Source organism: Arthrobacter sp. NPDC056886 (assembly GCF_042788715.1).
Classification (GTDB): Bacteria; Actinomycetota; Actinomycetes; order Actinomycetales; family Micrococcaceae; genus Arthrobacter.
This window is the reverse complement of record NZ_JBHUBT010000017.1, coordinates 1-57,242: the sequence shown is the minus strand read 5'-3', so window position 1 is coordinate 57,242 and position 57,242 is coordinate 1. Positions and strand designations below refer to the sequence as shown.

General features: G+C 66.8%; 49 protein-coding genes and 1 pseudogene (1 of these 50 running past the window's edge). 9 read left to right on the top strand and 41 right to left on the bottom strand.

Annotated features, from left to right (window positions below; all coding sequences use genetic code 11):
* From ACFRJ8_RS22220 to ACFRJ8_RS22205, 4 genes are all read right to left on the bottom strand, one after another.
* On the bottom strand, positions 1-484 hold the 5' portion of the coding sequence (locus ACFRJ8_RS22220) for a gamma-glutamyltransferase family protein (protein WP_377988533.1). 1,280 nt of this gene lie to the left of the window's left edge; only the first 484 of its 1,764 coding nucleotides appear in the window; it begins with the start codon at positions 482-484; its stop codon lies off the left edge, out of view.
* A 106-nt stretch (positions 485-590) separates the two neighbouring features.
* The gene (locus ACFRJ8_RS22215) at positions 591-728 is read right to left on the bottom strand and encodes a hypothetical protein (protein ID WP_377988527.1); all 138 of its coding nucleotides are present in this window, start codon (positions 726-728) and stop codon (positions 591-593) included.
* A 1-nt stretch (position 729) separates the two neighbouring features.
* Positions 730-2,124, bottom strand: a complete 1,395-nt coding sequence (locus ACFRJ8_RS22210) for an OFA family MFS transporter (protein WP_377988532.1) — start codon at positions 2,122-2,124, stop codon at positions 730-732.
* A gap of 214 nt (positions 2,125-2,338) precedes the next feature.
* Entirely contained in the window at positions 2,339-4,936 is a 2,598-nt protein-coding gene (locus tag ACFRJ8_RS22205) for a Tex family protein (RefSeq protein WP_377988526.1), read from the bottom strand.
* Positions 4,937-5,082: 146 nt separating this feature from the next.
* On the opposite strand from ACFRJ8_RS22205, the gene ACFRJ8_RS22200 reads away from it, so the two are divergent.
* Positions 5,083-8,757, top strand: a complete 3,675-nt coding sequence (locus ACFRJ8_RS22200) for a TM0106 family RecB-like putative nuclease (RefSeq protein WP_377988525.1) — start codon at positions 5,083-5,085, stop codon at positions 8,755-8,757.
* A 338-nt stretch (positions 8,758-9,095) separates the two neighbouring features.
* Here the strand turns inward: ACFRJ8_RS22200 and ACFRJ8_RS22195 are convergent, their stop codons facing one another.
* The 15 genes from ACFRJ8_RS22195 to ACFRJ8_RS22125 form a co-directional block, all read right to left on the bottom strand.
* Complete coding sequence (locus tag ACFRJ8_RS22195; RefSeq protein ID WP_377988524.1) at positions 9,096-9,875, bottom strand: triose-phosphate isomerase family protein; 780 nt, start codon at positions 9,873-9,875, stop codon at positions 9,096-9,098.
* A gap of 60 nt (positions 9,876-9,935) precedes the next feature.
* On the bottom strand, positions 9,936-11,285 hold the full coding sequence (locus ACFRJ8_RS22190) for an MFS transporter (RefSeq protein WP_377988523.1): 1,350 nt from the start codon (positions 11,283-11,285) through the stop codon (positions 9,936-9,938).
* Positions 11,286-11,458: 173 nt separating this feature from the next.
* Positions 11,459-11,587: a hypothetical protein gene (locus ACFRJ8_RS22185; protein WP_377988522.1), complete on the bottom strand. Its 129-nt coding sequence runs from the start codon at positions 11,585-11,587 to the stop codon at positions 11,459-11,461.
* Positions 11,588-11,599: 12 nt separating this feature from the next.
* Positions 11,600-12,367 carry an SDR family NAD(P)-dependent oxidoreductase gene (locus ACFRJ8_RS22180; RefSeq protein WP_377988521.1) on the bottom strand — a complete coding sequence of 256 codons (768 nt, stop codon included), beginning with the start codon at positions 12,365-12,367 and terminating at the stop codon, positions 11,600-11,602.
* A 35-nt stretch (positions 12,368-12,402) separates the two neighbouring features.
* The gene (locus ACFRJ8_RS22175; RefSeq protein ID WP_377988520.1) at positions 12,403-13,389 is read right to left on the bottom strand and encodes a 3-hydroxyacyl-CoA dehydrogenase family protein; all 987 of its coding nucleotides are present in this window, start codon (positions 13,387-13,389) and stop codon (positions 12,403-12,405) included.
* 2 nt (positions 13,390-13,391) lie between these two features.
* Positions 13,392-13,874, bottom strand: a complete 483-nt coding sequence (locus tag ACFRJ8_RS22170; RefSeq protein ID WP_377988519.1) for a ribose-5-phosphate isomerase — start codon at positions 13,872-13,874, stop codon at positions 13,392-13,394.
* A complete protein-coding gene (gene dhaL / locus ACFRJ8_RS22165) occupies positions 13,871-15,643 on the bottom strand; it encodes a dihydroxyacetone kinase subunit DhaL (protein ID WP_377988518.1) in 1,773 nt (590 codons plus the stop codon). Before dhaL ends, ACFRJ8_RS22170 begins: the two co-directional genes overlap by 4 nt.
* Before the next feature lie 111 nt (positions 15,644-15,754).
* Positions 15,755-16,759, bottom strand: a complete 1,005-nt coding sequence (locus ACFRJ8_RS22160; protein WP_377988517.1) for a sugar phosphate isomerase/epimerase family protein — start codon at positions 16,757-16,759, stop codon at positions 15,755-15,757.
* Between the two features lie 78 nt (positions 16,760-16,837).
* Positions 16,838-17,962, bottom strand: a complete 1,125-nt coding sequence (locus ACFRJ8_RS22155; protein ID WP_377988516.1) for a 2-hydroxyacid dehydrogenase — start codon at positions 17,960-17,962, stop codon at positions 16,838-16,840.
* Positions 17,963-17,970: 8 nt separating this feature from the next.
* Positions 17,971-19,299: an MFS transporter gene (locus ACFRJ8_RS22150; protein WP_377988515.1), complete on the bottom strand. Its 1,329-nt coding sequence runs from the start codon at positions 19,297-19,299 to the stop codon at positions 17,971-17,973.
* A gap of 199 nt (positions 19,300-19,498) precedes the next feature.
* Complete coding sequence (locus ACFRJ8_RS22145; RefSeq protein ID WP_377988514.1) at positions 19,499-20,209, bottom strand: GntR family transcriptional regulator; 711 nt, start codon at positions 20,207-20,209, stop codon at positions 19,499-19,501.
* 122 nt (positions 20,210-20,331) lie between these two features.
* Complete coding sequence (locus tag ACFRJ8_RS22140) at positions 20,332-21,402, bottom strand: alkene reductase (RefSeq protein WP_377988513.1); 1,071 nt, start codon at positions 21,400-21,402, stop codon at positions 20,332-20,334.
* A 78-nt stretch (positions 21,403-21,480) separates the two neighbouring features.
* Positions 21,481-22,539 (bottom strand): 2,3-butanediol dehydrogenase, encoded by a 1,059-nt coding sequence (locus ACFRJ8_RS22135; protein WP_377988512.1) that lies wholly within the window; start codon positions 22,537-22,539, stop codon positions 21,481-21,483.
* A 243-nt stretch (positions 22,540-22,782) separates the two neighbouring features.
* On the bottom strand, positions 22,783-23,283 hold the full coding sequence (locus ACFRJ8_RS22130; RefSeq protein ID WP_377988511.1) for a PKD domain-containing protein: 501 nt from the start codon (positions 23,281-23,283) through the stop codon (positions 22,783-22,785).
* 446 nt (positions 23,284-23,729) lie between these two features.
* Positions 23,730-24,386, bottom strand: coding sequence for a DUF6318 family protein (locus ACFRJ8_RS22125; RefSeq protein WP_377988510.1), 657 nt, complete (start codon positions 24,384-24,386; stop codon positions 23,730-23,732).
* 201 nt (positions 24,387-24,587) lie between these two features.
* On the opposite strand from ACFRJ8_RS22125, the gene ACFRJ8_RS22120 reads away from it, so the two are divergent.
* From ACFRJ8_RS22120 to ACFRJ8_RS22110, 3 genes are all read left to right on the top strand, one after another.
* The gene (locus ACFRJ8_RS22120; protein ID WP_377988509.1) at positions 24,588-25,022 is read left to right on the top strand and encodes a pyridoxamine 5'-phosphate oxidase family protein; all 435 of its coding nucleotides are present in this window, start codon (positions 24,588-24,590) and stop codon (positions 25,020-25,022) included.
* 188 nt (positions 25,023-25,210) lie between these two features.
* Complete coding sequence (locus ACFRJ8_RS22115) at positions 25,211-25,666, top strand: very short patch repair endonuclease (RefSeq protein ID WP_377988508.1); 456 nt, start codon at positions 25,211-25,213, stop codon at positions 25,664-25,666.
* A 163-nt stretch (positions 25,667-25,829) separates the two neighbouring features.
* The gene (locus ACFRJ8_RS22110; protein ID WP_377988507.1) at positions 25,830-26,147 is read left to right on the top strand and encodes a hypothetical protein; all 318 of its coding nucleotides are present in this window, start codon (positions 25,830-25,832) and stop codon (positions 26,145-26,147) included.
* Between the two features lie 54 nt (positions 26,148-26,201).
* Here the strand turns inward: ACFRJ8_RS22110 and ACFRJ8_RS22105 are convergent, their stop codons facing one another.
* From ACFRJ8_RS22105 to ACFRJ8_RS22050, 12 genes are all read right to left on the bottom strand, one after another.
* Positions 26,202-27,398 (bottom strand): restriction endonuclease, encoded by a 1,197-nt coding sequence (locus ACFRJ8_RS22105; RefSeq protein ID WP_377988531.1) that lies wholly within the window; start codon positions 27,396-27,398, stop codon positions 26,202-26,204.
* 205 nt (positions 27,399-27,603) lie between these two features.
* Positions 27,604-29,835, bottom strand: a complete 2,232-nt coding sequence (locus ACFRJ8_RS22100; RefSeq protein WP_377988506.1) for an McrB family protein — start codon at positions 29,833-29,835, stop codon at positions 27,604-27,606.
* Between the two features lie 92 nt (positions 29,836-29,927).
* Complete coding sequence (locus ACFRJ8_RS22095) at positions 29,928-30,200, bottom strand: hypothetical protein (RefSeq protein WP_377988505.1); 273 nt, start codon at positions 30,198-30,200, stop codon at positions 29,928-29,930.
* A 73-nt stretch (positions 30,201-30,273) separates the two neighbouring features.
* Positions 30,274-30,705 (bottom strand): acyl-CoA thioesterase, encoded by a 432-nt coding sequence (locus ACFRJ8_RS22090; RefSeq protein WP_377988504.1) that lies wholly within the window; start codon positions 30,703-30,705, stop codon positions 30,274-30,276.
* 98 nt (positions 30,706-30,803) lie between these two features.
* Positions 30,804-32,909 (bottom strand): ABC transporter ATP-binding protein, encoded by a 2,106-nt coding sequence (locus ACFRJ8_RS22085; RefSeq protein WP_377988503.1) that lies wholly within the window; start codon positions 32,907-32,909, stop codon positions 30,804-30,806.
* Positions 32,906-34,639 (bottom strand): ABC transporter ATP-binding protein, encoded by a 1,734-nt coding sequence (locus ACFRJ8_RS22080; RefSeq protein WP_377988502.1) that lies wholly within the window; start codon positions 34,637-34,639, stop codon positions 32,906-32,908. Before ACFRJ8_RS22080 ends, ACFRJ8_RS22085 begins: the two co-directional genes overlap by 4 nt.
* Positions 34,640-35,041: 402 nt before the next feature.
* Positions 35,042-37,177, bottom strand: a complete 2,136-nt coding sequence (locus ACFRJ8_RS22075) for an MDR family MFS transporter (RefSeq protein WP_377988530.1) — start codon at positions 37,175-37,177, stop codon at positions 35,042-35,044.
* A gap of 163 nt (positions 37,178-37,340) precedes the next feature.
* A complete protein-coding gene (locus tag ACFRJ8_RS22070; protein WP_277527805.1) occupies positions 37,341-37,826 on the bottom strand; it encodes a MarR family winged helix-turn-helix transcriptional regulator in 486 nt (161 codons plus the stop codon).
* 243 nt (positions 37,827-38,069) lie between these two features.
* A complete protein-coding gene (locus tag ACFRJ8_RS22065; protein WP_377988501.1) occupies positions 38,070-39,746 on the bottom strand; it encodes a thiamine pyrophosphate-binding protein in 1,677 nt (558 codons plus the stop codon).
* Positions 39,743-40,822, bottom strand: coding sequence for an agmatinase (speB, locus tag ACFRJ8_RS22060; RefSeq protein ID WP_377988500.1), 1,080 nt, complete (start codon positions 40,820-40,822; stop codon positions 39,743-39,745). Before speB ends, ACFRJ8_RS22065 begins: the two co-directional genes overlap by 4 nt.
* A 103-nt stretch (positions 40,823-40,925) precedes the next feature.
* Positions 40,926-41,267, bottom strand: a complete 342-nt coding sequence (locus tag ACFRJ8_RS22055) for a P-II family nitrogen regulator (RefSeq protein WP_090583148.1) — start codon at positions 41,265-41,267, stop codon at positions 40,926-40,928.
* Positions 41,264-42,697 (bottom strand): ammonium transporter, encoded by a 1,434-nt coding sequence (locus ACFRJ8_RS22050; RefSeq protein ID WP_377988499.1) that lies wholly within the window; start codon positions 42,695-42,697, stop codon positions 41,264-41,266. Before ACFRJ8_RS22050 ends, ACFRJ8_RS22055 begins: the two co-directional genes overlap by 4 nt.
* Positions 42,698-43,164: 467 nt before the next feature.
* On the opposite strand from ACFRJ8_RS22050, the gene ACFRJ8_RS22045 reads away from it, so the two are divergent.
* Positions 43,165-44,037, top strand: a complete 873-nt coding sequence (locus ACFRJ8_RS22045) for an endonuclease domain-containing protein (protein WP_377988498.1) — start codon at positions 43,165-43,167, stop codon at positions 44,035-44,037.
* A gap of 136 nt (positions 44,038-44,173) precedes the next feature.
* Here the strand turns inward: ACFRJ8_RS22045 and ACFRJ8_RS22040 are convergent, their stop codons facing one another.
* A complete protein-coding gene (locus tag ACFRJ8_RS22040) occupies positions 44,174-44,749 on the bottom strand; it encodes a cupin domain-containing protein (protein ID WP_028275626.1) in 576 nt (191 codons plus the stop codon).
* 280 nt (positions 44,750-45,029) lie between these two features.
* Here ACFRJ8_RS22040 and ACFRJ8_RS22035 point away from each other — a divergent pair, with 280 nt between their 5' ends.
* Positions 45,030-46,553 (top strand): sodium:solute symporter, encoded by a 1,524-nt coding sequence (locus ACFRJ8_RS22035; protein ID WP_377988497.1) that lies wholly within the window; start codon positions 45,030-45,032, stop codon positions 46,551-46,553.
* Between the two features lie 102 nt (positions 46,554-46,655).
* Here the strand turns inward: ACFRJ8_RS22035 and ACFRJ8_RS22030 are convergent, their stop codons facing one another.
* Positions 46,656-46,892, bottom strand: a complete 237-nt coding sequence (locus ACFRJ8_RS22030; RefSeq protein WP_377988496.1) for a hypothetical protein — start codon at positions 46,890-46,892, stop codon at positions 46,656-46,658.
* Between the two features lie 261 nt (positions 46,893-47,153).
* Between ACFRJ8_RS22030 and ACFRJ8_RS22025 the strand changes: the two genes are divergently transcribed.
* Together ACFRJ8_RS22025 and ACFRJ8_RS22020 are read left to right on the top strand one after the other, a co-directional pair.
* Entirely contained in the window at positions 47,154-48,416 is a 1,263-nt protein-coding gene (locus ACFRJ8_RS22025) for a VIT1/CCC1 transporter family protein (RefSeq protein WP_377988495.1), read from the top strand.
* Positions 48,416-49,363, top strand: a complete 948-nt coding sequence (locus ACFRJ8_RS22020; RefSeq protein WP_377988494.1) for a matrixin family metalloprotease — start codon at positions 48,416-48,418, stop codon at positions 49,361-49,363. Before ACFRJ8_RS22025 ends, ACFRJ8_RS22020 begins: the two co-directional genes overlap by 1 nt.
* 111 nt (positions 49,364-49,474) lie before the next feature.
* On the opposite strand, the gene ACFRJ8_RS22015 is transcribed toward ACFRJ8_RS22020, so the two are convergent.
* The 4 genes from ACFRJ8_RS22015 to ACFRJ8_RS22000 all read right to left on the bottom strand — a co-directional run bounded on the left by ACFRJ8_RS22015 (position 49,475) and on the right by ACFRJ8_RS22000 (position 53,068).
* Positions 49,475-50,251 carry an SDR family NAD(P)-dependent oxidoreductase gene (locus tag ACFRJ8_RS22015; RefSeq protein ID WP_277527368.1) on the bottom strand — a complete coding sequence of 259 codons (777 nt, stop codon included), beginning with the start codon at positions 50,249-50,251 and terminating at the stop codon, positions 49,475-49,477.
* Between the two features lie 29 nt (positions 50,252-50,280).
* Complete coding sequence (locus ACFRJ8_RS22010; protein ID WP_377988493.1) at positions 50,281-51,657, bottom strand: MFS transporter; 1,377 nt, start codon at positions 51,655-51,657, stop codon at positions 50,281-50,283.
* Between the two features lie 194 nt (positions 51,658-51,851).
* Complete coding sequence (locus ACFRJ8_RS22005) at positions 51,852-52,559, bottom strand: FadR/GntR family transcriptional regulator (RefSeq protein ID WP_377988492.1); 708 nt, start codon at positions 52,557-52,559, stop codon at positions 51,852-51,854.
* Positions 52,560-52,573: 14 nt separating this feature from the next.
* The gene (locus tag ACFRJ8_RS22000; RefSeq protein WP_377988491.1) at positions 52,574-53,068 is read right to left on the bottom strand and encodes a polyketide cyclase / dehydrase and lipid transport; all 495 of its coding nucleotides are present in this window, start codon (positions 53,066-53,068) and stop codon (positions 52,574-52,576) included.
* Positions 53,069-53,107: 39 nt separating this feature from the next.
* On the opposite strand from ACFRJ8_RS22000, the gene ACFRJ8_RS21995 reads away from it, so the two are divergent.
* Positions 53,108-53,881, top strand: a complete 774-nt coding sequence (locus tag ACFRJ8_RS21995; protein ID WP_377988490.1) for a gamma-glutamyl-gamma-aminobutyrate hydrolase family protein — start codon at positions 53,108-53,110, stop codon at positions 53,879-53,881.
* A gap of 162 nt (positions 53,882-54,043) precedes the next feature.
* Here the strand turns inward: ACFRJ8_RS21995 and ACFRJ8_RS21990 are convergent, their stop codons facing one another.
* The 4 genes and pseudogenes from ACFRJ8_RS21990 to ACFRJ8_RS21975 form a co-directional block, all read right to left on the bottom strand.
* A complete protein-coding gene (locus ACFRJ8_RS21990) occupies positions 54,044-55,078 on the bottom strand; it encodes a Gfo/Idh/MocA family oxidoreductase (protein WP_377988489.1) in 1,035 nt (344 codons plus the stop codon).
* The gene (locus tag ACFRJ8_RS21985; RefSeq protein ID WP_377988488.1) at positions 55,075-55,860 is read right to left on the bottom strand and encodes a TIM barrel protein; all 786 of its coding nucleotides are present in this window, start codon (positions 55,858-55,860) and stop codon (positions 55,075-55,077) included. The genes ACFRJ8_RS21990 and ACFRJ8_RS21985 overlap by 4 nt, the downstream gene beginning before the upstream one ends.
* A complete protein-coding gene (locus ACFRJ8_RS21980) occupies positions 55,860-56,954 on the bottom strand; it encodes a Gfo/Idh/MocA family oxidoreductase (RefSeq protein WP_377988487.1) in 1,095 nt (364 codons plus the stop codon). Before ACFRJ8_RS21980 ends, ACFRJ8_RS21985 begins: the two co-directional genes overlap by 1 nt.
* A 30-nt stretch (positions 56,955-56,984) precedes the next feature.
* Positions 56,985-57,242 (bottom strand): annotated as a pseudogene (locus ACFRJ8_RS21975) (sugar ABC transporter ATP-binding protein); the annotation flags it as partial.

Below are 57,242 nucleotides of genomic sequence, written 5' to 3'. Positions count from 1 at the left end.
CGGGCATCCAGAGCTCAGCCGACGTGGGCCAATGCGTCTGGAACAGCGCAGCCACGGCCGCGATGGTGGTACCAACCCGGCCCAGCATCGGGTGACCGTCCCGTGCGTAGCCGATCGCGAAGTCCAGCACCGCGTCCAGCTCCCACGTCCCGTGGTCACGCAGCAGAAGGAGCCAGGCGTCGACGGCGGCAGGTACCGCGGCGGCCAGGGCTCCCGAGCCGGGAACGAGGTCCAGACCTTCGGCAACGTAGTGCTCCACGGTGGCCCCGGCCGGCGCGGGACCCTGTCCCATCAGGACAATTGGCTGGTCCGGCCGGTCCGCGGTGACGAAAATCCCGGTCATGTCTCCGCCGGGCCCGTTGAGGTGCGGCTCCACCACATGGAGCACGAACGCACCCGCCACCGCGGCGTCGAAGGCGTTGCCGCCGCGCTCCAGCACCGCCTGGGCGGCCGCCGTCGAGAGCCAGTGCGTGGACGCGCTCATCCCGAAGGTGCCTTGCAGCGTGGGGCGGGTGGTGAACACCTCCGGGTGCGTGAACGGCACCCCCGCCGATCGTGGGCGGTCCCCGGACACTTCTGCAACCACGGTGTCAGCCAAACAGGGCCGCCACGCGGGTCAGGGTCTCGTAGACGCCGTAGGCGAGCGGCACCCCGACGAGTGCCCAGGCGATGACCAATTTTCCGGTGGACGGTGTCACTGGTGTCACCGAACTCTGTGCAGTGCTCATTTCAGGCCTCCAAGGCAGGTTCTTCGGACCGGACGCGGCCGGCGCGGGGTTCGTGGAAGCGCGCGTTTACCGGCGAGACCAGCAGATTCGCCACGAAACCGACAATCAGCAACCCCACCATGGTCAGCAGGGCCGGCTGGTAGGACGCGGCGTTGAGCGCGCCGGGCTTGCCTTGCGCGTCCAGGAAAGCATTGACGATCAGCGGACCCGCGACGCCGGCCGCGGACCAGGCCGTCAGGAGTCGGCCGTGGATGGCGCCGACCTGGAACGTGCCGAAGAGGTCGCGCAGGTAGGCGGGGACGGTCGCGAACCCGCCGCCGTAGAAGGAGATGATGACGAACGCGAGGGCCACGTAGAGGATGGTCGACGTCGACCCGGCCAAGGCCAGCACGGTGTAGAGCAGCGCACCGACGCCGAGGTACACCATGTAGATGCGTTTGCGTCCGGTAACATCGGAGGTGGCGGACCAGGCAAAGCGGCCCGACATGTTGCCGATCGACAGGAGCCCCACGAAGCCGGCCGCCACAGCAGCGCTGACCATCGAAGTGCCGTCGGGCTGACGGAAGAAGTCCTGGATCATTGGGGCGGCCTGTTCAAGGATGCCGATGCCTGCCGTGACATTGCAGAACAGGGCGATCCACACGAGCCAGAACTGTCTGGTTTTAACCGCGTTCCTGGCGGAGACGTTTTCCGTGGTGACCAGGGAGGCAGACTTGACCTTTGCGGGGTCGAAGCCCGCAGGCTTCCAGCCCTCAGCCGGGACTTTGATGGTGAAGGCGCCGAACATCATGTAGGCCAGATAGATCACGGCGAGGGTCAGGAAGAGCTTGCCCACGGACTCGCCGCTGGCCACCCAGCCCTTGGCACCGGAGTTGGGATCGTACATCTTGAGCAGCGCCGTGGAGACCGGGCTGGCAATCAGTGCGCCGCCGCCGAACCCCATGATGGCCATGCCGGTGGCCAGTCCGGGCCGGTCGGGGAACCATTTGATCAGGGTGGAGACCGGGGAGATGTAGCCGATACCCAGGCCAATGCCGCCGACTACGCCGTAGCCGAGGTAGACGAGCCAGAGTTGGTGGCTGAAGATGCCCAGGGAACCGATCAGGAAGCCGCTGGCCCAGAACGCGGCGGAAGTGAACATCGCCTTGCGGGGTCCGTTCTTGTCCACCCAGGTGCCCATGATGGCGGCCGAAAGTCCCAGCATCACGATCGCGATGGAGAAAATCACGCCGATCTCGGTCAGGCTGGCGCCGAAGTGCTTCACCAACGCGGTCTTGTAGACGCTGGTCGCGTAAGCCTGGCCGATGCACAGGTGCACGGCGAGCGCTGCTGGGGGTACGAGCCACCGGTTGAATCCCGGCGGGGCGATGGTTCGTTCGCGGTCCAGCCAGCCCATGAGTGCTCCCCTGCTCGTCAACGACATCGGTGTCTTGCACATTGGAGCGACGGTCCTCTGCCAGGGCCTCTGACCGAGCTTCCGGCAGAGGACCGTTGCCTCCGGCAATCATGGTGCAAATCGTCAGCAAGCGTACTACTTATGCGCCAAGCGGTAGGAAATCCGCGATAAACGGTAAGTGCGATCCGACGTCGGCGTCCGCGGTCGCGGGGAACTACTTGCCCAGGCCGGCCTGTCGGAGCGCCTCCGCCATCGCCGTGTTGACGGGCGGCGCCGTGGGCGTCGCCTTTTGCTGCTGCCGGGCCTGCGTTCGGCGGGCGGGCGCCGGCTTCCCGGACTGCTGCTTGGACGGCGTCTGCGACGCCGACTGCCGCGGTCGTTCCGCCCCCGAGTCCCTAAGTCCGCCAGCTCCGCGTCCGCCGGAGGCCACACGATCCCCCCGTCCGCCGGCCGCACGTTCCGTGGAGGCCGCACGTCCCGCGGGGGCTCCCGGTTCGTCGTCGAGCCTTAACGTCAGTGAAATGCGCTTCCGCTCCGGGTCCGCTTCCAGCACCTTGACCCGGACCACCTGCCCGGATTTGACCACCTCACGGGGATCGGAGACGAACCGATTGGCCAGTGCGGACACGTGCACGAGCCCGTCCTGGTGCACCCCGACGTCGACGAACGCGCCGAACGCCGCCACGTTGGTCACGGTCCCCTCCAGCACCATGCCCGGCCTCAGGTCCGAGATCTTCTCGATGCCTTCCGAGAACGCTGCCGCCGCGAAGGCCGGACGCGGGTCGCGGCCCGGCTTCTCGAGCTCGGCGATGATGTCCTGAACGGTGGGCAGGCCGAAGGAGCCGTCCACGAAGTCCTGCGGGTTCAGCGCCGCGTAGCTTCCCGCCGCCGGCGTCTTCCCTGCCGCCGCCTTGATTTTCCGGGCCACCGGGTAGGCCTCCGGGTGCACGCTGGAGGCATCCAGCGGCTCCGCTCCCCCGGTGATCCGCAGGAAGCCGGCGCACTGCTCAAACGCCTTGGCGCCCAGCCGCGGGACCTTCTTCAGTTCGCTGCGCTTGTTGAAGGGTCCGTGTTCGTTCCGGTACGCCACGATGTTCTCGCTCAGCAGCGGCCCGACGCCGGCCACCCGGCTCAGCAGGGCGGGCGAGGCGGTGTTGACGTCCACGCCCACCGCGTTCACGCAGTCCTCGACGACGGCGTCCAGGCTGCGGTCAAGTTTCGCGGCCGTGACGTCGTGCTGGTACTGCCCGACGCCGATCGACTTCGGCTCGATCTTCACCAGCTCCGCCAGCGGGTCCTGCAGCCGCCGGGCGATCGAGACCGCGCCGCGCAGGGATACGTCCATGCCCGGCAGCTCGGCCGCGGCGAGCGCCGACGCCGAATACACCGACGCCCCGGCCTCGGACACCACGATCTTCTGCGGTTTGTTTTCTGACCCGACCGCGAGCTGTTTCAGCAGTTCGGCGGCGAGCTTGTCCGTCTCCCGGGACGCGGTGCCGTTGCCGATCGCGACGAGTTCCACGCCGTGCTTCTTGGCCAGGCCCACGAGGGTCCGCAGCGCCTCGTCCCACTTCCGGGCCGGGGCGTGCGGGTAGACGGTGTCCGTCGCGACCACTTTGCCGGTGCCATCCACCACCGCGACCTTGACGCCGGTGCGCAGTCCCGGGTCCAGGCCCAGCGTGGCGCGGTTCCCGGCCGGGGCGGCGAGCAGCACGTCGCGCAGGTTGGCGGCGAACACGCGCACGGCTTCGTCCTCGGCGGCGGCGAACATCCGGCTCCGCAGATCAGCTGTCAGCCGGGCCAGCACGCGTGAGCGCCAGGCCAGCTGCGCGGTCTGCAGCAGCCAGGCATCGGCGGGCCGGCCGCGGTCGGCAACCCCGAGGAACCTGGCCACAGCGGCTTCGTACCGGCCGCGCGCGGCGGTCAGGGCGGCGTCGTCGTCCGGTTCAGCCTCGGCGAGGTCCAGCTCCAGCGCCCCGTCTTTCTCGCCGCGCAGCAGTGCCAGGACGCGGTGCGAGGGCATTCCGGCCGGCTGCTGGGAGAACTCGAAGTAGTCCTTGAACTTCTGGCCCTCGGCTTCCTTGCCCTTCTTCACGCGAGACACCATCCGGCCCTGGGTCCACAGCCGCTCCCGGAGGGTTTCGGCCAGATCGGCATCCTGGGCGACGCGTTCCACCAGGATGGAGCGGGCGCCGGCGAGCGCCGCGGCCGGGTCCCCGATCGAGTGTTCGGCATTGAGGTACTTGGCGGCTTCGCGGTCCGGATCCAGTTCCGGGCGCTTGAGCAGGGCGTCGGCGAGCGGTTCCAGTCCGGCTTCGCGGGCGATCTGCGCCTTGGTGCGCCGCTTGGTTTTGAACGGGAGGTAGATGTCCTCCAGCCGCGATTTGGTGTCGGCGCCGACGACGGCGGCCTGCAGTTCCGGGGTCAGCGCACCCTGGGCGGCGATCGCTTCGAGGATGGTCCGGCGTCGGTCCTCGAGCTCGCGCAGGTAGCGCAGCCGCTCCTCCAGCTCGCGGAGCTGGGTATCGTCCAGCGTTCCGGTTGCTTCCTTCCGGTAGCGGGCGATGAACGGCACGGTGGACCCGGCGTCGAGCAGGTCCACGGCGGCCTTGACCTGCCAGGCCTGGACGCCGAGTTCGCCGGCGATCTGGGCGGCGATGCCGGACTCCTGCGTGCGCGGCGTGCTGGCCCTTGGGGAACCTGTCTGCGGCGACGGACCGGTCTTCGGCGACGGGGCGGTCTTCGGAGCCGGACCGGAGGCGGGCGAGGCGGGTGGGACAGGGCGCTGCGGGAGTTGGGTCACCCAAACCATTTTGCCCTACGCCGCGAATGAGGGGGCGGCCCGAAAGTGTCGGGTTAGATTGTCGGAGGGCTTTGGTAGCTTGGCAATGGGACCATCAATGGCAGCGGATCTTATTAACGGACCTAGTTCAACCGGAGCCAATCAACGGGGGCACAGTGTTTTTTCTTGAACCGGAAGTAGCCGGTACAGCGCAGGACCTGATCTTCTCCGCGAGCGACCTCGTCACGGCCGCCAGTTGCGAGTACCAGCTGCTCCGGAAGCTCGACGAAAAGCTGGGCCGCTCCCCCAAGGCTGTCTTCGAAGCCGATGAGATGCTCCAGCACGCGGCCAAGCTGGGTGACGTCCACGAGCACCGCGTGCTGGACTCCTTCGTCGACGAGTTTGGCGTGTGGGATCCGGCCACCGGACGCGGCGTGTACGACGTCGTCCCGGCTGAAGCCATGGACCGCGGCACTCTACTGGCCAAGCATTCCGAGTCCATTGAAGCCCTGCGCTCGGGCGCCGACGTCGTGTTCCAGGCGGCTTTTTTCGACGGCCAGTTCCATGGCCGCTCCGACTTCCTGGTCCGGCAGGCCGACGGCAGCTATGCCGTGTTCGACACCAAGCTGGCGCGCCACGCGAAGGTGACGGCGCTTCTTCAGCTGGCGGCCTACGGCGACCAGCTGCTGAAGGCCGGGATTACACCGGACCCGGCCGTGACCCTGGTCCTCGGCGCCACCGTCCCGCTGCCCGGCGGAGGATTCGACTACGTCCGCAGCCACCACAAACTCGCAGAAATCCTGCCGGTCTTCCGCGAGCGGCGGGACCGCTTCCTGGCTTTGACGTCCTCGCATCTGGCGCAGCCCGGCGCAGTTCAGTGGGGCGCAGTTCAGTGGGGTGCTGCCGGAATCACCGCGTGCGGCCGCTGCGACTATTGCCAGGAGCAGGTCACGGCCACCGACGACCTTCTGCTCGTCGCCCGAATGAATTCGGCACAGCGCAAGAAACTGCACGCCGACGGCATCTATTCGGTCAGTGACTTGGCGCGGGCCAGCCTTCCGAAGGCGAACGCAGCGCTCCTGCGCCTGCAGGCCCAGGCCCGGATGCAAAGCGGCATCGGCGGAGACGATGGCGGTGTCCGGTACGTCAAGGACGGTGAGGAACACTCGCTCCGCTACGCGGTCATTCCGGAAAACACGCTGCCCGAGCTTCCCCCGCCGAGCGACGGCGACATTTTCTTCGACTTCGAGGGCGATCCGCTGTGGCAGGAAAAGGCCACCGGAGTCTGGGGACTGGAGTACCTGTTCGGCGTCATCGAGGCACCGACGGGACACGGCCTCCCCGGGGTTTTCAGGCCATTCTGGGCGCATAGCCGGGAAGCGGAGAAGCAGGCCTTCCTCGATTTCCTCGACTACGTGGAGAAGCGCCGGCGGGACTACCCGGACATGCACGTCTACCATTACGCCGCCTATGAGAAGACGGCGCTCCGGAAACTTTCCGTCATGCACGTTGCCGGCGAAGACACCGTGGACGGCTGGCTGCGCGACGGGCTCTTGGTGGACCTGTACCAGACCGTCCGGAACAGCATCCGGATCTCGGAGAACTCTTACAGCATCAAGAAACTTGAGCCGCTCTACATGGGGACGAATCTGCGCTCCGGGGAAGTGAAGGACGCCGGTGCCTCCGTGGTGGCGTACGCCCACTACTGCGACGCCCGTGACAACGAGCGGCCCGATGAGGCGGCCACAATCCTCGCAGGAATCTCCGACTACAACGAATACGACTGCCTCTCCACGCTGGAGCTCCGGAATTGGCTCCTGGGCTTGGCGCAGGAGCGCGGAATCAAGCCGGGTGGCGACGGTGCGGTCGGATGCGACGGCGCGTCCGACGCCGCGCTCAAGCCGGTGGACGTCAGCGCGGGCCCCGGGCCGGCTTTAGCTGGGCCGGACCCGCTGGAACTGTCGCTGGCCGAAGTGGACCTGCTGGAAGTGGCGCTGGCCGAACTGGCGGGTCCCGGCGTCGGGCTGTCCGAGGACGACCGGAAGGCGGTCTCAATGCTGGCGGCAGCAGTCAGCTATCACCGTCGGGAGCGCAAGGCGTTCTGGTGGGCACACTTCGACCGTTGCGAGAACGGCCCCGACACCCATCACCAGCAGGACCGCAACGTCTTTCTCGTCGAGGACGCCGAGGTCCTTGAGGACTGGTGGAAAGACGGCGCCAAGAATCCGGAGCGGAGGGTGAAGCTCATCGGCACGGTGAGCCCCGGCTCGGACCTGCGCGAGGGCAGCACGTGGTTCCGCATGTATGAGCCGCCGCTTCCGGCCGGGCTCGAGGGCACAGGCATCAACGGGACCGGGCGCAACGGCTGGTTCGGCACCGAGGTTCTGGAGCTGGGCCACGAAGACGGCAAGGACACCGTCATCATCCGGGACAAGCTCCGCAAGAACATCGACCCCTACAACCAGGTCCCCGTCGCGCTGACCGAAGACCAACCCATCCAGACCAAGAGCCTCGAGGAGGCGCTGGCGGCCCTGGCCGCCGAGGTCACCTCGGCGCTGCAGGCCAAGCCGTCCGCGTTCCCGCATCACCCGGCCCTGGATCTGGTCCGGCGGGTTCCGCCCCGGCTTGCCTCCGGGGCACCGCTGCCCGCGCCCGGTGAGGGACCGGACCGTTACATCGACGCCATCACCGCGGCCGTTGCGGCCCTGGACCACTCCTATGTGGCGGTGCAGGGTCCCCCCGGGACCGGTAAGACGCATGTGGGCTCTCACGTGATCGCCCGGCTCGTGGCCCGCGGCTGGAAAGTCGGCGTCGTCGGCCAGTCCCATGCGGTGGTGGAGAACCTGCTGAAGACGGCGGTGACCAAGGCCGGCGTCGATCCTTCCGTGGTCGCCAAGGACGTGAAGCACGCGGAGCCGCTTCCCTGGCAGCAGCGGTCGGCGCAGGATGTGGCACGCCTGCTGGCCTCGCCCGGCGGGGCGCTGATCGGCGGAACGGCGTGGACCATGACGGGAGCAAATGTTCCGGCCGGATCGCTGGATCTGCTGGTGATTGATGAGGCCGGGCAGTTCTCCTTGGCTAACACCCTTGCCGTGGCCCAGGCCAGCAGCCGGCTGCTGTTGCTCGGCGATCCGCAGCAACTGCCGCAGGTCAGCCAGGGCGCACACCCCGAACCCGTGGACGAGTCGGCTCTGGGCTGGGTCTCCGCCGGTCATGCCACGCTTCCGCCGCAGCTTGGCTATTTCCTGGCCGACTCGTGGCGTATGACCTCGGAGCTTTGCCGGGCCGTGTCCGAGCTCTCCTATGAGGGCAAGCTGCGCTCCGCACCGGCCGCTGACCTCCGGCGGCTCGATGGTGTGCCGGCCGGAATTGAGACCGTCATGGTGGAGCACAGCGGCAACATCACGTCGTCGGCCGAGGAGGCCGCGGAAGTGGTCCGTCAAGTGAATCGGCATCTGGGGCTGAGCTGGCATTCGGAGGCGGGCACCCGCCCGCTCGACGCCGCCGACATCCTGGTGGTGGCGGCCTACAACGCCCAGGTCAACGTGATCCGCGACGCTCTGGACACCGCGGATCTCGCTGGCGTAAGGGTAGGAACGGTGGACAAGTTCCAAGGCCAGGAAGCGGCCGTGGTGATCGTGTCCATGGCATGTTCAGCGGTGGCCGAGGCTCCTCGGGGCATGGAGTTCCTGCTCTCGCGGAACCGGATCAATGTGGCGGTCTCCCGCGGGCAGTGGCGGGCAGTGATCGTCCGCGCGCCGGAACTCACAAACTACCTGCCCACACATCCGGAGGGCATGGAACAGCTGGGCGGCTTCATCGGCCTGTGCCAGCGGTCGGTGGCTTCCTGAGCTTCGCCCGCCGGCCCGCGGGACATGCCCATTCTTAGAGTCTTGCAGCAGGCACAATGGGCTCCCGCCCACGGTTCAAGACCAAACGCTGGACATGTCCCACGGCGGTTCATCACCAGCCCGCGGGACATGCCCATTCTTAGGCTCACCCAGCGGACACAACGGCATTCTGCCCACTGTTCACGGCCAAGGATGGACATGTCCCACGCGGGTTCATCACCAGCCCGCAGGACATGCTCATTCTTCGGCTCCCCCAGCGGACACAACGGCATTCTGCCCACTATTCAGGACCAAGGCTGGACATGTCCCACGCGGGGTGCTCCCGGCGAGGGGAAACCTCAGGCCAGCAGGAGTGCTTCATCCAAGACGGCGCCGAAGTTCGCGGGGTCGTGCGCAAACCGGCCCAGGAACAGGCCCGAGACACCCTCAAGGGTTGGGAGCAGTCCGGGTTTGGCCGAGCCGCCGTAGATGACCGGCAAATCTGGCACGCCGGCGACGGCGAGCTGCGTCCGGAGCCGCTGGACGACGTCGGACACATACACGGCGGCGGCGGGCTCTGCCGCCCCGATGGCCCAGACGGGTTCGTACGCCAGAACCAAGCGGCCGGCGAGGTCCCAGTCGCCGTCGACGGCCGACTCGATCTGGCGGTACACAAAGTCCACGGCGGCGGATGGCTCCCCGCGCTCCGTCTCCCCCACACACAGCAGCGGCGTGAGCCCGGCGTCGTCCGCGGCCCGGACCTTGAGGGCCACCATGGCATCGTCCTCGTGGAAGTGCCGCCGGCGTTCGGCATGGCCGATCTCCACGAGCCGGACGCCGAGTTCGGCGAGCATGGACGGGGCAACCTCCCCGGTCCAGGGCCCGTCCGCCCAGCCGCAGTTCTGCGCCCCGAGCAGCAGTGGCGTGCCGGCCAGGAGCCGGGCTGCCTCGGGCAGGACGGGGAAGGAAGGAATGACAAACGGGACAACCCGCCCGGCCGCGAGGGCCGGACGGGTGTCCACTTCGTGCCGCAGCCGCTCCAACCAGTCGAGGCTGTCCCGGTAGCCGAGGTACATCTTGGTGCTGACCCCCACCAGGATCTGGTCGCTGAAGGTCTGGCTGCCGGGAATCTGCTGCATTTGTTGGTGCTTTCTGCTGGATCCAGTTGATGGACGCTGGAAGCCGGGGGCTGGGAGGCCTTACTGCTCCAGCAGCTCGTCGGCCTTGTTCTTGAAGCGGCGGGTCGCGAACATCATCGCCGCTGCCAGGAACGGTAGCACTCCGAGCGCGTAGACGCCCATGGTCCCGGTGTCCGAGGCCGTGATCTGGTTGACCGAGGTCCGCAGGATCGGGGCGACGAAGCCGCCGAGGTTGCCGAGGGAGTTGATCAGGCCGATTCCCGCGGCCGCGGCCGTTCCGGTGAGGAACGCCGTCGGGTAGGACCAGGCGATGGGGCCGATGGAAAGGAACGAGCACACGGCCAGGGTGATGAAGATGATGCCCAGTGCCGGAATGTGGTTTGCGCCTGCCCACGCGGAGCCGAAGATGCAGAGCCCGGTGGAGATGAACAGCCCGGTGCCCCAGACCCGGCGGCGGACCACCGTGTTGGCGGCCTTGCCGATGAAGTAGCAGGCGAAGATGCCGAAGAACCACGGGATGGCTGCCATCAGTCCGACGGCGATGCCCACCTTCTGCCCGGTCAGCTGGGCGACCTGCTGCGGCAGGTAGAAGGTGACGCCGTAGACGGCGATCTGCAGGCAGAAGTAGATGATGGTGAAGTACCAGACCTTGCCGTTCTTCATGGCGGCCAGGACGCCGCGGGGGCCGGACTCTTCCTTGACGGTGTCCTCGAGCGCCATGACTTCCAGGAGCGCATTCTTCTCGTCCTTATTCAGGAACTTGGCGTCCTGCGGGCTGTTGATCAGGAAGAAGTACGCGGCGATGCCCGCGATGACCGCCAGCATGCCTTCGACGAAGAACATGACCTGCCAGCCCTGGACGCCGGGGACCTGGTCGCCAATGTTGATAAGCCAGCCCGAAAGCGGGGCACCCAGCATCTGGGAGAACGGCTGGGCCAGGTAGAAGATGGCGAACATCTTGACGCGGACCTTGTTCGGGAACCAGGCCGCCAGGAACATGATGACGCCGGGGAACAGCCCAGCCTCGGTGACGCCCAGCAGGAACCGCAGGATGATGAAGGAGGTCTCGCCCTGGACGAACGCGAAGCAGGCGGAGACGATGCCCCACGTGATGGCGATGCGGGCCAGCCAGACCTTCGCCCCGAACTTGGTCAGGAGCAAGTTGCTCGGGATCTCGAACAGGGCGTAACCGATGAAGAAGATCCCGGCGCCCAGGGCGAATGCGCCGGCACTAATACCCTTATCCACGCCCAGGGCGGCCTCGGAAAAGCCCACGTTGGTGCGGTCCAGGAAGGCCACCACGTACAGGATGACCAGCATGGGCATAAGTCGGCGAGAGGCCTTGGAGATGGCCGATTTAAGGACCGGTGTCTCCAGTAGGTCCCGGGTGGACGTTGTTGTTACGGACATCAAAAACTCCTCTTCGAGCAATCAGTGGTGTAACTCAGTGGGTGAATCAGGTGCGTGGAGAGCGGCCGGATTCCGGCCAAGTTAGGCCGGCCCAGCCAAGTTAGGCCGGACGCGGCCAAGCCTGCCCGGCCAACTGGGCCAGGCAGGCGAGGGCCGGATCCGGCCGGGGACTTCTAGCGCGAAAAAACCATCATCAGAACGCCGGCCACGCAGGCCAGGATCCCGACGGCGAGGTAGATCTTCCGTCCCTTGCTCCAGGCTGCGAATCCGGAGGCGGCGGTGGTTTGGCTGTGTTGTGCCACGGCGCTTCTTCCTTAGTGCATGTAGAGTCCGCCATCCACATTCAGCGTCTGGCCGGAGATGTAACCGGCGTCCTCGCTGATGAGGAAGGCGATGGCTGCTGCGATGTCCCGGGTGGAGCCAACGCGGTTGACCACGAGGTCTTTCGTGAGTTCGTCCTTGCGTTCCTCGCTGAGGGTGCCGCCCATGATGTCGGTGTCGATGGGGCCCGGGGAGATGGCGTTGACCGTGATGTCGTATTCGCCCAGTTCGCGGGCCGTCGCCCGGGTCAGGCCGATCACGCCGGCCTTCGCCACCGAGTACGGCGTCTTGGAGAACGTGCCGCCGCCACGCTGCGCGGAGACAGAGGAGATGTTCACGATGCGCCCGATCCTGCTCTTCGCCATGGATTCCGCGACGCGGCGCGTGGCGTAGTGGACGCCGTTGAGATTGATGTTGAGCACGCGGTCCCATTCGGCGGCGTCGAGCTCCAGGTACGGAACCGGTGAACTGACGCCGGCCACGTTGGCGAGGGCCACGATCTGCGGCAGTTCGGCCTCGATGGCGTCGATCGCCGCACGGACCGAGCTTTCGTCGGACACGTTGGCGCCGACGCCGAAGGCCTTGACGCCGTGCTCGGCGGCCAGTTCCTTGGCCGCAGCCTTGCAGCGTGCGTCATCGAGATCGATGATGCCGATGTTCCAGCCCTGGGCCGCCAGATAGTTGGCGGTGGCGCGGCCTATGCCGCGCTCGGATACGGCTCCGGTGATGATGGCTGTGCGTTCGGTGGGGAAAGTGCTCATGGGAATGCTCCTGAAGTGGAAGTGAACGCTGGAGGTCAGTTGATCGGGGCGGGGCCGAGCTCGTCGATGAGCTTCTGCATGGCCACGTAGGCCTTGTTCCGGTAGGCGATCAGTTCCGGCGTGCGCTCGGCGGGGACGTTGAGGAAGCCGGCCCCGGTTTTGGTGCCCAGCTTTCCGGCCTCCACCAGCTCGGTGAGGATCTTCGGGGTGGCGAAGCGTTCCGGGAATTCGGTCTGCAGGGACTTGTAGCAGAAGTTGTAGACGTCCAGGCCGGCCATGTCGGCGATCGCGAAGGGGCCGAAGAACGGCAGCCGGAAGCCGAAGGTGGTGCGGACCAGGGTGTCGATGTCCTCCGCGGTCGCGATTTCCTGCTCCACCAGCTGGGCGGCCTCGTGGAAGAGGGCGTACTGGAGCCGGTTGAGCACGAAGCCTGTGACGTCCTTGACCACGGCGGTCTGCTTGTTGGCCGCGTGCACGAGGTCGCGGACGGCGCCGACGGTGGCCGCCGAGGTGCCGGCGTGGGGGATGATTTCCACGCCCGGGATGAAGGGCGAGGGGTTGGAGAAGTGCACGCCCAGGAAGCGTTCCGGGTTGGTGACCGGTTCGGAGAGCTCAGCGATGGAGATCGTGGAGGTGTTGGAGCCGATGATGGCATCCGGCCGGGCGGCGGCGCTGATCCGGGCCAGGGTCTGGTGCTTGATCCCGATGACCTCGGGGACGGCTTCTTCGATGAAGTCGGCGTCCGCCACGGCTTCCTCGATGTCCTTGGCGGCCCAGAGGTTTTCCTTCAGGATGGCGGTGGCGCCTGCGGGGAAGAGCCCCGCGGCGACGAATTCGTCGGACTCGGTCAGGAGCCGCTCGTAGTTCTTCTGCGCCACTTCGGCGGACACGTCCGCGAGGGCAACCCGGGCGCCGCCGAGCGCCAGGACCTGCGCGATCCCGCCGCCCATATAGCCGGAGCCGACGACGGCGATCTTACGGGCGGCGTTGATGGCCGCTGCGGTTTCTGTTGATTCGGTCATGTTCAGACTGCCTTCGTGTAGTCGGGCTCGTACGAGCAGATGGCGTCCACCTTCGCGGCGGAGGAAGAGCTTTCGTCGAAGCGGTGGCTCAGCCATTCGCCCACGAGCTTCTTGGCGAGTTCCAGCCCGATGACGCGCTGGCCCATGGTGAGGACCTGGGCGTTGTTGCTCAGGACGGAGCGTTCCACGGAGTAGCTGTCGTGGGCGGTGACGGCCCGGATGCCGGGGACTTTGTTGGCCGCGATGGCCACGCCCAGGCCGGTGCCGCAGATCAGCAGAGCCCGGTCGGCGTCGCCCTCCGCGATCTTGCGGGCCGCGTCGACGGCCACGTGCGGGTAGGCCGTGGAGTCATTGGCGCCGACGCCGATGTCCACCACGGACGCCACGCGGGGGTCCGCTTCCAGCAGGGCCTTCAGGGCGTTCTTGTATTCAACGCCGGCCTCATCGTTGCCGACGACGATGCGCCAGCCTGTGGTTGTGCTCATGCTTTTGCTCCTTGTTCCGTCGGCTCGGACGTAGCGAGCCGGATTCCTGTGCTGGAAGTTTCGGTGTGTGCAGAAATTCGGGTGGCGATGAGGGCGAACGACACTGCGCCGGGGTCGGGGTGCCCGAGGCTCTTCTCGGCGAGCGGTCGGGCGCGGCCCTTAAGCGGGCGCAGTCCGGACGTCCCCTCAGCGGCGGCAGTGGCGGCTTCCGCTGCCGCGGCGAGCGAGGCAGCCACTGGCATGCCGGCGCCGAGCGCGCCGAGGAAGGCGTCCTTGAACGGCACGAGCGCGTCCACCATGGTCTTGTCACCCAATTCGGCCTTGCCGAGCTCGGTGATGGCGTCAACGAACGCCGTGACTGCGGCGGCTGCGTCCCCGCCGGAGTAGCTGTCCCGGTTGCCCAGGGCCAGTCCGGCGGCGATGACCGCCGAGCCCCAGAGCGCGCCCGAGGTGCCGCCGGCGCGTTCGCTCCAGGCCTCCCCGGCAGCAGTCAGGACCCGCGACGGCGACGCGCCGCCGTCCTCTGCCGCAGCCTGCTCGGCGGCGGCAACGGCCGCGTCCACGCCGCGGCGCATGCCGATGCCGTGGTCACCGTCCCCGGCGATCGCATCGAGGTTGCCGAGTTCCTCTTCGTGCTCGACGACGACGTCGCGCACCCGGGTGAGCACGGCCGCGGCCTGCCGTCCCAGGTCCGCTGCCGCCGTCGTGGCGTGTTCGGCCTCTACGGCGGCGATCTCGTCGGCGGCGGCGAGTTCGCGGCGGGCGCGGGGTGCCAGGTTGCCCTTGCGGAACGCGGGGGTGTCGGCCGGGGCGGCCCAGTACTGCTCGAGTTCCCCGTCCAGCCAGAGCAGGGTCAGGGAGAGCCCGGACATGTCCAGGCTGGTGACGAGTTCGCCGCATTCGGGCTCGACCACGGTCAGTCCGGCGGCGGTGAGGAGCGTCTCGATCTTGCCGAAGAGCAGGAAGAGTTCGTCGTATTTGACCGTGCCGAGGCCGTTGACGATCGCGACCACGCGGGTCCCGGCGCCCTCCGGTTTGTCGGCCAGGAGCCGGCTGACCAGCAGGCCGGCGAGTTCGGAGGCGGTGGGCATCGGGTGCTCGGAGATGCCGGGCTCACCGTGGATCCCCAGGCCCAGCGACATCTGGCCTTCCGGGACGGTGAACAGCGGCGCGTCCGCGCCGGGCAGGGTGCAGCCGCCGAAGGCCACGCCGAGGGAGCGGGTGCGGTGGTTGGTTTTGATGGCCAGCCGTTCGACCTCGTCCAGGCCCAGCCCGGCCTCGGCGGCGGCGCCGGCGACCTTGAAGACCGTCAGGTCCCCGGCGATGCCGCGGCGCTTCTCGATCTGCTCCGGCGGGGCGCTGGCGATGTCGTCGGTGACCAGGACCGTGCGGGTCTCGATGCCCTCGGCGTTCAGGCGCAGCTGGGCCTGGCCGAAGTGCAGCACGTCACCGGCGTAGTTGCCGTAGCTCAGCAGCACCCCGCCGCCGGCGCTGGCGGCCCTGGCCACCCGGTAGACCTGCCCGGCCGCGGGCGAGGCGAACATGTTCCCGCACGCCGAGCCGGCGGCCAGGCCCGGCCCGACCAGGCCCGCGAAAGCCGGGTAATGCCCGGAGCCGCCGCCGATCACCACGGCGACCTGCCCGGCCGGGACCTCGGTGGAGCGGACCACGCCGCCGTCGACACGGGCCACGTAGCCGCGGTTGGCCGCCACGAAGCCGTCCAGTGCCTCATCCGCGAAATCAGCGGGATTGTCGAAGATCTGGGTCATGGTTCCTCATTGAATCCGTGTTGGAGAACTAATGCTGGGTATTGATCTGGGTGGTGCGGCCGCCCCCCAATATGGCTTGACGGCCGCACCAAACGCCGTGTCAGGCGCGAGTTAGACGCTGGCGAGTGCCGTGGCCGCGGGCAGCTGCCGGCCCTGGGCCACCTGGCTCTGGCCGAGGGCGTAGCCGTCGGTCTTGGGCAGGACCTGGCGGCGGAGGTAGTCCTGGTTGCTGGCCGTGACGGACAGGCCGTCGCCGCCGTAGTGCTCGGTGCACAGGATGCCCTGGAACCCAACGGAGAGCGCCACCTTGAACGCCTCGCGGTAGTTGATCAGGCCCGATTCCATCGGGGCCGGCATCGCGACGTAGGTGTCCCGGGCGACGTCCTCGTCGCGGATGTAGTTCTTCATGTGCCAGTAGTTGGAGTACGGCAGGGTCTTGGCGACCATCTCGCGCCAGTCCTCGATCGGCCGGTGCAGCCGGATGAGGTTGCCGATGTCCGGGTTGATGCCGACGTTGGCCAGGCCGATGTCCTGGACCAGCTGGACCGAGGAGTCCGCGGTGCCGAGGTAGGTGTCCTCGTACATCTCCAGCGACAGCAGCACGCCGACCTCGGCCGCGTGCCGGCCGAGTTCGCGCAGGCGGGACACGGCCTTGCCCCAGGTTTCCTTGTCGCCTGCCGGGTCCTTGTAGCCTTCCAGGGTCCAGAACCAGAGCTGCTTCTGCTGCTCGGCGGTGATGGCCTGGTGCAGCCCGAAGGAGACCACCTCACAGCCCAGCCCGGCCGCGGCGTCGATGGTTCGGTGGCTGTAGGCCAGGTTTGCCTCCCAGTTGCCTTCCTCGATCACGCTGCGCCGGATGGCGGAGATGACCGGGATGCCGATGCCGACTGTGTCCGCGGTCTGCTTGAACTCGGCAAGCCGGGCCGGGCTCAGGTCGCCGGGACGGACCCAGCTGTCCGTGAGGTCGGCGTCGGCCAAGCCGGCGTCCTTGACCTCGGTGAAGACCTCGGCCCAGACGGAGGCGTCGGCGTCGTTGACATGGTTACCCTGCGCGTCGGTTCCCGGGAACTGCAGGAGCGCTGCGGTGATGGGCCAGTTTTCGGCTGTATAGGCCATGGGGTTCACTCCTTCGTGGAATCCTGTTTCCTATAGGATCTACTATCCGAGCAGATGTTGTCAAGGTCACATCTGGCTTTACCCGCACTTTGCGGCGAAAGCGGCGGTTGCGAACACCTCCGGATTCAGGACGTTGGCGGGGCGCTCCCCTGCCGCGACAGCCAGGATCGAGGCAATGGCGCTGGACGCGACGTCCCGGGTGAAGTCCTCGGTCCAGCACAGGGAATGCGGGGACAGCACCACATTGTCCAAGGTCAGGAGCTCGTCATCGGGAAGCAGTGGCTCCGGCTCGAAGACGTCCAAGCCGGCGCCGGCGATCCGGCCCTCCCGCAGGGCGTCCCGGAGGGCATCCGTGTCCACGAGCTTTCCGCGGCCGATGTTGATCAGGTAGGCGCCTGGCTTCATCCGGGCCAACGCGGCGGCATCGATCAGCTTCTCGGTCGCCGGGGTCAGCGCCGCGCAGAGCACAACGTAGTCCGAGCGCTCCAGGAGTTCGTTCAGGCCCAGCAGCTCGACGCCGAGCCCGGCGGCCTCCGCATGGCGGCCGCTGCGGTTATTGCCCACCACGTTCATCCCGAGCGGCGCCAGCAGCCGGGCAAGCTCAGCCCCCACACTGCCGAAGCCCACGATGCCGACCGTCTGCCCCACGAGCGGCGCGCCGCGGTAGTGCTCGCGCTGCGCCCAGTCCGAAGTCCGGGTCAGCCGGTCCTTGGCCAGGAGCTTGTGCGAGAGCGCCAAAAGCAGCGTCAGTCCTGCCACCGCCAACGGCCGCCGGATGGCGTCTGGGGTGTTGGTGACAACGACGCCGGCGCGTGTGCAGGCGTCCAAGTCGATGGTTTCGTAGCCGGCCCCGAACCGGGCGATCAGCCTCAGGTCCGGGGCGTGGTCCACCGTGCGTGAATCGAAGGCGATGTGTCCCAGCGAGAGGACGGCCTGGACCCCGGCGAGGTCGGGCAGCGGAACCGGGTCCGTGTAGCTGGGCAGGACACTCCAGCTGATGCCGTTCTCGCTGAGCCGCTGCAGCCCCAGATCCCCGTGAATGGAGCTTCCGTCGGGCCGCGCGGCGTCGGCCGTGACCGCCACGGTGAACGGCCGTCGGATGGTTCCCGCGGCGGCGGTTCCCGCAGCGGTGGTTCCCGCCGCCTGGGCGGCCGCCGAGGTGGCGACCGCCGTCGTCGTCAATGCATTTGTTGCTGTGCTCATGCGTCGATTCAGCTTTCTGTCTGCAGTACTGCGGTCTTGTCCTTGATGGGTTCGCGGACCAGCACGGTGTAAGCCACGGCGGCCAGGGCCGCGATGATGCCGCCGATCACGAAGGACGGCGCGTAGGAGCCGGTGGCGTCGGCGATCACGCCGGTCAGCAGCGGGGCAAAGGCGCCGCCGAAGTAGCCGCCGAAGTTCTGGATGGCACCGACCGAGGCAACCTGGGAGTTGTCCACGATGTCGCCGGGCATGGCCCAGGCGGCTGCCTGCATGGTGGCGACGAAGCCCAGGGCCACGGTCATGACGGCGATGGCGAGCGGGAGGGAATCCACGAACGGGATGAGGCAGATCAGGATGCCGGCGGCAATCGCGGCTACGGACATCACGTGGCGCTTGGCCAGCAGCGGATCGCGGCCTGCCTTCTTCGAGTAGCGCGTCATGACCCAGCCGCCGGTGATTCCGAGGATGGCTGCACCGAGGTACGGGACGGCCGCGAGCCAGCCGGAGCTGGCGATGCTGGCACCGCGTTCTTCCTGCAGGTAGAGCGGCAGGAAGACGATGAAGATGTTCCAGATCCAGATGACGCAGAAGAAGCCGGCCATCATGCCCCAGATCTGGCGGTGCTTGAAGAGTCCGAGCCAGGAGACCTTCTTGGCCGTCAGGAGCTGGGTGGTGCGCTGGCTCTCGATGTAGTCCAGTTCCTTGCCGCTGATGCGCTTGTGCTCCTCGGGAGCGCGGTAGTACAGGAAGAAGGCCAGCGCCAGGACGAGGCCTGCGACGCCGAGGAAGATGAAGATGGCCTGCCAGCCGAAGGCAAGCATGATGGCGGTCAGGATGGGCGGCGCGATGGCGGGTCCCCATTTGGAGCCGCTGTCCCAGATGGCGGTGGCCTGTCCGCGCTCGGCCCGGGGGAACCAGTCTGCGGTGAGTTTGGCCGACGCCGGACCGTTCGGGGCTTCGGTGATGCCGAGCAGGAAGCGGAAGGTGATGAACTGCCACATCTTGCCGCCGATGGCCATCAGAGCGGTCGCGATACTCCAGCCCGCGATGGCCAGGAAGTACATCCGGCGGGCGCCAAGCTTGTCCACGAGCCAGCCGGCGGGCAGCTGGGCAAATGCGTAGGTCCAGGAGAAGACGGTGCCCAGAAGGCCAATGTCCGTCCGGGTCATGCCGAAGTCTTTGATCAGTTGCGGCGCGGCGATGGAGATTGCGCTGCGGTCCATGTAGTTGATGATGCCGGCGGCCAACGCCCAGCCAAGGATCCACCACCGCAGATTCTTAATGGTGCGGCGTGTTGCTGACTCCTTGGGCCCTGCGGCCAAAGTTTCTGTTTGCACTGTTCACTCCCTTGTGACTCCCCATGCCGGCACCGTAGCCGTCACAATCGAAGATCCTATAGGGTATTCGATCCAATTGTGAAGAGGGTCACAAGAAAGTTATTGCGAGGTCCGCTGCGCAGGTTTCGCTGCGCAGGTCTCAGGAAGCCTGCGCAGGCCTGCAGCCGTATCCGAAGCCTGCAGAAGTCTTCGGAACGACTTATTCTGCGGGAGCGTCCGCGATGGCGCGGCCGCGAACCTTCCGCACGTGCTCGGCCATGGCGGCCGCGGCCTGCTCGGGGTCACCGGTGGACAGTGCGTCCAGGACCGCTTGGTGCTCGGCGATCGCCTGTTCCGCGTCCGTGATGCCCACGCCGCCGAACAGCCGGAAGCGCTGGACCTGCCCGCCGAGGGCGGCGTAGGCGGCCACCATGAACTGGTTGCCCGTCTGTTCCGCGATCAAACGGTGGAACCGCTCATCGGCTTCCAGATAGTCGCGGTATTCAGCAAACGACGGGCCCCGCGGCGCCTTCTTGAGGTCGGAGACGGCCTTGGCCAACTCGGCATGGTGCGCCGGCGTCTGCCGGGCGCACGCCAACCGGGCATTCACCGGCTCGATGGCAAGCCGTGCTTCCATGAGTTCGGCGAAGTCCTCCTGGGTGAACATCGGCGCCACCCGGTAGCCCTTGAGCGCGACGCGCCGGACCATTCCGGTGTGTTCGAGCCGCGCAAGCGCCTCCCGCACCGGGGTCGGGGAAACATTGAGCTCCCGGGCGGTTCCATCGATACTCACGGCTGCCCCGGGTTCCAGCCGTCCGTCCATCAGCGACGCCAAAAGCTCCTCATAGACGTGGTCGGCGAGGACCTGGCGGCTGACGGGACGGCCCGCGTAGTGGCCCTCAGGGCGACTCCCGGAGGAAGCTGGTTGCATCTTCAGATCCTATAGGACGCGGACATGCCCATTCCTTAACCCAAAGAGTGGGCAGAACGGTGTTCTGCCCACTCTTTGTTGCCACGGCTGGACATGTCCAGCCGTGGCGGTGCTGCCGCTACCTAGTTCTGGTAGGCCGGGTAGTCGGTGTAGCCCTCGGCGCCGTCGGTGTAGAACGTGGCCGGATTCGCCTCGTTGACCGGCAGGCCGTCGCGCCAGCGGCGGACCAGGTCCGGGTTGGCGATGGCCGGGCGTCCGACGACGACGGCGTCAGCGTGGCCGTCCGCGACCAGGGCGGTCGCCTCGTCGCGCGTGGTGACGATGCCGAAGCCGGTGTTAACCAGGAAGGTTCCGTTGAATCGCGCACGCAGGTCCTGGACCAGCTCGCTGGTGGGGTCCTTGTGCAGGATGCTGAGGTACGCCAGCTTCAGCGGAGCCAGGGCGTCCACGAGGTGGGCGTAGGTGGCTTGGACGTCGGCTGCGTCGAGTTCGAGGGCGCCCTGGACATTGTGCTCCGGGGAGATACGGATGCCGACGCGGTCCGCGCCGATGGCGTCTACTACGGCCTGGGTAACTTCGATAACGAAGCGCGCCCGGTTCTCCGGGGAGCCGCCGTAGAAGTCGTCGCGCTGGTTGGCGGCCGGAGTGAGGAACTCGTGCAGCAGGTAGCCGTTGGCCGAGTGCAGTTCGACGCCGTCGAATCCTGCCTCTACTGCTTTGCGGGAGGCCATCACGAATTCCTCGACGATGCCCGGCAGTTCCTCGGTGGTCAGGGCGCGCGGGACGGGGAACGCCTGCTTGCCCTTGTACGTGCGGGTCTCGCCGTCGATGGCAATGGCACTGGGTGCGACCACCTCGTAGCCACCGGTGGTGTCCTGGTGGGTAACCCGGCCGGCGTGCATGACCTGAGCGAAGATGCGTCCGCCCTCAGCGTGCACGGCGGCTGTAACGTTGGCCCAGCCCGCGAGCTGCTCGTCGGTCACCAGTCCGGGCTGGCCCGGGAAGCCTCGGCCGGCGTGGCTGGGGTACGTGCCCTCACTGACGATCAGGCCAAGCGAGGCGCGCTGGCGGTAGTGTTCGACCACCAGCGGGCCGGGGATTCCTTCGTTGCCCGAGCGTACGCGGGTGAGCGGCGCCATCACGAGTCGGTTGGGTAGTTCCAGCTCGCCGAGGGTCATCGGGGAAAACAGCATGCGCAGTTCCTTTCACAATGGATTGGTTCACTGGGGCTAACTGCACAGCGTTTGCAACTATTCCATCTGAGACTCGGATCACGACGGGCGGACGATAATCTTCACCGCGGTGTCGTTGTGGTTGATCAGCGTGTCGAACCCCTTATCCACCAAGTCGTCCAGGGCGATTCGTCCGGTGATGAAGGGCTTCAGGTCGACCTTTCCTTCCTGGACGAGTTTGATGGCGGCTTCATGATCGCCGCAGTAGGCGATGGTGCCGCGCAGATCAATTTCCTTCAGCACCACTTTCTGCATATCCACTGTGGCCGGGTGCCCCCAGATCGAGACGTTGACGACGACGCCAGCGGGCTTCACGACGTCGAGCATCGTGTCCAGCACGGCATTCACGCCTGCGCACTCAAACGCCGCACTGGCTCCTGCGCCGTCGGTCAGTTCCAGCACTCGCGCCTTGACGTCGTCCGTACTGGGGTCGAGAACATGATCCGCAGCTCCGGACGAAGCCGCCTTGTCCTTGCGGGCGGCCGACAGTTCAGTAACGATCGTGGTGATGCCGATCCCTTTGAGGACCGCGGCGGTCAGGAGCCCAATAGGTCCCGCACCCCCGACGACGGCGACGTCCCCGGCTTTGAGGCCGCTCCTGCCGACGGCGTGATACGCCACCGCGAGGGGTTCGATGAGTGCGGCCTCGTCCAGAGGGATGTCGCCGACCGGGTGCACCCAACGGGTGTCGACAACGATCTTCTCGCTCAGTCCACCACCGCCGCCCGCCAAACCGATGAAGCCCAACTTTGTGCACAGGTTGTAGTGTCCACTGAGGCAGGGACCGCATTCATTGCAGACTACGTACGGCTCAACGACAACGTTGTCTCCGACAGCCAGACCGCTGACGCCTTCACCAAGTTCCTCGACAGTGCCGGAGAACTCGTGCCCCAAGGTGACCGGGGCGGTCTCGTGGGTAAGCGGGTGGGGGTGGCCTGGCGGCGGGGTGAAAATGGGTCCTTCGAGGAATTCATGGAGGTCAGTGCCGCAGATGCCGCACCAGGCCACGGTGATCTTCACCGTTCCCGGACGCAGCTCCGGCTCTGGAACATCTTCGATCCGGAGATCCTCGCGCGCATGGAATCGTGCTGCTTTCATGGTGTTTCACCTTCGCATTCCAGGCCGTGGATGCTCCCGAACAGATGCAGCCACGGAATGTCGTTGGATTTCACAGCGGGGCCGTAACCCCAGTTTGGTGGCCGTGCCGGGGATTGTCACGACCCCTGTTGGTCAGCGGGTGTGGTCAGCGGGTGTGGTCAGTGCGTGTGGTCAGTGGGTGTGGTCAGCGGGTGTGGTTAATGCGTGTGGTGGCGTTTTGGTAGGCACACTGCGGGGCGACGCCTAGGGAGGAGGCGGAGCCACGCCGGGGCAGCCCTGGCCATGGGGGTTCTGCAGGCAGGTGTCAGCGTAATTCCTGGTGATGGTCCTCCAGACGCTGACGGTCTGCGACGGCGAGCTGAACGAGCCCCGGCCCGGGATGGGAAGGGGTGGACCGCCGTTGACGGAGTACGTGCCTTGGAAATGCGTGGTCAGAACCACCGGGAAGTTGCCGGTCTGGGCGTAGACGTGGCTCGTCAGGGTCTTCTCACCCCAGCGGTCCTGTGGAAGCGGTCCGCCGGCCGCCCTTTGCGGGCCCAACGAAGTGCCGTCGCCATAGGTCCAGGTGTATTCCGCGGGTTTGGCAACGACGTGGACTGCCTGGGCCAGGATTGTGATGTCGAACTGCTGATCTGCGGCGCTGGCAAAGAAGTTGGTCTCTGCTCCGCGCAGGGTGTTGGGGCTGGGTTGGGCCGTAGCATTTCCAGCAGATATCGGAAGCTGCTGGAACTCTCTTTGGATCATTGCGGCAATTCTGGGGAGCAAGTCCTCGGGCCTGGGATCGAAGAGGCACGTTGGGCCGGAATGAAATGACCACGTGGGGTTTGCGATCCCAGCTGGTGCCTTGAGCCAGACAACGGGAATGCCGGGCTTTCCGTCTGGGCCGTTCGAACAGTCCACGGCACTGGCGAGACATTCGGCGTCAAAGTCGCCTCCGCCCAAGTGGCATTGGAGCTCGTACTTGTATTGGAAAGGGTCGGCAGAGGGGGCTCCCGGCTGGAGAGCAACAAATTTGCCCGTGGCGGGATCCAGCCTCCATCCGAGAACATCTACACCCTGATTTCCGAAACCGGAATCAACGCCCCCTTCCTCAGCCATCGCTGAAGGAGGCATCACTAGGGAACCTGCCACGACTAAGGTCGGCAAGAGCAGTCTGAAAGTCCTACGGCTCTGGCGAAACACTGACGCACTCACCGGAGCGGATGCAGGGCGGTGATTTGCCAGGCGCCATTCTTGAACGCCGCGAGCATTACGTTGCCTGTGTCTGACGGCGGGGTCGGTGGCCTGAACTCCGTTCCGTCTGTATCGAAGTAGGTGATCTTCGCCTGCTGAACTTGCACGGCAACCTGATACTCACCGTCCGATTGGGCTTCGTAGGTAGTGCTAATTGACGGCGTCACAATGTGGCCGCCGGCCAACCACCGGCCGCCCTCATAGTTTGTCCTCAATGATCCTGTGATTCTTGAACAGAACTCGCATCCTGCCGACGTTACGGAGTCCAACCCCGACGAAGTCCCGGTCTCGTACGCGAAATTCAGTTGTTCGAACCAGTACCGTGCAAAAGCCTCAAGACCCGCCTTCGTCTCCGCCTTCGCAGCTTCCGGCAGTTCGGGAACCGGAACGTTCTGCGCCCTGCCCCTCGCGTCGGCCGGTTTGTAGCTGGCGGAGGGCGTCGGAAGTGCACTCGGGGTGGACGATGCTGACGGGCTTTGCGATTCAGCAGGTGGTGAAGATCCGGGAGGTGGCGTACCGCCCCCGCTGCACGCTGTGACCGATAAAAGGGAGATCGACACCAAGGCGACCGCACAGGCTCGCCAGGGACCGGAAAGCGAAGTGCGAGATGTCATGGTCAGCTACTCCCCCGATAGAAATCAAGACGCGCGAATCCAAGCAATACCTAAGGGTAACTGACGTCACATTTTGGCCACCAAAGTTATCCACAGCAGCGTGCCACGTCTCGGAGGGGCAAGGTTATGCACGGCAGCCCACCTATCTCGAGTCCTTTAGCCCCTAGCGACTTCCCTGTCATAGCCAGAACAATGAACCGCATGATGTTCGATCACGAAGACGGCAATCCCATCCTCAACCTCGACGACGAGCAGGCCTGGAAACTGGTGGAGGGCACCAAACACGGCCGGCTCGTGGTCACCGTGGCCGGAGAACCCGACATCTTCCCGGTCAATTACGTAGTCAGCGGACGGAAACTGTTCCTCCGCACCGCCCCGGGCAACAAGCTGGCCGAGCTCACCATCAACTCGAAGGTGCTCTTCGAAACGGACGGAGTCCTGTCCGAGGAAGCCTGGTCCGTGGTATTGCGCGGGTCAGCGCGCGTTCTCGACAAGTCGGCGGACATCGCCGCCGCAGAGGCCCTCGGACTGAAGTCCTGGGTTCCAACCTTGAAGGACTTCTACGTCGAAATCACGCCGACGTCGGTCAGCGGCCGCCACTTCCTCCTCGGCGAACAGCCGGAACGGGAGATCTAAAGCGCGACGGCGACTGCCACCTACCGTCGTCGGCCCGCCAGAACGCCCGACAGTCGTCAGCCCGGTCCACTCCGCCGTCGTCGGGCCGGTCCGCCACGCGCGTTGTCCGGCGACTCCCGCCGTCGTCCGGCACGGCGGCCGACACGCCCGCCGGCCGCCATGGCTTGGCGGCCGCCTAGACTTAAATGATGGCGGACAAGCTGACTCCGGAGCGGCGCAGCTGGAACATGTCCCGGATCCGGGGCAAGAACACCAAGCCGGAAATGCTGGTCCGCAGGCTGCTGCATTCGAAGGGATACCGCTATCGACTGCATGGCACGGCGGGCGGCGGCAAGCTCCCGGGCAACCCAGATCTCGTCTTCGCCGGCCGCCACAAGGTCATCTTCGTCAACGGCTGCTTCTGGCATTTCCATGACTGCCGGGTGGGGCAGCACGCTCCCCAAGCAAATGCCGAGTTCTGGGAAACCAAGCGCACGCGAACCCGGACCCGCGACGCCGCCCAGCGGCTTCAGCTCGAGCGCGAGGGCTGGGAAGTGCTCACGGTGTGGGAGTGCGAGCTGAAGGACCGATCGGCGTTGGAGCTCCGGCTGGACGCGTTCCTCCGGGACCTGCCACGGGACCCATCAACGGACGAACCCTCCTGAGGACATCCGATGACCGGGAGAAATCCTGCGTGTCGCGCTGCCTGCTTCCGGTGCAGGCTGAACGGCCTCAGCTAATATTCGACTCCGGGGGCCTTAGGGAATTATTCGGTCAGTACCACTGCGTACTGCAAACACGGGAGAGCGCACGATGCCGCACTTGCTGATGTCTAACGACGAGTCCGACACGGCTGCAACGCCAGCAGATTCCAGCTCCACAGTTCTTCAGTTCTCTCGCCTCGGCCACACCAAACACCGCGCCATCCGGCCCCGACCCCGCCACTTCCGCGGAGCGGACCCTGATCTGGAGCCGCTACGCCGGCAGGCAACCTCGATCATCGACGAGGTCCTCGCGGGCACCGACCCGGAAGAAGCCGACGTGCGGGAGAAGCTTCAGTGGCATGTCGCCAACAACCCGGGCCAGCCGGAAAAGGCGCTCCTGGAACATTTGCGGACGGTGGCCGACCAGCAAGCGTCCGCCTAGCCCGATCACTTTTGGCTGGCCGACCGGTTTATCTGGATTAACGGGTTATCTGGATTAACGGGCGATACTGGCCTGCCGGAGCACTTCGCCCCAGGACTGCTGGGCAAGATCTGCCACGGAGGCCAGGATTTCCGACGGCGGCAGGGACAGATCCAGCGGGAACTCGACAATGTCTATGTCGGTATTGAGAATCCGGCGCAGCTTGATTTCCCCTGCGCCCGGGTAAATGATCCAGGCCGTCGGCACCCGCAAGGACGTGCAGTAGGCGAGCATCCGGTAGTGGTCGCCCGAGAGTGACGCGCCGACATCAGCGGCGGCCTTGTACTTCGCGTCGTACACCATCACGGGCCGGCCGCCGAGGAAGTGGACGGCCCCCGGCTGGACCACAATCCGGTCCGAGTCGCGGACGGCCTCATTCAGCAGTGCGTTGTACCGCAACCGCATTTCTCCGGGATGGGCGGCCATGGCTTCGCGCAGGGCCACCCCCACGAAGTCCTCGAACACCTTTGCCATGTCCACCACGAACGACGCCGACTGCTGCTTGCCGTCGCCGGCCTCCGCCGACGCGTTCCGCAGGATCAGTTCGGCGAGCCGGAGGGCCGCGTGGTAGCGCGTATTCATCCGGCTGGGCCGCCACTGCGGCAGCGGCGCGCCGGACTGCAGGCGCGACACGGCGTCGAGCTTTCCCTTCAGCTGGCGCAGCCGGCTCAGGACTTCGGGCCGCACGCGCGGCACCTGGGACATCCGTTCCAGGGCGGCGCGCAGAATCCGGTTCTCCGCGATGTCCTCGGTGAACTCGTCATAGGAAACTTCCAGCGGGACCAGCATCCCGGGGCGGCGGGAAATTTGGTCCGACATCCGGATCCGGCCCTTGACGGTCCGGAGGGATTCTTCCACCATGAGGTAGCCCTGCAGCACGCCGCGGCTCAGCGCCCGATCCCCGAGCTGCGCCAGGGATTCGGCCAGGGCGCTCCAAAGGTCGGTGTGCTCCACCGCGGCGACTGAATCGTCCCGGAAGCCCTGGTCCCCCGCGTAGCCGAGCAGGAACAGCAGCCGGCTCAGCCCGAGCCGTCCCTTCGGCCGCACCTCCAGCTGCACGGCGGGAGTCCTCACGGAGCCCACGCTCCCCACCGGTTCGATCCGGTACAGGCCCATGCCCATCGGCGAGGCCTTCGCGAGGCCGCTGGCGTTGACGTAGGCCGCCGTGTCCGGATCGAGCCGCTCCACGACGCCAGCGGAGAGCTCGTCCAGGACAATGTGCCGGCAGGGCTCCGCCGCACCGCCGCGTCCCGATAGACCCCGCCCGGCCGAACCAAACTTGGCCGAACCCTTGTCCGAAGCCCTGTCCGATGAAGTGCGCCCGGCCGAACCGTGGTCCGACCCGGTCCGGTCAGTGCGGTTCGACGGACTGCGGTCCGTCCGACTGCGGTCCAGCGCTACCGCGTCCCCGGCCAGCCTAGGCATGCGCCAGGCGGCCCAGGAGTTGTTCCAGTCCGAACCGTTCCTCGAGCTGGGCGCGGTTGAGCTGGCCGTGGTAGTGCTCCTCCAGCAGCGGCATGAGCTCGTACTTCCAGATTCTGCGCAGGCCCTTGGGTGTCTGCGCGGACTTCTTCATGAAGTAGGAGGGACCGATCATGAGGTCGCGGTCCCACTCGTCGATCGCGTCGTTCAAGGCGTCGAGCAGCAGGGCCGGTGTCGTGTCCAGGTCGCGGGCCTGGAGGAAACGCAGCAGCGAGCCCTTCACGGGTTCCGTCTTCGGATGCAGCTCGATGAAGGAGAACCGCCGCCGGATGGCCGCGTCCATCATCGCGATGGAACGGTCCGCGGTGTTCATGGTGCCGATGATGTAGAGGTTGTCCGGCAGGGTGAACGGCTCGTTGGGGCTGTATTGGAGGTAGATGCGGTCATCGCGGTATTCGAGCAGGAAGTAGAGTTCGCCGAACACCTTGGCGAGGTTTGCCCGGTTCATCTCGTCGATGATCAGGAAGTACGGCTTGCTTTCGTTCCCCGGTTTGGCAGCTTCCTCCGCGAGCCGGCGGAGCGGGCCCGCGACGAGCTTGAAGGACACCTGGCCCTCGTCCGTCTTGTCCGGCCGGAAGCCCTCGAAGAAGTCCTCGTAGGCGTACGACGGGTGGAACTGGACCAGCTTGACGCGCTCGTCCGTGGTGTCGCCGGCGAGCTCGGCGGCGAGGTGCTTGGCCAGGTACGTCTTGCCCGTTCCCGGCGGACCGTAGAGCACCAGCTGCCGGTTCTCCTCGAGGAGTTCGGCGATTTCCTGCAGCGGGTCCAGGTCCATGTGCAGGGACGCGGCGAACTCCGGCGTCAGCGGCCGGAAACCCTCATAGACAGGTTCGACGGCGGCAGCCGGCTCGGCGCCGTCGCCGTCCTCGGCTTCCGCTTCTGCCGGCAGGAGCGCCTCGAGCGCCTGGATCACGCGGGTGATGTCCACGATGTTGCCGGACGTGGTCAGCTGCCGCTGCACGTGGCGGGGCAGCCCGGTGGCGTCGTGCTCCTCGTCGAACCAGCGGACCTTGCGGCGGAGCTGGCGGTTGTCCTTTCCATGCTCCGGTTCGCCGAGGACCACACCGATCCGGACCTTGCCCGAGCTCTGGTAAAGGACGAGGTCCCCCGGCTTCATGACGGTCAGGAAGGCGAAGACGGCGGTTTTGGTGTCCTCGCGCTCCACGTAGCCGAGGTGCTTGTAGTCCTCGTCCACCGCATTCTGGACCAGCCCGGCCGAAACGCCCGGGTCCAGCAGGCGGAGGTGTTCGACGTCGAGCGTCACCGCTTCCTCGTCGCGCCACTCCCCCAGCAGCTCGGCGTTCTCGTGGTGGGTGCGCAAGAGCCAGGCGCGGCGGCCGGGATCGCCGACCTTCCGCCACTGGCTCACCAGCTGGCGGGAGTACCAGTCGATCCGCTGCCCGGCCTGCTGGTCCAGGTGCAGGCGGATCCTGTGGATGTCCGCCGAAATGTCCTCGTCGCTGTCCCCCTTGGCCCCGCCCACCAGGGAAGCAAAGGCGTCGCGGATCTCCTGCCGTTCGACGTCGGCCACAACGGGTTCGAAGTAGCTGGGCCAGACCAGGAACTCAATGCTGCGGCGGATGGCCGGCTGGTCATCCGGGGTCCCGGCGACCAGCCGGTGGAAGGCCAGCGGATCCTTGACGGCAGCCTGGACGACGTGTGCCGGCCGCTGCGCGACGTGCTGCACGAAGCGGCAGAGCCATTTCAGGTGGTCCCAGATGGTCCAGTTGAATTCCGCGGTGCGGTCCCGGATCACGCCGTGGTCCGTCATCCCCGCGTAGAGCTCGTCCGGGAGCTCCAGCGGAGGCTCCAGCCAGGACGCCGCCTCGGCAACGCGGGCACGCTTGACCTTCAGGGACTTGACCTCGTGGGCCAGGGGTAGGGATTGGAGGAAGAGTAGCTCCACCGCCAGCTGCTTCGCCCCGCGGGTGGCATCTTCCAGGTTCTGGCGCAGGTTAGTCATCATCGGCGCCTTCGGATCGGGAACGCCGCGTTCAAGGCGTTCCAGCAACTCCGCGGCGGCCTGGACCGACCAGGTTTTGGTGCGGCCGTCCAGGGCGGACGCCTTGCCCAGCAACCCGGGCCCCAGCACAAACCACGCCGCGTCTTCTATCTCCTTGGAGATGCCGAGGGCACGGTGCAGGGCAGGCTTCTTGGCTGGGGTCATACGTTCAATTTACAGGCTTAAACTGAACGCGCGCATTTAATGCCGCCCCAAAGCTACCGTTCAGTAGACCGCAGCCAAGCGCACCGCTGCACCTACTTCGCGGCAGCCCGGTGCTTCACACCGACGGTGAAATACGTGGCCGGCCCAATGAAGTTCACAAAGGTGGCAAACCGCCACAGCGCCTTGCTGCCCCTGATCTCCTCGGCCGGCCGCCGGTTGATGTCCGTCTGGGCAGCAATGAGCAGCGTCAGCTGAACGGTGGCCGCCACAATTGTTCCGAACCGTGCCATCGGCGTAAGTTCTTTCCAATTCTTCTTGCGGGTGTGCCTCTTGTGCATGTTCTTGCCCATGTTCACAACGACCACGCCTCCTTAGAGCGTCCGGAGTTGTTCATTGTAGGAGCCCCACCGGCGCGGTGGTAGAGGCTAGTGGTAGAGGCTATGGGACCGCGTGGGGGCGGGTGTACGGGGCCAGCCGCTCCTTCTGCTCCGGCGTCAGCCGCAGCACCCGGCCGGTTTCCTCATTGACGAAGGCCAGGTGGCTCGTGGCCCGGACGCAGTCCTCCCGCGTAACGGGATCCTGCACAAGGTAGTGGATGTCGAAGCTGGCGCCCTTGACCGCCCCGATCCACAACTGGACGACGGCGGGCACATTCCGGTATTCGAGCGTCCTGACGTACCTGATCTTGTGCTCCACCACGAGCGCCAGGGTCCCTTCCGGGATTTCGTTGAAGAGCGACACGCGGGGTTCGGTCCCGGGCAGCCCGGCGCCCCGGGGCGGCCCGAACGCGGCGATCCGTGCTTCCTCCAGGATCCGAACAATCTGGACGTTGTTGATATGCCCGTAGGCATCCATGTCGCTCCAGCGCATCGGCACCTCCACCTCGAGGCGCCATGGCTCCGTGCCTGGGCCCTCCCCTGCGGCGGCTTCCGTGCCGGGGCCTTCCCCGGCAGGGCGCCCTACGGCGCTCAGCTGTGCACCGCCGTCGAGTCCTCCGCGGGATCCAGCAAAGCCGCCTCCGCGTCCTCACCGGCGAACTGGGACATGTACAGCCGGTAGTACGCGCCCTCCATGGCCAGCAGCTGGGCGTGCCGGCCCTGTTCGACGATCTTCCCGTCCTCCATGACAAGGATGGTGTCAGCATCCCGGATGGTGGAGAGGCGGTGGGCGATGACGAAGCTGGTGCGCTCCGTGCGCAACGCGGCCATGGCCTTCTGGACCAGGGCTTCGGTGCGGGTGTCCACGGAACTCGTGGCCTCGTCCAGGATCAGCAGCGACGGGTTCGCCACGAAGGCCCGGGCAATGGTGATCAGCTGCTTTTCGCCGGCACTGACGTTGTTGCCTTCTTCGTCAATGACCGTGTTGTAGCCGTCCGGCAGCGCGCGGACGAAGCGGTCCACGAACGTGGCCTTGGCCGCCGCCATGATCTGGTCCTCGGTGGCGTCCAGCTTGCCGTAGCGGATGTTCTCGTAAATGGTTCCGCCGAACAGCCAGGCGTCCTGCAGCACCATGCCCACCTTGGCGCGCAGCTCCGAACGGCTCAGCCGGGTGATGTCCACCCCGTCCAGGGTGATGCTGCCGGCGTTGAGCTCGTAGAAGCGCATCACGAGGTTGACCAGGGTGGTCTTGCCGGCCCCGGTCGGTCCCACGATTGCCACGGTGTGTCCCGGTTCGGCCGTGAAGGACAGATCCTCGATCAGCGGCCTGTCCGGCGTGTAGCTGAAGGTGACGTGCTGGAATTCGACGTGTCCGTCCGTCTTCGCAGGGAGGTGCTCGGTGGCGGTCTCGGCGTCCTGTTCGTCGGCGTCGAGGAATTCGAAGACCCGCTCGGCGGAGGCGACGCCAGACTGCAGCATGTTGGCCATGCCGGCCATCTGGCCCAGCGGCTGGGTGAACTCGCGCGAGTACTGGATGAACGCGGTGGCGTCGCCCAGGCTCATGGCGCCGGAGGCCACGCGCAGCCCGCCGACGACGGCGATCCCCACATAGCTGAGGTAGGAGACAAACTGCATGACCGGCATGATCATGCCGGAGACGAACTGGGCACCGAAGCTGGCCTTGTAGAGTTCCTCGTTGCGCTCGTCGAAGCGGGCCAGCATGTCGGCGTCGCGGCCGAACACGCGGACCAAGTCGTGGCCGGAGAACGATTCCTCGATCTGGCCATTGAGCTCACCGGTGTTCTTCCACTGGGCGGCGAAGAGCTTCTGGCTGCGGGCGCCGATGATGCCGGCGGCCACGCCGGAGAGCGGCAGGGCCACGAGCGCGAGCAGGGCCAGCTGCCAGGACACGATGAACATCATGATCACGATGCCGAGGACCGTCAGGGCCGAGTTCACGAGTTGCGCGAAGGCCTGCTGGAGCGCCTGCTGGATGTTGTCGACGTCGTTGGTGACGCGGGAAAGGATGTCGCCGCGCTGGCGTGTGTCGAAGTAGTTCAGCGGCAGCTTGTTGAGTTTCTTCTCGGTATCATCACGCAAGTTACGGACCACGCGCATGACAAGCACGTTGAGGACATAGCCCTGGAGCCACAGGAAGATGTTGGCGACGAAGTACATCACCAGCACCACGCTGATGAGGAACGCGAGCTTCTGGAAATCGATGCCGGTGCCCGGCACTACGTCCATCTTGGCCAGCATGTCGGCGAAGTTGTTCTGGCCCTGGGAGCGCAGTCCGTCGATGAACTGCTCCTTGGTGGCACCCGCCGGGAGCTGCTTGCCGACCACTCCCGCGAAGATCACGTCCATGGCCTGGCCCAGGATCCTCGGGGCAATGACGTTGAGGACGACGGCGACCGTCACCATGGCGAGCACGACGAAGATGCCCGCGCGCTCGGGTTTCAGCAGCCCCATGAGCCGCTTGGCTGAGGGCCAGAAGTGCTGGGCCTTCTTGGCCGGCACACCGCCGAACATGCCGCCGTCGGCCTCGCCGGGCGTGTACTCTTCCTCGATGAAGTCGTCGTCCATCAGATCGGTTCCGGCCGTACCGGCCGCGGTGGTGTCGGTTGCGGTCGTGTCGGCTGCGGCGGTGTCTGTTGCCTTGGCCGGCGTGGGGGAGATTTTCTCGTTGGTGCTCATGCCACTGCCTCCGCGCTCAGCTGGGATTCGACGATTTCCTGGTAGGTGCTGGAGCTTTCCAACAGTTCCTCATGTGTTCCGCGGTCCACGATCCTGCCGTTGTCCAGCACGAGGATCTGGTCCGCATCGGCGATGGTGGACACGCGCTGGCCGACGATGATCACGGTGGCATCGGCCGTCTTGGCTTTTAGCGCGCGGCGGAGCCTGGCATCGGTGGCGACGTCAAGGGCTGAGAACGAGTCGTCGAACAGGAAGACCTTGGGTTCGGTGACGAGGGCGCGGGCGATGCACAGCCGCTGCCGCTGGCCGCCGGAGACGTTGGTGCCGCCCTGGGCGATCCGCGATGCCAGGCCGCCCTTCTTTTCGCGCACGAAGTCCGCGGCCTGGGCGACCGTGAGGGCCTCCCACAGGTCCGTGTCCGTGGCCTCGGGCTTGCCAAAGCGCAGGTTGTGCTCAATGGTCCCGGAGAACAGGTAGGGCCGTTGCGGCACCATGGCCACGCGCTGCGTGATCTCGGCCCGGTCCAGCTGGGTGACGGGGACGCCGTCGAGCAGGACCTCACCCGATTCGGCGTCGTAGAGCCGCGGCAGCAGGGCCAGCAGGCTCGACTTGCCGGCGCCTGTGGAGCCGATGATCGCCACCGTCTGGCCGGGCTCTGCCGTAAAGCTGATGTTGCTCAGCACGGGGGCCTCGGCGCCGGGGTAGGCGAAGGTCACGTTGCGGAATTCAACGCGACCAGCCCGTGCGGCCGGCGCCACCGGGGTGAGCGATTCGTGGATGGAGGGTTCGACGTCGAGCACTTCACCGATCCGGTCGGCGCAGACCGAGGCGCGGGGAATCATCATGGCCATGAAGGTGCCCATCATGACGGCCATGAGGATCTGCAAGAGGTACTGGAGGAAGGCGGTCAGCGACCCGACCTGCATTTCGCCGGCATCCACCCGCTGGCCACCGAACCACAGCACGGCGGCCGTGGAGACGTGCAGGATCATGCCGATCGCGGGGAACATCAGCACGAACAAGGAGCCGATCTTCAGCGAGACGTCGGTGAGTTCCTTGTTGGCCGCACCGAAGCGCTCGGCCTCGTGGGGTTCGCGCACGAAGGCCCGGACGACGCGGATGCCGATGATCTGCTCGCGGAGGACGCCGTTGAGCCGGTCTATCTTCTCCTGCATGGAACGGAAGAGCGGCATGAGGCGGACCACAAGGTAGCCCACCACGACGACGAGCAGGGGCACAGAAACCCAGACGAGCCAGGACAGGTTGAGGTCCTCGCGCAGGGCCATGAAGATCCCGCCGATGCACATGATGGGGGTGGCCACCATGAAGTTCAGCGCCATGAGCATGAGCATCTGGACCTGCTGCACGTCGTTGGTGCCACGGGTGATCAGGGTGGGGGCGCCGAAGAGGTTGACGTCCCGCGCCGAGAAGCTGCTCACCTTGCGGAAGACACCGCGGCGCAGGTCACGGCCAAACGCCATCGCAGCCTTCGAACCGAAGTAGACGCCGGCTATCGCGGTGGCCACCTGGATCAGGGAGACGCCGAGCATGACCCCGCCGGTGCGCCAGATGTAGTCCGTGTCGCCGCGGGAGACGCCCTCGTCGATAATCTGGGCATTGAGGCTGGGGAGGTACAACGCCGCGATGGTCGAAGCCAATTGAAAGATGACCACAGCCGCGATGTATGGCAGATACGGCTTGGAATAGCGCCGCATGAGAGTGACGAGCATGCCCACGAGTCCTTACGAAGACTGAAATTTACGAAGACCGAACAAAACCAAATAAAAGCTGCCTAAAAACCGAACAAATCTAGTGCATTGGAAAGCTGACTGGAGACTAGCCCAAGGGACCGACAGCCATTAGCCACCCAACTCTACGAAATCCCCCGGCCGGGTGGAACACGGGACACTGAATATCATCCAAACGGCGTACTTAAGCCTTTGCCCGCAGCGCTGCCGCAGGGCTCTGCCGCGGTCACTGCCGCGCAAATGCCGGTCGCCCCAAGGCAGCCGTGCCAAGACCCCGCGGCTGCGCAGAGACCCCGCGGCTGCCTTAGGCGGCCGCGGGGCCTCTGGGATCCGGACCAGCATTACACGGTCCGGGGCCGGACGGTTCCCTACTGTAAACCGGCGCTATTCGGTGCGGTGTCGGCCGTGCGTGGCGATGTAGTCGGCCGCCGCGCGCTGCATCTTGCGCTGCTTGGCAAGCTGCCGGCGCAGGCCCGTGAGCTCTGCGGCCACACGGGCCTGTTCCGCGGCGATTGCCCTTTGCTCGGCGGCCTGCTCATGCACGGCGAGCAGGGCGTCCGCCAGCTGGAGCTGCTGCTCCGCCAGCAGCTGCTGGGTCTGCAGCAGCACAGGTACGACGTCGGCGGCCTCGATCGGGTTTTCGGCCACCAGGGTCCGGGTCCGCTGCCGGGCGCCTTCCCTCTCGGCCGCCCGCGCCGTACCGAACTCCTCCGTACCGAACTCCGCCGCACCGGACTCCGCGAGCGCGGAATCCTGGCCGGCACCAGCGCTGGCCCGGTAACCAAGGTCGGCTTCTCGGCGGGCGGCATCCGGGAAACGTGATTCAGCGCGCTCCCGGCTGAGCACCTCGATGAATTCCCGGTCCAGGTCCACAATGCCGGTACCGCCGTCGGACGGAACTGCCCGAACGGCGTCGTCCGGGCTGTTCCGCAAAGGATCCCCCAAAGCCGTTGCACCCGCGCCCCCGGCGGCCGCCACAGCGGCATCGGCAGCGGCATCCCCTGCTTGCTCGGCAGGCTCCGGACGGACATCGACGGTGCGGCGCAGCGGGCGTTCCTTGATGAACAGGATGGCAACCAGCGCCACGAGGCCGATGATCGCAGAGATCAGGAAGACTTCAGCGATCGCGTCGCCGTAGGCGGCCCGCATGATGTCGCGGATCGGTGCCGGCATGTCCTTGAGGTCCATGCTTGCACCGGCAGATCCGGCCGGAACCTGGATTCCGGCGGAGGCGAGTCCCTCCACCACGAGCTCCTTGACCCGGTTGCCCAGCACGGCGCCGAGGACCGAGACCCCGATTGCTCCGCCGACAGACCGGAAGAAGGCAACTGAGGCGCTGGCCGTGCCGATGTCCTTGGCCTGGACCGTGTTCTGGACGGCGAGCACGAGGTTCTGCATCAGCAGGCCCAGACCAACGCCGAGGATGGCCGTGTAGATACCGGTCAGCCACAGATCAGTGGTGTGGTCCATGCTGCCAGCCAGGCCGAGGCCGCCGATCAGCAAGATGGCGCCGGCCACCAGGTACCGCTTCCACTTGCCGGTGCGGCTGATGAGCATGCCCGAGGCGACCGAACCGAGCAGGTTGCCAGCGATCATGGGCAGGGTGAGCAGGCCGGCCTCGGTGGGGGTAGCACCGCGTGCCACCTGGAAGTACTGGCCGAGGAACGTCGAGGAGCCGAACATGCCCACGCCAACGGCCACCGAGGCGAGGATCGCGAGCGCGGTGGTCCGCTCCGAGATGATGTTGAGCGGGATGATGGGCTGCGCAACCCGGGATTCCACCAGCACCAGCAGGCCCAGGAGCAGGACGCCGCCGCCCACCATCGCGACGGACTGCCACGACCACCAGTCGTAGTAGTCCGGGTTGCCGGCGAAGGAGACCCAGATGAGCAGCAGGCTGACGCCGGAGGTCAAGAGGATGGAGCCGAGCCAGTCGATCTTGGCGGGGCGCTTGACGTGCTGGATTTTCAGGGTGACCTGCAGCAGGATGAGCGCGACCACGGCGAGCGGGACGCAGACGAAGAAGGTCCAGCGCCACCCCAGCGGGCTGTCGACAATGAAGCCGCCGAGCAGCGGGCCGCCGGCAGTGCCCACGGCCATGACGCCGCCCATGTAGCCGGAGTACTTTCCGCGGTCCCGCGGCGGGATCATGGAGCCGATGATGGCCTGGGCCAGGGCGGTGAGCCCGCCCATGGCGATGCCCTGGATGACACGGGCGGTCAGCAGCAGAGGGATGGTCTCGGACAGGCCGGCCATGACGGAGCCGGCCACGAAGATCACGATGCTCAGCTGGACAAGGACCTTCTTGTTGAAGAGGTCAGCCAGCTTGCCCCAGATCGGCGTGGTGGCCGCGTTGGCCAGGAGCGCGGCGGTGATCACCCAGGCGAAGTCCGTCTGGGTGCCCTTGAGCTCGGACATGATGGTGGGCAGCGCGTTGGCAACGATGGTGCTGCTCAGGATGGCGGTGAAGAACGCCGCCAGCAGCCCGGTGAGCGCCTCCATGATCTGGCGGTGGGTCATCGCCGCGGGTGCCGCGGCGGGGTGGGATGCTCGGGGCGCCCTCGGTGGAAGGTCCGACGGCGCAGTGTTCAACAGTGCCGTGTTCGACGGCGCAGTTTCCGACGGCGCAGGGTTCAACGGCGCAGTTTCCGACCCCGTGGCGGCAGCGTGGCTAGCCATAGATCTACTCCTCAACAATTTCGGTCGTATTCGTGGGTCCGGCCGTCGTTGCCCGGGCTGAAGTCCTGAGGGACTCAGCAAGTTTTTCGAGGGTGCGCGCCGTCAGTTCGACGTCGTCCTGGCTCCAGTCCTGCAGCAGGCCCTGGAGGGCGGCCGTCCGCTGGTCCTCGATGACGCGCAGTTTCTCCGCGCCGGTGGCGGACAGGGCGATCAGCTGTGCGCGGCCGTCTTCGGGGTCCGGCCGGCGGACAACATAGCCGTGCTCCTCGAGCTCGGCGATGTGCCGGCTGAGGACCGGAGCGCTGACACCGAGCCGCTCCGCAAGATGCGTGGCCCGGGATTCGCCCTCCCCCACAAAGCGGAGAACGCCCTGAAGCGCCACTCCGGTGTCCTGCCCGCGCAGGCTGGCGGCGGCAACGCAGCGGACGGCGCGCTGGAGGTCGAAGATTTGGTAGACGAGTTTGGCGGCAGCGTTGGATTCAACTGACATAAATGGACACCCCTCTTTTGTTTGCCCAAGGCAACTATATCTTAAATTGGTTACTTCGGGAAACTAACTCTCCCGCGAGGCATGCCGTGAGGGGTTCCATGCGGCCCCGAAGGGCGCTGAAAGAAGACTTAAAGACAAACGCGGACCGGCCGGCCTGCCCCTCACCATGAGGGGCAGACCGGCCGGTCCGCTGTGTTGCTGTGCTGTGTTGTCCAGTTTTTGGGGCAGTGCGGCCCCGGCCGACTACGTGGCCAGGTGGGTGGGGCCGAACATCTTGAGCAGGGTCTCGACGACGACGACGTTGGGGCCGTCCGCGGCGAAGCCGGCTTTCAGGGCGTCCCCGACGTCCTCGGGGGCCACCCGGACGGCCGGGACGCCGAAGGCCTCGGCCAGCTTGACGAAGTCGGGCCGGGCGAGCTCGGTGGCCGTGGCCTTGCCGAAGGCGCCCACCATGTATTCACGCAGGATGCCGTAGCCGCCGTCGTCAACGATCAACCAGGTGACCGGGACGTTGTGCTGTTTAGCGGTGGCGAGCTCGGAAATGGAGTACATGGCCGAACCGTCGCCGGAGACGGCCAACACGCGCGCCGAACTGCCGGGCGTCCCGGCGGTCTCCAGCCCGACGGCGCCGCCGATCGCCGCCGGGAAGCCGAAGCCCAGCCCGCCGGCGCCCTGCGCGGAGTGGAACTGGCCCTCGCGGGCGTCCCAGCAGCTCCAGCCCCAGTAGGCGGAGATGGTCATGTCCCAGAACGTCTGCATCGCCGCGGGAACGGCCTCGCGGATGTCGGCCATGAACTTCAGTTCCTTGCCGAGGTCCTGGGACTCGAGCCGGGCCGTGACCTTTGCCAGGGTGTCCTTGACCAGGGCTTCGGGAGAGGTGCCGTGCCAGTCGGCGCGTTCGCCATACGGCTCCGTCAGGGCGGCATCGAGGGCAGAGTCGAGGGCGGCGAGGGCCTGGCCGGCGTCCGCCCGGATGCCCAGGCCCGGGCGGTTGGACTCCAGGACCCGGGGTTCGGCGTCGATCTGGATGATCCGGCCGCGCGGTTCAAAGGTGAAGTAGTTGGAGGTGACCTCGCCCAGGGAGGAGCCGATGACGATCAGCACGTCGGCGTCCTGCAGCACCTCCGTCATGTGCTGGTCCTCGATCCAGGACTGCAGCGAGAGCTCATGCTTCCAGGGGAACGCGCCGTTGCCGCCGGGCGTGCAGATGACGGGCGCCCGCAGCTTCTCCGCAATGGAGAGCAGCGACTTCTCGGCCCGGCCGCGGCGGGCGCCGCCGCCGGCGATGATAGCGGGACGTTCCGCCGTCGAGAGCCATTTGACGGCCTCGCGGACCAGCTCGACGCGGGGCGGGTTGTCGGCCGCTTCTGCGAGGGCGTCCTCCACAGGAGGCACCATGATGGGGTCCAGCAGCACGTTCTGCGGGATTTCCAGCCAGACCGGGCCCTGCGGCGAGGAGATCGCTTCGGTCCAGGCGTCCTGGATGGCCGACGGGATGCCGGAGGCGTGCTGGATCAGCCGCTGGGACTTGGTGACGTTCGCGGCCGAGGCCTTCTGGTCATCGAGCTGGTGCAGCATGCCCTTGCGGCGGGCGCCGAGGCCATCGAGCGGGATCTGGCTCGCGACAACCACCATGGGCACGCCGGTGGCGTAGGCTTCCTGCAGCCCGGCCAGGGACGTCAGCGCGCCGGGGCCGGTGGAGAGGAACAGCACGCCGACCTCGCCGGTGGCGCGGGAGTACCCGTCCGCGGCGAAGGCAGAGTTGTTCTCCACCCGGGAGGAGACGAAGTGCAGGTTTCCGCGGCCCATGGCATCGAACAGGCCCAGGGCGTGCTGGCCCGGGATGCCGAAGACCGTCTTGGCGCCGAGCGCCTCAAGGGTCTCGACGACGAGGTCACCGCCGTTGCGCACGCCGGTCATCGCGAAGCCACCGGCGAAGCCACAGAGGAGCCGAAGCCGGCGGGGCGGCGGGATTCCTGGCCGAGGGCCTGGGCCGCGTAGCCGTTCGGGGCGCCGAAGCGGTCCCCTTCGACGGCGCGGTCCGCCATCAGGGTCACGAGTTCGTAGGCGACGTGGCTTGCCGCCACGCCGGTGATCTCGGCGTGGTCGTACGCCGGGGCAACCTCGACGACGTCGGCGCCAACCAGGTTCATGCCGCGGAATCCGCGGATGATTTCCAGCAGTTCGCGGCTGGTGAGGCCGCCGGCTTCCGGCGTGCCGGTGCCCGGGGCGTGCGCGGGATCAAGGACGTCGATGTCCACCGAGATGTAGAGCGGGCGGTTCCCGATCCGGTCCCTGACCTTGGCCACCGTCTCCAGGACGCCCTGGTAGTAGACATCCGAGGACGTGACGATGCCGAAGCCGAAGCGGTGGTCGTCGTCGAGGTCCTTTTTGCCGTAGAGCGGACCGCGGGTGCCGATGTGGCTGATGGCCTCGGTGTCCAGGATGCCTTCCTCGACGGCCCGGCGGAACGGGGTGCCGTGGGTGTATTCGGCGCCGAAGTAGGTGTCCCAGGTGTCCAGGTGCGCATCGAAGTGCAGCATGGCGATGGGGCCGCCGGCGCGCTCGGCGGCGGCGCGCAGGAGCGGCAGGGCGATGGTGTGGTCGCCGCCGAGGGTCAGCAGCTTGCTGCCGGACGCCGTCAGGTCCAGGGCGTTCTGCTGGATGGTTTCGATGGCGTCGTTGATGTTGAACGGGTTGACCGCCATGTCGCCGGCGTCGGCCACCTGGATGTTCTCGAAGGGACTGACGTCCCACGCCGGGTTGTACGGCCGCAGCAGGCGGCTGGCCTCGCGGATGTGGTTGGACCCGAAGCGGGCGCCGGGGCGGTAGGAGACGCCGGAGTCGAACGGCACGCCGACCACCGTAACGTCAGCCTTGGCCACCTGGTCCAGGCGCGGCAGGCGGGCATATGTGGCAGCCCCGGCATAGCGTGGGACGCGGGATGAATCGATGGGGCCAAGGTTGCCATTGGCCTCGATGCGCAGCTCTTCCAAAAGAAGCCTCTCCTTCGAGGATTGACCGACGGTTGTGACAGCCATCATACACTCGAAGTTTCGCATTGCGCATCATTTGTTTACCAATGGCGTTACCGTGGCCTCATGCGATGGCCGAGGCGCCCCGCTCCCCCGTCCGGACGCGGACGGCGTCGCGCACGTCAATGATCCAGATCTTGCCGTCGCCGAAGTGGCCCGTGCGTCCGCCCTCTTCAATGGCGGCCATGACGGCGCCGAGGGCGTCCTCGTTCACTAGGACTTCCAGCCGCACTTTGGGCAGCAGGTCGGAGCTGTACTCGGCTCCCCGGTACACCTCGGTGTGGCCCCGCTGCCGGCCATAGCCGCTGGCCTGGCTCACGGTCAGACCGTTGACTCCGGACCGCTCCAGGGCCGCGCTGACGGCGTCAACCCGCTCCGGCCGCACAATGGCCGTCACGAGTTTCATGACGACACCTTGCCGCGTGCGGCCTCACCTTCGGCCTGGGCGTGGGCTGGGGTCTGGGTGTGGGCCTGACCTTCGGTCTGGGCGTGGGCAGCATCTGTCCTGGCGTGCGGGTCACCGGGGTGGAAACTGCCGCCGACCATGAGGAGTTCGTACGCCGTTTCGGCGTGCTCCGTCACGTCGATGCCGGAGAGCTCGTCGGCCTCGGAAACGCGCATGCCGATGCTCTTATGGATCGCGAAGCCAATCAGCGTGGTCATGGCCGCGCTCCATACCGTGACAATCAGCGCGGTGAGGATCTGTGGCCAGAACTGCGCCAGCCCTCCACCGTAGAAGAGGCCGCCGCCGGTCTTAGCGGACGGAAGTGCGAAGAATCCGAGCGACAGGGTCCCCCACAGGCCGCCGACGAAGTGCACGGCCACGACGTCCAGGGAGTCGTCGAGTCCGATCTTGAACTTCAGCCCGACGGCGAGCGCGCAGACGACTCCGGCGATCGCGCCGATCAGGATCGCACCGACGGGGTCGATGAAGCCGCAGGCCGGGGTGACCGCCACGAGTCCCGCGACGGCGCCCGAGGCGGCTCCAAGGGAGGTGGCATGCCCGTCGCGCAGCCGCTCCACGAGCAGCCAGCCCAGCAGGGCCGCGCTGGTGGCAAGCAGCGTGTTGGTCCAGGCCAATGCGGCCGTGGCGTCGGCGGCGAGTTCCGAGCCGGCGTTGAAGCCGAACCAGCCGAACCACAGCAGCCCCGCGCCGAGCATGACGAACGGCAGGTTGTGCGGGCGGATGTTGGGGTCTTTCATGAAGCCCAGCCGCTTGCCCAGAACCACCGCCAGCATGAGTCCGGCTATGCCGGCATTCATGTGGACCACCGTACCGCCGGCGAAGTCGAGGGCCGAGATCTTGCTGCCGATGATGCCGGTGGGTCCAAAGAGGCCGCCGCCCCAGACCCAGTGCGCGATCGGCGCATAGACGAGTGTGACCCAGAGGGCGGCAAAGAGCAGCCAGGGTCCGAACCTGACGCGTTCGGCCACCGCCCCGCTGATGAGTGCGACGGTGATGATGGCGAACGTGGCCTGGAAGCCGACGAAGATCATGTCCGGCAGGCCTGCCGCCTTGGTGCCGATGCTGGTGGTCAGCCCGCTCAGGCCGAAATTGGTGAAGGGATCCCCGACGAATCCGCCCAGCGCATCCGGACCGAAGGCCAGTCCGTAGCCCCACAGGGCCCAGACGACGGCCACGACGCCCATGGCGCCGAAGCTCATCATCATGATGTTGAGGACGGACTTCATTCTGACGAGCCCGCCGTAGAAGAACGCAAGCCCGGGGGTCATTAGGAGGACCAAGGCGGACGCCGTGAGCATCCACGCGGTCGATCCGGGGTCGAGGACCTGCGGATCTACTGCCATTCCTACTGCAAGCACAGAGAACTTCATAGCGGGAGCCTTCCTCGAGTGCCGGCGCTCCGAGGGCGCCGATTCGGCGAGACCATGTGACGTTTCGGGACTGTTGTGCGTCCCCCCGCAGATGACGCTACCCACGACGTGTTTCGGGAAGGCATTCCGATTCTTGCCGGCACGTTACGCGGGGGCCCCCGGCATTAATTTGCCGTTTCCGACAGGTTTCCAGGACGTGACGTGAGTCTCACCAAGGATCGCAGGCAGGCGGCCGCGTTCCTTCCCGGTTACTCCCACGCCCGCCCCGGCCCCGCCCCGGGATTCAGCGTTTTGCCCGGCCGCGGAGCCGCCCCCGCGGAAGGCAACCGGGGAGGAACGCAGCCAGAGCCGCCGATGGGTGCGCAAGACGCCGACTTGCCAGCACGGCCGAATGTCCCCTTAACCCAATGCCCACATAGCCCCATTGCCGTCTTCCACGATCCAGGCCGACGCTGTGGACTGGCGGCATGGACCCCATCAACTACCTTGCACAACTCGGCGGAGTCGCCCGGACCGGCCAGTTTTTGGTCGCGGGATACTCCCGGACGGACATCGCCGGACTGACGAGGGCGGGGGCGCGCCGACCCAGGCGAGGAGTGTTCATGCTCGCCGAGTGCCAGCCGGAGCTCGCTGCGGCCATCCAGCATAATGCCCGCGTCACCTGCGCCAGTGCGGCCCCGCACTACGGCCTATGGCTTCGAGAAGTTCCGGCCCAGCATCATTTGGCCTGCGACCACGGCCACGGAACCGGCTTCATCAGGCACCGGACCATCAGGTTCGATGGCCCTGTCCAGCTGCCAGTGGCCGCAGTCGAGGACGTTACACTGCATGCCCTGTCGTGTTTGAGGCCGCCCGCATCAACAGCCCTGGCGACATCAGCCATGCGCTTGCACGGCATTCCCCTCGAATTGCTGAAGGCCCAGCTCATCGGCGACCGGTCGGGTCCTGTACTCCAGGCCCTGCGGCAGCTGGATTTACGCGCAGAGTCAATCGTGGAGGTCGACGCCCAGCATCTCTTCAAAGCAAACGGAATCGGCTTCGACACCCAAGTCCAGCTCCCGGGAATCGGCCGGGTCGACTTCTTGATTGAAGGATTCCTCATCGTGGAAGTGGACGGCTACGCATTCCACTCCAACCGCGAGGCCATGCGCCGGGATCTGGGACGGAACAACGCCTCCACGGTCAACGGGTTTGCCGTGCTGAGGTACATGCCGGAGCACATCTGGTTCGAGCCGGAGCGTGTCATCGCTGAAATTCGGGCCGTGCTGACCGGACCCCACACAGCATTCCGTGACGCTCCTGCCCACTTGCCTCCGGGCGCACCCCGGATCGCCCGCTAGATTGCGGGACTGGGCACCCGCCCGTAGCCCTCGTCGGCTTGGCAACCGGGAAGGAGCGCCGCGGCCGGCAGCCCGGCCCGGACGGCAGGCGCGCCGGTCCTGGCCTAGCGGCAGGCATCCGGGAACGGAAGGCAGCCTAGCGGCTGGCGGCGGGCACCAGCACCCACAGCACTTCGACGGCGTCGTCTGTGGGATTGACCCAGGTGTGCGGTTCCCGGCCCGGGAACGTCACGGTGTCCCCGGCGCTGAGCTCGAATTCCTCGTTGGTCAGGATCAGCCGGATGCTTCCCTTGACCACGTGCAGGACGTCGACGTCGCAGTCCACCGCATAGAGTTCGGACTCGCCCCGGCCGCGCGGTTCGATCACTGCCTGGATAATCTGGACGCGGCGCTCGGAGCGGGCGGTCAGCAGCCGCTCGACGATCCCCTCGCCGCCGAGGGAGATGCGGGGGCCCTCGTTCTGCTTGGTGAGGTGCGTTTCGGGGGCGGCAAAGAGGTCGCCGATCGAGATGGACAGGACCTGGCACAGCGTCACTAGGGAGGCTACCGAGGGCGAGGTGAGGTCCCGCTCGACCCGGCTGAGGAATCCCTTGGTGAGCCCGGTGGCGTCCGCGACCTGTTCAATGGTGAGCCGCTGGGACTGCCTGGCGGCGCGGATCCGCGAACCGATGGCAACGGGAACGTTGCTCGGTTCAACTGGTAGAGCCTTCATTTAGGAACCTTTCACGGCCGGCCGCTTGGCCCCATCACTGGAGCAATCCTAGCGGGAGCCAGCCTTCGTGACGCGGATGCGGCGGCTGCACGCACTGCGCCTTGACTGTTACCGGGGTCACAACATACTCTTTTTGGCAACATGTGTTGCCTATTGGGCAATACCGGAGGTTCCGACGGACATCCTTCTCCAACCACTTCACGCAGCAGCAGCCTTGCCGAACACACTGTTGAGGCCCGGCAATGCGCATCCGCTGCCAACCAGCTCCAAGGAGCCCTTAATGGACGCAAGTTTCGTCAACATCGCAATCGTGGTGGTGTACCTGGCCGCCATGCTGGCGTTCGGATGGTGGGGCAAGTCCCGCACCAAGAACAATAGCGACTTCCTCGTCGCCGGCCGACGCCTCGGCCCGTTCCTCTACACCGGCACCATGGCCGCCGTCGTCCTGGGCGGCGCTTCGACAGTCGGCGGCGTGGGCCTGGGCTACAAGTTTGGCATCTCCGGCATGTGGCTCGTGGTCGCAATCGGCGCCGGCGTCCTGCTGCTGAGCCTGCTCTTCGCCCCCACCATCCAGAAGCTCAAGATCTACACGGTCTCGCAGATGCTGACCCTGCGTTATGGCACCAAGTCCACGCAGACTTCGGGCATCGTCATGCTCGCCTACACGCTGATGCTGTGTGCCACCTCCACCAGCGCGTACGCCACCATCTTCGTGGTGCTCTTCGGTTGGGACCGCGCCCTCGCCATCGCCGTCGGCGGCTCGATCGTGCTGATCTACTCGACCATTGGCGGCATGTGGTCCATCACCCTGGCGGACCAGGTCCAGTTCGTCATCAAGACGGTCGGTATCTTTATCCTAATGCTGCCGTTCACGCTCAACGCCGCCGGCGGACTCGACGGCATCCGTGCCCGTGTTGACGCCAGCTTTTTCCAGATTGACGGCATCGGCGTCCAGACGATCATCACGTACTTTGTGGTCTACACCCTCGGCCTGCTGATCGGCCAGGACATCTGGCAGCGCGTGTTCACCGCCAAGACCCCGGCAGTTGCCCGCTGGGGCGGCGCCACGGCCGGCGTCTACTGCATTCTCTACGGTGCGGCCGGCGCCCTGATCGGCCTCGGCGCCCGCGTCGCGCTGCCGGACATCGACGTCGCCAACCTCGGCAAGGATGTTGTCTACGCCGAGGTCGCCACGCAGATCCTGCCGATCGGCATCGGCGGCCTGGTGCTCGCCGCGGCTGTCGCCGCCATGATGTCCACTGCCTCCGGCGCACTGATCGCTGCCGCCACCGTGGCCCGCGCCGATGTGCTGCCGTTCGTCGCCAGTTGGTTCGGCAAGAACATCAACACCGCCGACACGGACAACCCGGAACACGACGTCAAAGCCAACCGCATGTGGGTTCTGGGGCTCGGCATCGTGGCGATCATCATCGCCGTTATTACCAAGGATGTGGTCGCGGCGCTCACCATCGCCTACGACATCCTGGTCGGCGGCCTCCTTGTGGCCATTCTCGGCGGCCTGGTCTGGAAGCGCGGCACCGGTCACGCAGCAGCTGCCTCCATGGCCGTGGGCTCAGTCATTACCCTCGGCACCATGATCGTCCTGGAGATCAACGCCGAGGTACCGCTGGACGGCATCTACGCCAACGAGCCGATCTATTTCGGCCTGGCTGCCTCGGCAGTCGTCTACATCGCGGTGTCACTGCTGACCAAGCCGACGGATCCCGCGGTCATGAAAAACTGGAAGCGGCGGGTTGCCGGGGAGGCATCCGAGAACGAATCGATTACCGTTCCGGTGCACTAGGTTCCGCTGGTTTACCTCCCGCGGGTTAACGGTCGACGGCGGCGCTCCCCTTCCGGGGGCGCCGCCGTCGGGCTTTAAGGCACCTCAAAGCCCGCGGAAGACTCACTCGTTCTCTTCGGGTTCAAGGAATTCTTCCCCCTCCAGAGGCACCACGGGCTTCTCGTCCCCCAGGAAGTCCTCCGCCTCCAGGGGAACGAGCCGATCAGCCTCTTGGAGGAGCTCCTCTTCCTCGGTCTCCGCGGCATCACTGACGGGCGCGTCCTCGGCGTAGTCGTAGGCGGGATCGGACTCGAGTGACTCCCGGGCCGGCTGGATGGGGTGTGATGCGGTGCTATCCATGATGCAACCTCCATGCGGCTTCGGTGGTGGCAAGGCCCCGGGGAGCCCGCCCTGGATTTCATTCGACCACCGCGGAAACGGACGGTCAAGGGCTCACAATTGCTACCGGAAAGCAGCGCCGGGCGGCCCCGCCGTGGTCGGACAGTTGCGGCCTCCCTAAACTTTCCGCTGAGGATGGCCAGCCGGAAAAGCGCGGAATTACGGGGTACTCTGGAGTCGCAATGGGGCCGGACCACGCCCGACCAAACCCAGGAGTTTTTCGTGTCTCAGCACACCGAATCGGAATGCAACGATTCTTCGCAGCAACACCCGACACACGCCTCTTCGGCCCGCAGCACGGACCCGCTTCCCACCCCGCCGCACGCCACCCCTGCCCCCGGCGCAACTCCCGTCACCGCAGCGAGCCCAGCTTCCAGCTCAGATCCGACCGCCGATCCCAGCCCAGATCCGAGCGCCGCGGACATCAAGCGCTGGCGCCAGTATCTCGCCGATGAGCGCGCCGAGGCGGCCGTCTACCGGGACCTGGCGCAGAACCGCTCCGGCGAGGAGCGCGCCATCCTGCTGGCGCTGGCCGAGGCCGAGGGACGCCATGAGGCGCACTGGATCCAGTTGCTGGGCGAGCACGCTGGCAAGGACCGGCATGCCTCACTGCGGAGCCGGTTCCTGGGCTTCCTGGCCCGGCACTTTGGCTCGGTCTTCGTCCTGGCCCTGGCCCAGCGGGCGGAGAGCCGCTCGCCCTACGCCACTGAATCGTTCGCCACCCCCGCCATGGTCGCCGACGAGCAGATCCATGAAGAAGTGGTCCGCGGACTGGCCACCCGGGGCCGCAACCGGCTGGCGGGAACGTTCCGTGCCGCCGTCTTCGGCGCCAACGACGGGCTGGTCAGCAACCTGTCCCTCGTCATGGGCATGGCGGCCTCGGGCGTGGGAAGCCAGGTGGTGCTCCTCAGCGGCGTCGCCGGGCTGCTGGCCGGCGCACTGTCCATGGGTGCCGGCGAGTTCATTTCCGTGCGGTCGCAGCGGGAACTCCTCGCCGCGACGCGTCCCACCCAGATCACGTTGGCGGCCGCGCCGCTGCTGGATATCGAGCACAACGAACTCTTGCTCGTCTACCTGGCCCGCGGCATGTCCCGGGAGGCCGCCGAGCACCGCGTCGCGGAGCGGATGGGCCTGCTGGACTGCGACTGCGATCCGAGCCTGTCCCTGCGCCCGGAACTGCCCGAAAGCGGGGACCAGCACGAGGCTGTCGGCACCGCGTGGGGCGCGGCGGCGTCGAGCTTCTGCTTCTTCGCGTCCGGCGCGATCATCCCCATCATTCCCTTCCTGCTGGGGATGACAGGAATCGCCGCCCTGGTGGTTTCGGCCTCCCTGGTCGGGTTGGCACTGCTGCTCACCGGCGGCGTCGTGGGCCTGCTCTCGGGCACCTCGCCCGCCACCCGCGGCCTGCGCCAACTGGCCATCGGCATGGGCGCAGCCGGCGTGACGTACTTGCTGGGCATGGCCTTTGGGGCCGTGGTTGGCTAGTGGAAGGTCCTGAATTTCGGGATCGCGGGCCGCGGCACAGCCGGGGCGCCACGGCGTTGCGGGTTGCCAGGAACCTTGCCGCCGCCGCGGTGATCGCCGGCGGGGCCTTCCTCACGGCAGGACTGGTCTACGGCGACCCCCGATTCACCGGCCTGTTCGAGGTCTCCCGCGGAACGGGACACGAAGCAGGGGACAACGTGGGACGTGCCCTGCCGGTGGCGCCACGGTCCGGCCAGGCGTCTGGCCAGCCTGCCGTGCCAGCCGATGGCGACCGGACGGACACTCCCCCGCCCGGGCTCGAGGAGCAGGACCAACCCCTCGGCACGCCCCGGAAACCGGAGACCGCCAGCACTTCGTACAAGTTCCTCGCGACCAACGACGACGGCACTCCAGTGGGGTATTCGCCGTGCCGGCCGCTGCACTATGTGATCAATGCCGCCCTGGCCCCGCAGGGTGCCGAGCGGCTCGTGGAAGACTCCATCCGGACGATCTCGGAGGCCACCGGGATCAGGTTCATCAATGACGGCTCCACATCCGAGGCGCCCTCGCCAACCCGCGCGCCCTACCAGAAGAATCTTTACGGGGACCGGTGGGCGCCGCTGCTGATCGCCTGGACCACGCCGGAGCAGGCCCCGCAGCTCAAAGGCCCGGTGATCGGCACCGGCGGCAGCACGCACTTCAGCTTTGGCGACGGTCCCAAGAGCTTCGTGACCGGCAGCCTGGAACTGGACGCGCCGCAAATCGCGGAGGACCTGGACCGGTCCGAGGGTGCGGCCTATGCCACGGCCGTGATCCTGCACGAGCTCGGCCATGTGATGGGCCTGGAACATGTCGATGACCCGGCCCAGCTGATGTACCCGGAGATCGGCGCCCCGGACGGGCTTGCCGATGGCGACCTGAACGGGCTCTACCAGCTCGGCCGCGCCCAGTGCCGCAAGGACCTCTGACCGGTCCGTCCCTCCAACCCACAGTTGCGCTATCACTCTGGGTGGCCATTCCGGGATTTTAAGGCCCCAAAGTGATAGCGCAACAGTTCGTTCAGGTCAGGTGCGGGCAGGTCAGGAGACCTGGAGGCCGCCGTTGATGTCGTACGTGGCCGCGGTGATGTAACCGGCGTCCGGGCCGAGCAGGAAGGCGATGAGGGCCGCCACTTCCTCGCGGCTGCCGACGCGTCCCATCATGATGCCCTCGGACATCTGCGCCTTGCGGTCCTCGCTCAGCGTGCCGCCCATGATGTCGGTGTCGATGGGGCCGGGGGCGATGGCGTTGACGGTGACGCCGAATTCGCCCACCTCGCGGGCCAGGGCGCGGGTGAATCCGATGATCCCGGCCTTGGACGCGCTGTAGGCGACCTTGGAGTAGGTGCCGCCGCCGCGCTGGGCCGAAATCGATGAGATGCTCACGATCCGGCCAAGCTTGCGCTCGATCATGCCCTTGAGCACCCGCTGGGAGACGATGAAGGATCCGCGCATGTTGATGGCGAAGACCTTGTCCCATTCTTCGACAGTGGTTTCCATGAACGTCGTCGGGGAACTGATACCGGCCAGGTTGGCCAGGGCCACGATCGGGGGCAGCGCGCCCTCGACCTCAGTGATGGCACGGTCCACCGACGCGGCGTCGGAGACGTCCGCGCCGACGCCGATGGCCTTGACCGCACGGTTGGAACCGATTTCGGCAGCAGCGGCGGCAGCGTCCTCGGCATTGATGTCCAGGATTGCGATGGACCAGCCTTCGCTGGCCAGGCGGTCGGCGGCGGCACGGCCGATGCCGCGGGCGGACGCGGCGCCGGTCAGGACCACGGTGCGTTCAGTGGGGAAGGGGGTAATTGATGTCATAGCGAGGGTTCCTTCAGGGTGTTCGGGGATCAGAGTGCTTTGGCCGGGACGTCGACGGCGGCAGCCGCCGCAACCGCGGGGTCAAGGGCGGCGTCGCCCTCGGGGCGCTTGCGGGCGTAGAGGTAGGTGGCCACGGCGGTGAGGAACAGGCACAGGGACAGGAACAGCAGCCCGCTCTGGTTGCTGCCGGTGGCGTCCTTGAGGAGGCCGACGGCGTACGGGGAAATGAAGCCGCCGAGGTTTCCGAGGGAGTTCACCAGCGCGAGTCCGGAAGCGGCGGCCGCACCGGTTAGGGCCGCGGAGGGCATCGAGAGGAATGGGGCGATGGCCCCGTAGATCCCCATGGCCGAGAGCGTCAGGCCGATCATCGCCAGAATTGGGTTGACCGGCAGCAGGTAGCCAGCGGCCAGGAGTCCCACGCCAGCGAGCACCATGCTGACCGCGGAGTGCCAGGCACGCTTGCCGGTCCGGTCCGCGCGCTTGCTCCAGAAGTAGACGAAAACTGCGGCCACGGCGTAGGGGATGAAGACGATGAACCCGACCTCGGCCGTGGAGAAATCGCCGAGGGCGGCAACGATGGTGGGCATCCACAGGCCCAGGCCGTAGATCCCGCACACCAGGCCGAAGTACAGGGCGGAGTAGACCAGGGTGCGCTTGTCCTTGAGACCGGCCAGGAAGTTGTGCTTACCCGACTGTGACTTGGCGGCCAGTTCGGCGTCCATGGTGGAGGCGAGCCAGTTGCGCTCGTCGGCGTTGAGCCATTTGGCGTCCCGCGGGCGGTCCGTCATGAGGATAGGCGTCAGCAGCCCGAGGGCTATCGCCGGGATGCCTTCGAGGATGTAGAGCCACTGCCACCCCTGGAGGCCCATGACGCCGTCCATCTGCAGCAGGAGCCCGGAGACCGGGGCGCCGAGCGCATTGGATACGGGCTGGGCGAGGATGAAGATGCCCAGCACGGTGACGCGCTGCGCGGCGGGGAACCACAGCGTCAGGTAGAACAGAATCGCCGGGAAGAATCCGGCCTCGGCGGCACCGAGCAGGAACCGGACGATGTAATAGGTGCTTTCACCGTTCACCAGGCACATGGCGGTCGCGAAGATGCCCCACGTGATCAGGATGCGGGCCAGCCACTTCCGGGCGCCGAACCGGTACATGCCCGCGTTGCTCGGGACCTCGAGGAGGGCGTAGCCAAGGAAGAAGATGCCGGCGCCAAGGCCGTAGGCAGCGGCGTTCAGGCCGATGTCCTCGCTCATGGTGAGCTTGGCGAAACCGACGTTGTTGCGGTCCAGGTAGGCAACGAAGTAGAGCAGGACAATCAGGGGCATGACGCGGCGGCGGACCTTGCGCAGCGTGCGGTCGCCTAGTTCGCCGAGTCCGAAGGACTTGGGGGTTAATGAAGTCATCATCGACCTTCTTACGTGTCTTCCTGCCCTGCGGCTGTGCCGGGTGAGGAAGTCGGTGGAATGGGACTGGTCATCCTGCCCGCTTGGAAGCGTGTACTGCAGGATTCTTGTTGAGTCAGATGTCAGACATCTGACTCAAGAACTAGGCACGATCCTAGAATGTGAGTCGGGTTACGTCAAGAGCCCCGGGGTGGACGTCAGGACTTAGCGCCCCGGACGTAACGTTCGTAATCTGCATTGGTCTGGTCCATGTGCTCATCCATGATCTGCCGCGAGCGCTCCGGGTCGCCGCTGAGGATGCTGTCCATGACCCGCTGGTGGTAATCGATGGCATGCTGCTGGATTTCGCCGACGGCCGACGTTTCGCGGCGGGTGATGTACAGCAACTGGCCCAACTGGCCGAACAGGGCCCGGACGAACGGGTTGCCGGAGGCCTTCAGGACGGCGTCGTGGAAGCCAATATCCGCTTCGACGAAGCGGTCCAGGTCGCCTGACTCGTGGAAGCGCTTCATGTCCTCGATGCACTCGCGCATCCGCTCGGCGTGTTCCGGGGTGTAGCGTTTGGCGGCCAACGCAGCGGCCCCGGTCTCCACCATGCGCCGCATCTCGATCAGGCCCACCGAGACCTGTTCGGCCGCGTTGCCGTGCGAGGCAGCCTTGAAGATTGCGTCCAGGCCGGTCCAGTTGTCCGTGGGGTTGACGAAGGTTCCCCTGCCGGCCTTCACATAGAGGATGTTTTGCGCGCGGAGCGCCTTGAGGGCTTCGCGCACGGTCAGCCGGCTGACGCCGTAGGCCTTGGCGATGTCTGCTTCCGGCGGAAGCGCGCTGTGGGGCTGGAGCTTTCCGTCAAGGATTTCGTTGAGCAGGCCGTCGACGAGATCGTCGACCAGTGTCCTGCGGCCCATCCCAGTTCCCACCTTCAGTTGCGTTTCGTGCTGCCATCCACATTACCCATGTCCGGGTGCGCGGCCATGTAGGCGTCCAGCTTGGCCAGCGTCTGTTCCAGGTTGGCCGGATGGCGGCGCAGGTAACCGGCCAAGCGGAGCATGCTCTTGCCGCGAACCCGCCGCGCGTCCCACTGCTCGGTGACCAGCGTGCCGGCGGCGCCGTCCGGGCCAGTGGACGGTTCGAGCAGGTAGCGCCACACATGGCCGTAGAAGTGCCGCCACGCGATCCGGCGGCCTTCCTCGAATTCGCAGACCCTGTTGAGGATCTTGTAGTTCACCCGCATGTTCATTTCCATGCCGAACCTGGCACCGAGGTACAGCCGCCTGGGTCCGCGCGGCTGGGCGCCCTTCACGGTGCCCGAGCCGTCAATCACGCTGTGAAGGGCGGGCGTGGCGAGCACGTCGAAGATGGCGCCGGGGGCAGCGGCGATGTACCGGCTGCGGGACACAAGATAGCGGGCGTTCATCTGGCAATCCTAGTCCGGGATCATGTTGCAGAATGAGGCATGCAGACTTCCCGCAACCTCCCCGGCGGCCGGCCGCGGATCGGCGTTCCCGTCCGCCTCAGCAGCTCCGCCGATCCCGACCCGCGCGTGGCGGAAGCCAACGGATTGTTCGAGTACATCGTGGAACTGCTGCGTGAGGGTGGCTGCGAACCGGTGCTGCTCACAGCGGCGGGGCCCGACGACGGCGGGCTCGCCGCGGCGCTGGCGTCCCTTGACGGCGTGGTTCTTCCCGGCGGCGGCGACCTCGACCCCAGCCTCTACGGCGAGGCACAAACCGAGCTCTGTTACGACGTCAACCAGGCCCAGGACGTGCTGGACGTCGCCGTGGCACGTCTTGCGATCGACGCCGGGCTGCCCGTGCTCGGTATCTGCCGCGGGCATCACCTGCTCAACGTGCTCTACGGCGGGACCCTGGTCCAGGACATGGCGCCGGGGGCGGTGGTGCACCACGAGCCCGCGCCGGTGCACGGGGCCGGCCCGTGGGCGTGGCACGAGGTGGCCGTCGAGGCTGGCTCCAAGGTGGCAGCCCTGTACGGGAGCGGGTCCGGTGCCGTCAGTGTAAAGATCGCCTCCGGCCACCATCAGGCCGTGGCACGCGTGGCGGCAGGGTTGCGGGTGACGGCCGTGGCCGAGGACGGGACGGTCGAGGCGCTGGAGGATCCGGAGCGCTGGGTGGCCTCGGTCCAGTGGCATCCCGAAGCGCTGGAGCTCCCGGCCGGGGAGCGGCTCGCGCCGTTCCGGGCCTTCGTGGAGGTGTGCCGCAGCCGGCCCTGAGAGCAGATGAACGGAAACCCGAGGGCCTGGGGCCCCGGGGTTTCCTTTCACTGCATTCGATCCTGAGCTGATTGTCCCGGGCCTGCGACCCCGAGCTAGTGCTCTGGCCCGAGGCTACCGTCAGCCGGTGACGCCTACCTCGTGCAGCTCACCTCGTGCAGCTCACCGGGCGACGCTCAGGGCCACGCGGACCGGGACGCCGGTGGCCAGCGACTCTTGCGCGGCATCGGCCACCCGGGACGCCGCCACGGCGTCTTCCGGGGTGCAGGGGTTCTCTCGGCGGCCCAGGATCAGCTCGACGAAGGCAGCCATCTCGGACCGGTACGCCGGCTCGAACCGCTCGGCAAAAGTCAGGTGCGGTTTCCCGGCGGGGAACGCGATCCCCGCTTCGGCGGAGGCCAGCGCCGCCTTGTCATCCAGGCCCACCATCAGCGAACTCCTGGAGCCCTGGATTTCCAGCCGGACGTCGTGGCCCGCCCCGTTGTAGCGGGTGGCGGACACCGTTCCCACGGTGCCGTCGTCGAACGTCACCAGCGCGAGGGCCGTGTCCACATCGCCGGCCTCGCCAATGGCCGGGACCCCGTTGTTGGAGCCCTTGGCGTACACCTCGACGATTTCGCGGCCCGTCAGCCAGCGCAGGATGTCGAAATCGTGGACCGAGCAGTCCCGGAACAACCCGCCGGAGCTGGCCAGGAACTCGACCGGCGGCGGCGTCATGTCGCAGGTGACCGCGCGCAGGGAATGGATCCAGCCCAGTTCACCGGCCTGGTAAGCGCGGCGGGCCTCCAGGTAGCCGGCGTCGAACCGGCGCTGATGCCCGATCTGCACCACGCCCTGCCGGTCCCGGATGTAGTCGAGCACCGGCAGGGCGTCGGCCACGTTCAGGGCCACGGGCTTCTCGCAAAAGACCGGGATCCCGGCGTCCACAGCCGCCCTGATGAGCTCGGGGTGGGTCCCCGTTCCGGTGGCGATGACGAGGCCGTCGATCCCGGAGCCAAGCAGAGCCTGGACCGACGGCAGGAATTCGGCGCCGAGGCCGGAGGCCACCGTGCGGGCATGCTCTTCGGCGACGTCGGTGAGCCGGAGCCGGACGTTGATGCCCTGCGGATTCAGGACCTCGTTGAGGGCGGCGATGTTGTTGGCGTGCATGACGCCGATCCGCCCGACGCCGACGAGTCCGAGAACGGTGTCCTTCATGCGGCTGCCTTGGCGGTCACGGTGAACGCTGAACGGAAGGCCTCCAGGGCCGCATAACTGTCGCCACTGGCCCACGCTTCCATGCCCACGGTCCCTTCATAGCCTGCGTCCACGAGCGCCCTGGCGACGGCTGCGTAGTTGATTTCCCCGGTGCCGGGTTCGCAGCGGCCCGGAACGTCCGCCACCTGGATTTCGCCGAGGTACGGGAGGGCACTGCGGACGAGCTCCACCAGGTTCCCCTCCCCCATCTGGGCGTGGTACAGATCTAGCATGAGCCTGGCATTCGGGTGCCCTGCGGCCTGCACGAGGGCTAGGGTGTCCTTGGCCCGGGCCAGCGGGATGCCGGGGTGGTCCAGGATGGTGTTGAGGTTCTCGAGGCAGAACGTCACCCCGTACTTTTCGCCGAGCCGCCCGAGCCGTTCCAGGGTCCGCGCGCCGGTGGCCCACATGTGGCCGCTGGACCGGTAGACCGGCCGGGCAGCCTGGCCGTCGATGAGTTCCGCCGGATGGACCACCAGCCGGCTGACGCCAAGCTCCAGCGCGGTTGGGATCAAGGACTCGGCGGTCCGCACCACGTCGTCCGCCGTGTCCGGATCCACCAGGCTGCCGGAGGTGTATCCGGTCATGGACGAAAACACCGCCCCGGTGGCCTTGAGCGCGCCGATGTCTTTGGATCGCGAGTCCCAGAGTTCGACGTCGAAGCCGGCGTCGTGGAGCCGGCGCACCCGCTCCGTGAACGGCAGGTCTGTGAAGACCATTTCAGCGCAAACGGCCAGCCGCATCAGAGGACCGCCGTCTCGTTGACGGCCACCGGCGTGCCCTGCTGGACCGACTCGATGCAGGCCAGCGCCATGGCCAGTGCCCGCCGGGCGTCCTGGGCTCCCGGTGTGAGGCTGAACGGCTGCGGCTCCGTCCCGTCACGCCGGCCGTCTCGCTGGGCGCGCACGGCGTCCGCGAAGTCCACGAGCTCGTCCGTGTAGGCCTGCCGGAAGAGCTCGACGTTCAGCCGCGGGGTGTCAGCGGACATCCCCTCGGCGGTGAACCGGCGGGCGGCGGTCTCGGCGGCGCGGCCAGCCTGAACCATGCCCTTGGAGCCGAAGACCTCCCCGCGGACGTCGTAGCCGTACAGTGCGCTGAAGTTTGCCTCGGCGACGGCGATCGCGCCGTTGCTGTAGCGGATGGTCACGACCGCGGTGTCCAGGAACCCCTCCTCGCGCAGGCCCGGCTCCACGAGCGCGTCGGCGACGGCGTAGACCTCGACGGGCTCGGCGCCTTCGTTGAACCAGTTCAGGGTGTCGAAGTCGTGGATCAGGGTTTCGAGGAAGATGGTCCACGCCGGGATCCTTGTGGCGTGGCCGATGCTTCCGGTGCCAGGGTCCCGGGTCAGGGAACGCAGCAGTTGCGGCTCCCCCGCGATTCCAGCGGCAAGATCCTTCTTGGCTGCCTGGAAGTCCGCGGCGTACCGGCGGTTGAAGCCGATCTGGAAGTGCACCCCGGCGGCGTCGACGGCGGCTAGGGCGGCGTCGAGCTCCTCGAGCCCCAGCCCAGCGGGTTTCTCGCAGAAGACGTGCTTCCCGGCGGCCGCGGCCTGGCCGATCAGGGAGGAGTGGAAGCGCGCCGGGCTGGCGATTACGACGGCGTCAATCTCCGGGTCGGCGAGGAGGTCGGCGGCGTCGGCGGTGACCTTCGCGGTGCCCAGGGCGCCAGCCAGCGCCTCGGCGGATTCAAGGTTGGGATCCGCGATGGCGGCAAGGACGGCACCGGGGACGCGGCGGGCGATGCTCTCGGCGTGGAAGGCGCCCATCCAGCCCGAGCCGATGAGCCCGATCCGCACTGGCAGGGCGGTGCCGGACGGGTTGCGGTTGAGGTAAGCCAAAGGCTTGTCCTTTCGAGTTTGGGACGGCAGTTACTCGTACGTCTTGCCGGTCGTTTGGGACACGTCGGCCACTTCGCCTTGGACTTCCTTGACGATGTCGCCGTGGCCGCCGAGTTGTTCGAGTTCGTGGGCGAGTTCGGCGAGTTCGGCGCCGCCGGCCATTTGGGCGGTGAGTTCGTCGAGGGTGATGTCTTTCTTGTCGTAGTAGCCGATCGATTTGCCGCGTTTGAGCAGCAGGAACCGGTCCCCGACGGGGAAGGCGTGGTGCGGGTTGTGGGTGATGAAGAT

Bases quoted from the DNA above. Each gene is read 5' to 3' on its own strand.
- ACFRJ8_RS22215 (WP_377988527.1), bottom strand. From the start codon at position 728: ATGAGCACTGCACAGAGTTCGGTGACACCAGTGACACCGTCCACCGGA.
- ACFRJ8_RS22210 (WP_377988532.1), bottom strand. From the start codon at position 2,124: ATGGGCTGGCTGGACCGCGAACGAACCATCGCCCCGCCGGGATTCAAC.
- ACFRJ8_RS22205 (WP_377988526.1), bottom strand. From the start codon at position 4,936: ATGGTTTGGGTGACCCAACTCCCGCAGCGCCCTGTCCCACCCGCCTCG.
- ACFRJ8_RS22195 (WP_377988524.1), bottom strand. From the start codon at position 9,875: ATGCAGCAGATTCCCGGCAGCCAGACCTTCAGCGACCAGATCCTGGTG.
- ACFRJ8_RS22190 (WP_377988523.1), bottom strand. From the start codon at position 11,285: ATGTCCGTAACAACAACGTCCACCCGGGACCTACTGGAGACACCGGTC.
- ACFRJ8_RS22180 (WP_377988521.1), bottom strand. From the start codon at position 12,367: ATGAGCACTTTCCCCACCGAACGCACAGCCATCATCACCGGAGCCGTA.
- ACFRJ8_RS22175 (WP_377988520.1), bottom strand. From the start codon at position 13,389: ATGACCGAATCAACAGAAACCGCAGCGGCCATCAACGCCGCCCGTAAG.
- ACFRJ8_RS22170 (WP_377988519.1), bottom strand. From the start codon at position 13,874: ATGAGCACAACCACAGGCTGGCGCATCGTCGTCGGCAACGATGAGGCC.
- dhaL (WP_377988518.1), bottom strand. From the start codon at position 15,643: ATGACCCAGATCTTCGACAATCCCGCTGATTTCGCGGATGAGGCACTG.
- ACFRJ8_RS22160 (WP_377988517.1), bottom strand. From the start codon at position 16,759: ATGGCCTATACAGCCGAAAACTGGCCCATCACCGCAGCGCTCCTGCAG.
- ACFRJ8_RS22155 (WP_377988516.1), bottom strand. From the start codon at position 17,962: ATGAGCACAGCAACAAATGCATTGACGACGACGGCGGTCGCCACCTCG.
- ACFRJ8_RS22145 (WP_377988514.1), bottom strand. From the start codon at position 20,209: ATGCAACCAGCTTCCTCCGGGAGTCGCCCTGAGGGCCACTACGCGGGC.
- ACFRJ8_RS22140 (WP_377988513.1), bottom strand. From the start codon at position 21,402: ATGCTGTTTTCCCCGATGACCCTCGGCGAGCTGGAACTACCCAACCGA.
- ACFRJ8_RS22135 (WP_377988512.1), bottom strand. From the start codon at position 22,539: ATGAAAGCAGCACGATTCCATGCGCGCGAGGATCTCCGGATCGAAGAT.
- ACFRJ8_RS22130 (WP_377988511.1), bottom strand. From the start codon at position 23,283: ATGATCCAAAGAGAGTTCCAGCAGCTTCCGATATCTGCTGGAAATGCT.
- ACFRJ8_RS22125 (WP_377988510.1), bottom strand. From the start codon at position 24,386: ATGACATCTCGCACTTCGCTTTCCGGTCCCTGGCGAGCCTGTGCGGTC.
- ACFRJ8_RS22120 (WP_377988509.1), top strand. From the start codon at position 24,588: ATGATGTTCGATCACGAAGACGGCAATCCCATCCTCAACCTCGACGAC.
- ACFRJ8_RS22115 (WP_377988508.1), top strand. From the start codon at position 25,211: ATGGCGGACAAGCTGACTCCGGAGCGGCGCAGCTGGAACATGTCCCGG.
- ACFRJ8_RS22110 (WP_377988507.1), top strand. From the start codon at position 25,830: ATGTCTAACGACGAGTCCGACACGGCTGCAACGCCAGCAGATTCCAGC.
- ACFRJ8_RS22100 (WP_377988506.1), bottom strand. From the start codon at position 29,835: ATGACCCCAGCCAAGAAGCCTGCCCTGCACCGTGCCCTCGGCATCTCC.
- ACFRJ8_RS22090 (WP_377988504.1), bottom strand. From the start codon at position 30,705: ATGCGCTGGAGCGACATGGATGCCTACGGGCATATCAACAACGTCCAG.
- ACFRJ8_RS22085 (WP_377988503.1), bottom strand. From the start codon at position 32,909: ATGAGCACCAACGAGAAAATCTCCCCCACGCCGGCCAAGGCAACAGAC.
- ACFRJ8_RS22080 (WP_377988502.1), bottom strand. From the start codon at position 34,639: ATGCTCGTCACTCTCATGCGGCGCTATTCCAAGCCGTATCTGCCATAC.
- ACFRJ8_RS22075 (WP_377988530.1), bottom strand. From the start codon at position 37,177: ATGACCCACCGCCAGATCATGGAGGCGCTCACCGGGCTGCTGGCGGCG.
- ACFRJ8_RS22070 (WP_277527805.1), bottom strand. From the start codon at position 37,826: ATGTCAGTTGAATCCAACGCTGCCGCCAAACTCGTCTACCAAATCTTC.
- ACFRJ8_RS22065 (WP_377988501.1), bottom strand. From the start codon at position 39,746: ATGACCGGCGTGCGCAACGGCGGTGACCTCGTCGTCGAGACCCTTGAG.
- ACFRJ8_RS22055 (WP_090583148.1), bottom strand. From the start codon at position 41,267: ATGAAACTCGTGACGGCCATTGTGCGGCCGGAGCGGGTTGACGCCGTC.
- ACFRJ8_RS22050 (WP_377988499.1), bottom strand. From the start codon at position 42,697: ATGAAGTTCTCTGTGCTTGCAGTAGGAATGGCAGTAGATCCGCAGGTC.
- ACFRJ8_RS22045 (WP_377988498.1), top strand. From the start codon at position 43,165: ATGGACCCCATCAACTACCTTGCACAACTCGGCGGAGTCGCCCGGACC.
- ACFRJ8_RS22040 (WP_028275626.1), bottom strand. From the start codon at position 44,749: ATGAAGGCTCTACCAGTTGAACCGAGCAACGTTCCCGTTGCCATCGGT.
- ACFRJ8_RS22035 (WP_377988497.1), top strand. From the start codon at position 45,030: ATGGACGCAAGTTTCGTCAACATCGCAATCGTGGTGGTGTACCTGGCC.
- ACFRJ8_RS22030 (WP_377988496.1), bottom strand. From the start codon at position 46,892: ATGGATAGCACCGCATCACACCCCATCCAGCCGGCCCGGGAGTCACTC.
- ACFRJ8_RS22015 (WP_277527368.1), bottom strand. From the start codon at position 50,251: ATGACATCAATTACCCCCTTCCCCACTGAACGCACCGTGGTCCTGACC.
- ACFRJ8_RS22010 (WP_377988493.1), bottom strand. From the start codon at position 51,657: ATGATGACTTCATTAACCCCCAAGTCCTTCGGACTCGGCGAACTAGGC.
- ACFRJ8_RS22005 (WP_377988492.1), bottom strand. From the start codon at position 52,559: ATGGGCCGCAGGACACTGGTCGACGATCTCGTCGACGGCCTGCTCAAC.
- ACFRJ8_RS22000 (WP_377988491.1), bottom strand. From the start codon at position 53,068: ATGAACGCCCGCTATCTTGTGTCCCGCAGCCGGTACATCGCCGCTGCC.
- ACFRJ8_RS21995 (WP_377988490.1), top strand. From the start codon at position 53,108: ATGCAGACTTCCCGCAACCTCCCCGGCGGCCGGCCGCGGATCGGCGTT.
- ACFRJ8_RS21990 (WP_377988489.1), bottom strand. From the start codon at position 55,078: ATGAAGGACACCGTTCTCGGACTCGTCGGCGTCGGGCGGATCGGCGTC.
- ACFRJ8_RS21985 (WP_377988488.1), bottom strand. From the start codon at position 55,860: ATGCGGCTGGCCGTTTGCGCTGAAATGGTCTTCACAGACCTGCCGTTC.